The sequence below is a fragment of the Streptomyces catenulae genome (genome assembly GCF_000718015.1).
GTDB lineage: Bacteria > Actinomycetota > Actinomycetes > Streptomycetales > Streptomycetaceae > Streptomyces > Streptomyces catenulae.
The window spans coordinates 110,850-168,076 of record NZ_JODY01000020.1 but is presented as its reverse complement, the minus strand read 5'-3'; the positions used below and the strand labels follow the sequence as shown (position 1 = coordinate 168,076).

Sequence of the window (57,227 nt, the reverse complement as noted above, 5' to 3'; positions counted from 1 at the left end):
CTCGCGGGTCGCGCTGCGGCTGGCGTCCCGGGTCGCCGCGGTGCGGGAGGCGGCGGGCTTCGCCGCGTACGCCGTCGGCAAGTACAGCGAGGCGCTGGCGGAGTTCCGGGCGTCGCGGCGGATGACCGGCAGCGTGGAGCTGTGGCCCGTCATGGCGGACTGCGAGCGCGGTCTGGGGCGCCCGGAGAAGGCGATGGCGATGGCCGGTGAGCCCGAGGTGGCGAAGCTGGACAAGGCCGGTCAGGTCGAGATGCGGCTGGTCGCCGCGGGTGCCCGCCGGGACATGGGTCAGGCGGAGGCCGCGGTGGTGACGCTGCAGAGCCCCGAGCTGGCGTCGAGCGCGGTGCACCCGTGGACGGCGCGGCTGCGCTACGCGTACGCCGACGCGCTGCTGGCCGTCGGCCGGGAGGGCGAGGCGCGCGACTGGTTCGCCAAGGCGCTGGAGGCCGATCAGGGCGGGACGACCGACGCGTCGGACCGGCTGGCCGAGCTGGACGGCGTGGAGTTCACCGACGCGCTGGACGAGTCGGCGGACGACGAGGAGCCCGCGGCCGACAAGCCCGCGGCGGACCGGGATGTGGCCGAGGCCGGTGCCGGGGTCGTCGACGCGGCGGTCGATGTGGCCGACGAGGACGCCGTCGAGGACGGTGCGGACCGTGCGGACGACGTCCGCCGGGACGGTGCCGAGGGCGGGGCGCCCGAGAAGGGCTGAGCCGGTGGCGCGTCGCGGATGACGTGAAGGACGGAGGGCGGGATCCCGTGGGGATCCCGCCCTCCGTGCGTTTCCGGACCGGTGCCTCCGGTCAGTCCATCGGCGCGTCCAGTGTGCGCAGGACCAGGCCGGTGGCCGGTTTGGGGCCGAAGGAGGTGGACTTGCGGGGCATCGTCACGCCCTGGCGGGCCAGGGCGCGGACGGTCTCCTCGGTGGCGGCGCGCATCAGGACGGCGGTGCCGCCGTGGCGGGCGGCCTGGGCGAGGGCGGCCTCGGTGTGGTGCAGATAGCTGATGTGTGTGGGGTGGTCGGGGATCTGCCAGACCGTGTCGAGGAGGACGGAGTGCAGGACCGTGGCGTCGAGGGTGCGCCACAGCTCCGGGCGGTCGGCGCGTACCGCCTCCGCCAGCAGCTGCGGGTCGGGGCGGTCCAGGAGGTGGTAGGTGCCGGTGCCGTCGGTGAGGACGAAGGCGCTGCCCGGGGTCTTCTCCAGGGTGGCGAGGGCGGCGGCCGCGTCGCCGGGCAGCCGGCGGGCCCGGAAGGCGCCGCCGAGCCGGTCGAGCGCCTCGGCGGGCGGCAGATGCGGCAGCACCCGGTGGATGGCGCGGACCTGGAGCGGATGGCGGGCGGAGTCGACGAGCAGCACCAGACCGGAGGCCCAGGGGGAGTCGGCACCGGCGTCGGGCGTCTGCTCCAGGAGGCGCTGGTAGGTGGCCCAGCGGTGGTGGCCGTCGGCGATCAGCGCCTGATGGCCGGAGAGGTCCGCGTCGATGGTGGCGAGTTCGCCGGGGTCGGTGACGGCCCAGAGGCGGTGGGTGAAGCCGTCCTCGGTGGTGGTGGCGAGCAGCGGGGCGCGCCGGACGGCGGTTTCGATGACGGCGGCGGCGCCGGTGACCGAGCCGTCGCCGCGGTAGGCGAGGAGCAGTGGCTCGAAGTTGGCGGCGGCGGCGCGCATCAGGGCGGCGCGGTCCTCGACGACCTCGGGGATGACGTCCTCGTGTGGCAGTACCGGGCCGTCCAGCCGGAGTGCGCCGATCAGCCCGCGCTGGAGGATGTCGCCGCTGCGCTGCTCGTAGACGTAGAGCGCGGGGCGCGGGTCGGTCACCAGGACGCCTTCGGCGCGCCAGCGGGTCAGGGTGGTGGCGGCCTGCCGGTGCCGGGTGGCCGGGTCGGCGGCCTGGGGCAGGATCAGCCGCACGATGTTGTACGGGTCGGCGGTCTCCAGGAGTCGGACGCCGTCGGGCCGGACCACGACGTCGTACGGGGGAGAGGTGACCGCGGTGAGACTGCTGATCCGGTCCGGGGCGTAGCGCAGCCCACGGAACGGGAGGAGGCGGAGGCCGTCGGTATCGGTCATTGGGGAATGCTACGGCGCCGATCGGGTGCGGGATGATCGGGGGAGAGCCAGGACATGGCTGGATGTATCGGTGGCCCGTGGCCGCACCGGGCGTGGTGCGGCGGGGCCGGTGAAGGAGCGGAACGGCATGACGGAGCGGATGCGCGGACGGCCCGGCGGGTGTGACCGTGCGCTGTGTGCGGAGTACGACACGGCGCTGCTGGATCTGGACGGGGTCGTCTACGCCGGGGGCGTGGCCCTGCCGCACGCCGTGGACGCGCTCACCGCGGCGCGGGAGGGCGGGATGCATCTGGCGTATGTGACCAACAACGCCGCCCGGACGCCGCAGACGGTCGCCGCCCAACTGACCGGATTCGGCCTGCCGACCGGCGCCGAGGACGTGATCACCTCGGCGCAGGCGGTGGCCCGGCTGATCGCCGAGCAGGTCCCGGCGGGCTCCCGGGTGCTGACCGTCGGCGGTGAGGGGCTCCGGGTGGCGTTGCGTGAACGCGGGCTGGAGCCGGTGGAGTCGGCCGACGACGGCCCGGCGGCGGTGGTGCAGGGGTACGACGCGGGGATCGACTGGGGGCGGCTGGCGGAGGCGGCGTACGCGGTGCAGCGCGGGGTGCCGTGGTTCGCGTCCAACACGGATCTGACGATTCCGCGGGAGCGGGGGATCGCGCCGGGCAACGGTGCGTTGGTCGAGGTGGTGCGGATCGCGGCGGGCGGGGAGCCGCAGGTGGCGGGGAAGCCGCAGCCGCCGATGCACCGCGAGACGGTGCTGCGGACCGGTGCGCGCCGTCCGCTGGTCATCGGGGACCGCCTCGACACGGACATCGAGGGTGCCTTCAACGGCGGGGTCGAGTCGCTGCTGGTGCTCACGGGGGTGACCACGCCCGCCGATCTGCTGATCGCGCCGCCGCCGCACCGGCCCACCTATGTCGATGCCGACCTGCGGGGACTGCTGGTGCCGCAGCCCGCGGTGGTGCCGGACGGGGACGGGTTCCGGTGCGGCGCTCTGCGGGCGGTGGACCGCGGCGACCGGCTGGACGTCGAGGGCGACGGTGCGCCGCTGGACGGGCTGCGGGCGCTCTGCGCGGCGGCGTGGACGGCGGCGGGCGACGGTGCGTACGCGGGGGACACCGGGAAGGCGCTGCGGGCGCTGGGGCTGTGAGCGCGGGCGGCGGGCCGCCGGGGTGACGGGCCTTCGGGCCGGGCGGGCCTTCGGGTCCGGGCGGGCCCGCCGCGCGCCCGGACCGGCTTCCGGCCACGGTCCGGCGGGCCGCCCGGACCCGAAGGCCTGTCACCTCTGTCAGCGAAGGGGTGGCACCTCCGCTCAGCGCACCTTCTTCGCGCCCTGGATGGCCCGGGTGAGCTGTTCGATGAGCGGGGTGGCGCCCGCGTAGGAGAAGCGGGGCTCGCTGGACCAGGGGGTGATCTGGTCGGCCTTGACGGCGGGGAGCTGGGCCCAGGACGGCTTGCTCGCCAGGTCCTTGGGCTGGAGGGTGGCCGTGCGGCTGTCGAGCAGCAGCACATCGGCGCGGTACTTGTCGGCGTTCTCCCAGCTCAGGCTCTCGAAGTAGCCGCCCTTGTCGAGGTGGTCGGGGACGATCAGGTCGACGCCGAGGGACTTGTAGTACATGAGGTCGGCGTTGATGCCGGGGTTGGACGCGTAGAAGAGGTCGGCGCTGCCGGAGCAGGCGAGGACCTTGACGGGGTTGGCCTTGGCGGCGGCGCGCAGCTCCGCGCTCGCCTTCTCGAAGCGGGCCTTGGCGTCGGTGACGCGCTTGGCCTTGAGGTCGGCGCCGAGCGCCCCGGCCAGCTCGGCGTACCGCTCGATGATCTTCACCAGCGGGGTGCGGGAGGCGGTCAGCGCGACGGTCGGGGCGAGCTGGGTGATCTTGCTCTTGCGGTCGTCCGGTACGAACCAGAGGGCGCCGGGCTCGTACATGTTGGTGATGAGCAGGTCGGGGCCCAGGCTCGCGTACTTCTCTACGTTGAACTGGTTGTAGGCATTGCCGATGACGGTGACCTTGTCGACGTCGAGGCCGCCGGCCTGCGGGTCGGGCTTGCCGTTCGGCAGCGTGGTCGGGCCGAAGACGCCGACGATGTGGGTGTCCGCGCCGAAGTCGTGCAGGGCGGCGGCGGTGCCGGTGAAGGCGACGACGCGCTGCGGGGGGTGGGCGAGCGACACCTTCTTCTTGCGGTCGTCGGTGAACGCCCAGGCGCCGCCGCCCGCCGACCCGGAGCCCTTGCCGCCGCTGCCGCCGCCGCACGCGGCGAGGAGCGCGCCGATGCCGACGGCGCCGCCGGTGGCGAGGAGGCCGCGTCTGGAGGGGGTGAAGGTGCGGGAGGTGCGCATGGGGAGGTGCTTCTTCCTGGGAGGGGCGGGGGAGTCAAGAAGTATGAGGGTAGGCTAACCTAACTCTTCGTGTTGGTAGACAGTCCCCCCGAAACCCCCACGGTCCCGGCGCCGGTGACACCGTCGCGGCGTCACCTCGTGCGCCCCGCGGGGCTGGTCGCCGCCGTCTGCGCGCTCGCCGTCCTCACCGCGCTGGGCCTCGCCGTCGGCGCCAAGCAGATCCCGCTCGACCAGGTCTGGCACGGCCTCGTCCACTACTCCGGGACCGACACCGACGTCATCGTCCACGACGTCCGGGTGCCGCGCACCCTCCTCGGGCTCGCCGTCGGCGCCGCCCTCGGCCTCGGTGGCGCCGTGATGCAGGCGCTGACCCGCAACCCGCTCGCCGATCCGGGACTGCTCGGCATCAACGCCGGTGCCGCGGCCGCCGTCGTCACCGCGATCAGCGTCTTCGGGATCACCTCGCTCACCGGCTACGTCTGGTTCGCCTTCCTGGGCGCCGCGGTGGTCTCCGCCGCGGTGTACGTCCTCGGCGGGACCCGCGGCGCCACGCCCGTACGGCTCGCCCTCGCCGGTACCGCGCTGACCGCGGTCCTCACCGGCTACACCAACGCCGTCAACCTCCTGGACTCCGCGGCGCTGGACAAGATGCGCTTCTGGACGGTCGGTTCGCTGGCCACCGCCACCATGCCGACGTTCCGGCACATCGCGCCGTTCCTCGCGGTGGGGGCGGTCGTCGCGCTGCTGCTGGCCCGGCCGCTCAACGCCGTCGCGCTCGGTGACGACCAGGCGCGGGCGCTCGGCGCCCGGCTGACCCGGACCCGGATCCTGGCGATGTGCGCGGTGACCCTGCTGTGCGGCGGCGCCACCGCCGCCTGCGGCCCGATCGTCTACGTCGGACTGATGGTGCCGCACGCGGTCCGCGCGCTGACCGGCCCCGATCTGCGGTGGATCCTGCCGTACTCCGCGGTCCTCTCGCCGGTGCTGCTGCTCGGCGCGGACATCCTCGGGCGGATCGCCGCCCGGCCCGGCGAACTCCAGGTCGGCATCGTCACCGCCGTCCTCGGCGGCCCGGTCTTCATCCACCTCGTACGGCGCCGGAGGATGGCCCAGCTGTGAACACCCCCGTGACCACCGCGCCGGACGCCCGGCGCACCCGGCGTACCACCACCCTCCGCACGCCCGGCGGCCTGTCGCTGCGGCTCGATGCCCGGGCGGTCGCCGCCGGGGCGGCGCTGCTCGTCCTCGCCCTCGCCGCCGCCGTCGCGCTCATCGGCTCCGGCGACTTCCCGCTGACACCCGGTGAGGTGCTGCGGGCGCTGACCGGCGGCGGCGAGCCGGGGCAGCGGTTCATCGTCCGGGAGCTGCGGCTGCCGCGTGTCCTGGTGGGGCTGCTGGTCGGCGCCGCCTTCGGCATCGCCGGGGCCGTCTTCCAGACCGTCTCGCGCAACCCGCTCGGCAGCCCGGACGTCCTCGGCTTCGGCCAGGGCGCCTCCGTCGGCGCGCTCTTCGTCATCGTCTACCTGCACGGCGGCACCTTCGCGGTCGCCGCCGGGGCGGTCACCGGCGGTGTCGTCACCGGCCTGCTGATCTTCCTGCTGGCCTGGCAGCGCGGCATCCACGGCTACCGCTTCGTCCTCGTCGGCATCGGCGCCGCCGCGATGCTCTACGCCCTCGTCCTCTACCTCCTGACCAAGGCGAACATCGTCGAGGCGACCGGCGCCACCACCTGGATGACCGGTTCCCTCAGCGGCCGCGACTGGGGCCAGGTGTGGCCGCTCGCCGCCGTCTGCGCCGTCCTGATCCCGCTGACCCTCGCGTACGGGCGGCCGCTGCGGATGCTGGAGATGGGCGACGACGCGGCCAGTGCGCTCGGCGTCCGCACCGGGCGGGTGCGCGCCGTGACCCTGCTCGCCGCCGTCGTGCTGGTCGCCGCCGCCACCGCGGCAGCCGGGCCGATCGCCTTCGTCGCGCTCACCGCGCCGCAGCTCGCCCGGCGGCTGACCCGGGCGCCCGGCCCCAATCTGCTGCCGTCCGCCGCGATGGGCGCCGCGCTGCTGGTCGGCGCGGACTGGGCCGGACAGCGGCTCTTCGGCGCGGACCAGCTGCCGGTCGGCGTCCTCACCGGCGCCCTCGGCGGCGGCTACCTCGTCTGGCTGCTGGTCACCGAGCGCCGCGCCGGACGGATATGAGCGCCCCGCGCCCGGCCCCCGACCCGACGACAACCCCCAGGAGCCCCCAAGTGAGCCGTCTCGCGGCCGAGCACCTCACCCTCGCCTACGACCGCCGGGTCATCGCCGACGACCTCTCGGTCCGCATCCCCGACCACTCCTTCACCGTCATCGTCGGCCCCAACGGCTGCGGCAAGTCGACCCTGCTGCGCGCCCTGTCGCGGATGCTCAAGCCGACCGGCGGCCAGATCCTGCTGGACGGCGCGGCGCTCTCCTCGTACCCGGCGAAGAAGGTCGCCCGGACCCTCGGGCTGCTGCCGCAGTCGTCCGTCGCACCCGACGGCATCACCGTCGCCGACCTCGTCGCCCGGGGCCGCTACCCGCACCAGGGCGTGCTGCGGCAGTGGTCGCGCGAGGACGAGCGGATCGTGCGGGAGTCGATGGCGGACACCGGCATCGGTGACCTCGCCGAGCGGTACGTCGACGAACTCTCCGGCGGGCAGCGGCAGCGGGTGTGGATCGCGATGGCGCTCGCCCAGCAGACGCCGCTGCTCCTCCTCGACGAGCCCACCACCTACCTCGACATCCAGCACCAGATCGAGGTCCTCGACCTCTGCGCCGGACTCCACGAGGAACAGGGCCGCACCCTCGTCGCCGTCCTCCACGACCTCAACCACGCCGCCCGCTACGCCACCCACCTGATCGCGCTGAAGGACGGCCGGGTCGTCGCCGAGGGCGCGCCGTGCGACATCGTCACCGCCGAACTGGTCGAGTCGGTCTTCGGGCTGCGCTGCCAGATCATCGACGACCCGCAGACCGGCACCCCGCTGATCGTCCCGGCGGCCCGCGCGGCCCGCCGCCCCGCGGTGGCTACAGCAGCTTCCTGAGCCGCAGCAGATCGAGCACCCCGGCCTCCAGCCGCACCCGGCCCCGGCCCCAGGCCCGCGCGAAGTCCAGCTCCCCGTCGACCAGCGCGACCAGATCGTCCCCGGACATCGTCAGCCGGATCTCGGCCTTGTACGGCGGCGGTCCCGGCACGCTCGACACGTCCTCGACGGTGCCGTGGGCCAGCCGCCCCAGGAACGTGACGTCGAGATCGGTGAGGCGGCAGCTGAGCGAGCGGTCGAGCGCGGCGGCGGCGCGTGCCTCGCCCTCGGCGCCGGACATGTTGCGGGCCAGCCGGTCGAGCGCCGCGCGGCACTGGTCGAGAGTTGCCATCGCCGCCGACGATAGCCCGCCGCCCCGCCACCGCCCGGCCCGCCCGGCGGCGTGGCGGGCCCGCCCACCGGCCTTACGGTCCCGCCCGGCGGTACGCGGTAGCGTCGGGGACATGCACCAGCCGACGCCGGACCCGCCGCCGCACCGCCCGCACCAGCCCCCGACCGCGGGGACCGGCCGGAGCACGGAGCCGGAGCCCGGGCCCGCCGCCCCGGATCCCGCCGTCGCGGCGGACCCCGCACCGGAGCCCGGCGGCCCCGAGGCGCGGGACGCGGCCGACGGCGGCGCCGCGCCCGCCGCCCCGCAGCCGCTCGGCGTCGCCCTCACCCCCACCGGCGAGCCCGCCGTCGACACCCCGCTGCGCCGCCTCGCCGACGCCGACCACCTCGCCGTCGGCGCGCACCTCGCGGTGTACGAGGATGTTCACCGTGGGCTGCGTGACGCGCTGGCCGCCCTCGACGGGCAGCCCGGGCCGCCCGCCCCCACGCCGGCCGGACACGGCCCGGCGACGAACGATCTCAGGAGCTGAACCACAGGTGGCAGGAGTGGCACGACGCCGACTCGACGCGGAGCTGGTGCGCCGCAAGCTGGCCCGCTCGCGGGAGCACGCCGGTCAGCTGATCGCCGCGGGACGGGTGACCGTCGGCGGCACGACCGCGACCAAGTCCGCCACCCAGGTCGCCACCGGCGCCGCCGTGGTCGTCCACGAGGACGCGGACGACCCGGACTACGTCTCGCGCGGCGGACACAAGCTCGCCGGGGCGTTCGCCGCGTTCGTCCCGCTCGGACTGCGCGTCGAGGGGCGCCGCGCGCTCGACGCCGGGGCGTCCACCGGCGGCTTCACCGACGTCCTGCTGCGCGCCGGGGCCGCCCATGTCGTCGCCGTCGACGTCGGCTACGGCCAGCTCGCCTGGTCGCTCCAGAGCGACGAGCGGGTCACCGTCAAGGACCGCACCAACGTCCGTGAGCTGACCCTCGACCAGGTCGACGGCGTCCCCGTCGACCTGGTCGTCGGCGATCTCTCCTTCATCCCGCTGGGCCTGGTGCTGCCCGCCCTGACCGCCTGCACCGCGCCCGGCGCCGACCTCGTCCTGATGGTCAAGCCGCAGTTCGAGGTCGGCAAGGAGCGGCTGGGCAGCGGCGGGGTGGTCCGCAGCCCGGAGCTGCGCGCCGAGGCGGTCCGCGCCGTCGCCGCCCGCGCCGCCGAACTGGGCCTGGGCGTCCTCGGCGTGACCGCGAGCCCGCTGCCCGGCCCCTCCGGCAACGTCGAGTACTTTCTGTGGCTCCGCGCCGGGGCGCCCGCACTCGACCCGGCGGATGTCGACCGTGCAGTGGCGGAGGGGCCGCGTTGACCACCACACAGGCAGTTCCACAGAGCGCACCGCAGCCGGGCGGAGAGCCGGTCCGGACGGTGTTCCTGCTCGCCCACACCGGCCGTCCGGCCGCGATCCGCAGCGCCGAACGCGTCGTCCAGGGCCTGCTGCGCCACCGCATCGGCGTCCGCGTCCTCGCCGAGGAGGCGGCGGATCTGCCGCTGCCCGACGCCGTCGAACGCGTCGCCTCCCGGCAGAGCGCCGCCGAGGGCTGCGAACTCCTCGTCGTCCTCGGCGGCGACGGCACCCTGCTGCGCGGCGCCGACTTCGCCCGCACCTCCGGGGTGCCGATGCTCGGCGTCAACCTCGGCCGGGTCGGCTTCCTCGCCGAGGCCGAACGCGACGACCTCGACAAGGTCGTCGACCGCGTCGTCACCCGCTCCTACGAGGTCGAGGAGCGGATGACCATCGATGTGCTGGTGCGCAACAACGGCAGCATCGTGCACACCGACTGGGCGCTCAACGAGGCGTCCGTCGAGAAGGCGGCCCGGGAGCGGATGCTGGAGGTCGTCACCGAGGTCGACGGCCGCCCGGTCTCCCGCTTCGGCGGCGACGGCGTCGTCTGCGCCACCCCGACCGGCTCCACCGCGTACGCGTTCTCGGCGGGCGGGCCGGTCGTCTGGCCCGAGGTGGAGGCGCTGCTGATGGTGCCGATCAGCGCCCACGCCCTCTTCGCGAAGCCGCTGGTCACCTCGCCGAAGTCGGTGCTCGCGGTCGAGGTGCAGCCCAAGACGCCGCACGGGGTGCTCTGGTGCGACGGGCGCCGCAGCGTCGAGCTGCCCGCCGGGGCGCGGGTCGAGGTCCGCCGGGGCGCGGTCCCGGTCCGGCTGGCCCGGCTGCACCACGCCTCCTTCACCGACCGCCTCGTCGCGAAGTTCGCGCTGCCGGTGGCCGGGTGGCGCGGCGCCCCGCACTGACCGGTCCGGTACCGGGGTGTACCGGGACGATCCCGGGCGCCCCGGGGAGCGGGCGGCCACCCCGGCGGGTGGCGGGGACGGGAGTCCGTCGCGAGGGGGCCGGTGGACCTCGTAAGGTCGTATCCGTGTTGGAGGAGATGCGGATCCGGTCCCTGGGCGTCATTGACGACGCCGTAGTCGAGCTGTCCCCGGGCTTCACGGCGGTGACGGGTGAGACGGGCGCGGGCAAGACCATGGTCGTCACCAGCCTCGGCCTGCTGCTCGGCGGGCGCGCCGATGCCGCGCTGGTGCGGATCGGCGCCAAGGCGGCGGTCGTCGAGGGCCGCCTCACGATGGACGCCGCGGCGCCCGCGGCGGTCCGCGCCCAGGAGGCGGGCGCCGAACTGGACGACGGGGCGCTGCTGATCAGCCGCACCGTCTCCGCCGAGGGCCGCTCCCGCGCCCATGTCGGCGGCCGGTCCGTCCCGGTCGGCCTGCTGACGGAGCTGTCCGACGAACTGGTCGCGGTGCACGGCCAGACCGACCAGCAGGGTCTGCTCCGCCCGGCCCGCCAGCGCGAGGCCCTGGACCGTTACGCCGGGGACGCCGTCGCCGCGCCCCTGGCCCGCTACGCCACCGCCCACCGGCGGCTGCGCGCGGTCGCCACCGAGCTGGAGACCCTGACGACGCGGGCCCGCGAACGCGCCCAGGAAGCCGATCTGCTCCGCTTCGGGCTGGACGAGATCGCCGCCGTCGAACCGCAGCCCGGCGAGGACACCGCGCTCGCCGCGGAGGCCGAACGCCTGGGCCACGCCGAGGCGCTGGCCGCCGCCGCCGGTGCCGCGCACGCCGCGCTGGCCGGTGATCCGGAGGACCCCGAGGGCGTCGACGCCGCCACCCTCGTCGCCGGGGCGCGGCGGGCGCTCGACGCCGTCCGCGGCCACGACGCGCAGCTGGCCGCGCTGGCCGAGCGGGTCGGCGAGATCGCCATCCTGATGGCGGACGCCGCGGGCGATCTCGCCGGGTACGCCGACGGGCTGGACGCCGACCCGCTGCGGCTCGCCGCCGTCGAGGAGCGCCGCGCCGCGCTGACCCATCTGACCCGCAAGTACGGCGAGGACATCGACGCGGTGCTGGCCTGGTCGCAGGAGAGCGCGGCGCGCCTGGCCGAACTGGACGGCGACGACGACCGGATCACCGAGCTGACCGAGGAGCGCGACGCCCTCCGCGGCGAACTGGGCGCCCTGGCCCAGGAGCTGACCGACGCCCGGACCGCCGCCGCCGCCCGCTTCGCCGCCGATGTCACCGCGGAGCTGGCCGAACTCGCCATGCCGCACGCCCGGGTGAGTGTCGACATCCGCCAGACCGAGGCGGTCGAGGAGAGCGACGGCGTCGAGGTCGGCGGCCGGTCCGTGGTCTACGGGCCGAGCGGCGCCGACGAGGTCGAGCTGCTGCTCGCCCCGCACCCGGGCGCCCCGCCCCGCCCGATCTCCAAGGGCGCCTCCGGCGGTGAACTCTCCCGCGTGATGCTCGCCGTGGAGGTCGTCTTCGCCGGTTCCGACCCCGTCCCGACGTACCTCTTCGACGAGGTCGACGCGGGTGTCGGCGGCAAGGCGGCGGTGGAGGTCGGCCGCCGCCTCGCCCGCCTCGCGCAGTCCGCGCAGGTCGTCGTCGTCACCCACCTCCCGCAGGTCGCGGCCTTCGCCGACCGGCAGCTGCTGGTCGCCAAGACCCACGACGGTTCGGTCACCCGCAGCGGTGTCACCGTCCTGGAGGGCGAGGAGCGCATCCGGGAGCTGTCGCGGATGCTGGCCGGTCAGGAGGATTCGCAGACGGCCCGGGCGCACGCCGAGGAGCTGCTGGAGACGGCCCGTACGGGACGGTGACGGCGGGCGCCGCCGGGACACGGAGGGGAGCGGGACGATCGGAGCACGTGGGGTGATGACGGACGGCCGGGCGGCGGTCCTGGCGGGCGCGGCGGTCGCCACCCGCGCCATGTACGCGGCGCTGCGCCGCCGACCGCCCGGGGGCGCCGCCCGCTGGCGGCGGACCAACCACGCCGGACGCCCGGTCACGCTCCACGCCGGGCCCGCCACCGCCCTCGGCGCCGCCTGCGCGGTGGCCGCCGCCCCGGGGACGCCGCGCGCCCGCACCGCCGCGGCGCTCACCGTCCTCGCCGCGGGCGCCTGCGGTGCCTACGACGACCTACGCGGCGCGGGCGACCCGCGCCGCGGCTTCCGGGCCCACCTGACGGCGCTCGCGCACGGCGAGGTGACCTCCGGCGCGGTCAAGCTGTTCGGCATCGGCGGCGCCGGGCTCGCCGCCGGGGCGGTGCTGCGGCGGCGGCCGGTCGACGCACTGCTGGCGGGCGTCGTCGTCGCCGGGTCCGCCCATCTGGTCAACCTGCTCGACCTCCGGCCGGGCCGCGCCGTCGGCGCCGTCCTGGTGCTGGGCGCGCCGGGGCTGGTCGGCGGCGGCCCCGCGGGGTGTGCGGCGGCGGCTCCGGTGGGCGCCGCGGTCGCCGTCCTCGCCGACGACGCCGCCGCCCGCACGATGCTCGGCGACACCGGTGCGCATGCGCTCGGCGCGGCGCTGGGGCTCTCCGTCGTGGCCCGGTACGGCCGGGCGGGGCTCGCCGCGCACGCCGCCGCGCTGGTGGCGGCGGCGGTGATCGGCGACGTCCGGGGCCGGTCGCCGCGACCGGCCCCGACCGGGTGTCGGGGAACGGGTGTTCTGTCCCCCATGGGGGTGGTCCAGCGGTCGGGCGGGTGAGACATCCCACCTGAACGGCGGGCGAACGGTGCGGAATTGACGCCCGCGGCCTGGCATCCTGGTGCGCGGTGCCGCGGCGGACACCGCACACACTCCCCGCGTACGCCCCCGGCGCCCGCAGGCGCTCCGCGCGCCCCTCGGTGGGCAACTCCCCGCGACCCGCCGGTGTGCGACCGCCCGACCGTCCCGCCGCACGGACCCAACCCGCCGACCCAGGAGCCCCCCGCCGTGACCCGCATGCCGCCCCCGCCGCACGGCCAGGCGCCACTGCGCACGGTCCAGGTGCTCGGCCACGGCGCCACGGGCAGCGCCGCCCACGTCCGTTCGCTCACCGCCGGGCTGATCGCCCGCGGCGTGCAGGTCACGGTCTGCGCCCCGGCACCGGCCGAGGAGACACACGGCTTCACCGCGGCCGGGGCCCGGTTCGTCCCGGTGGCGGCCCGCCCGGACCCGGCCGCCCTCGCTGCGCTGCGCGGCGCCTTCCGCGACGCGGACGTGGTCCACGCCCACGGTGTACGGGCCGGGCTGAGCGCCCTGCCGGTGCTCCGCACGGTGCGCGGCCCGCGCGGTGGCCGTCTCCCGCTCGTCGTCACCTGGCACACCGCGGCCCGGACGGCGGGGGCGCTGGTGCGGCTGCGGGAGCGGCAGTTGGCGCGCGCCGCCGCCGTCGTCCTCGGTGTCTGCGCCGGGCTCGTCGACCGCGCCCGGGAGCGCGGCGCCCGCGACGCCCGGCTGGCCCCGCTCGCCCCGCCGGGCCCCCGGGCCGCCGGCGACGGCGACGCCGACCGCACCCGCCACAAGGTCCGGGCCGAACTGGGCGCGGTGGACCGCCCGTTGGTGCTCGCCGCGGGCCCGCTGGAGGAGCGGCAGGAGCACGATCTGCTGCTGGACGCCGCGCACGCCTGGGCCGCGCGTGAGCCGCGCCCGCTGCTGGTCGTCGTCGGCGAGGGCGGTCGCCGGGCCGCGCTCCAGCGCCGGATCGAGACCGAGGAGCTGCCGGTCCTCCTCGCCGGGCACCGCGCCGATCTGCCCGAACTCCTCGCCGCCGCCGATGTGGTGGCCGTCCCGGGGCGCTGGGACGCCCGCCCGCCGCTCGCCCAGCAGGCGCTGGCGGCCGGGGCGCCGCTGGTCGCCGCCGCCACCGGTGAGCTGCGCGAACTCCTCGGCCCCGCCGCCGAACTGACCCGCCCCGGCGACGCGGTCGCCCTCGCCCGCGCGGTCCTGGGCCTGCTCGCCGACCCGGACCGGCGCGCCGCCCTCGCCGCCGCCGGTCCGCTCCGGGCCGCCGACTGGCCGACCGAGGACGCCACGGTCGCCCAGGTGCTGAGCGTCTACGACGAGGTGGCCCGGCCCGTCGGCGCCCACGCCCCGGGCTGAGCCCGCGCCGCCCGGGGCCGCTACGGTGACCCGGACGGAACGGTGCGGACGGCGGGCCCGGAGGCGGACGGTATGACGGCGGCGCTGGCGGGCTTCGCGCTCTTCGCCCTGATGATGACGGTGGTGCCCGGCCCGGACACGCTGCTGGTGCTGCGGAACTGTCTGCGCGGTGGCCGCCGGTCCGGCGCGGCCACCGCCCTCGGCGCCGCCGCGGGCTCACTGGCCTGGGCGGTGGCGGCCGCCTTCGGCCTCGCCGCGGCCCTCCAGCGCTGGGACGCCGCGTTCACCGCCGTACGCCTTCTGGGCGCCGGGTATCTGGCGGTGCTGGGCCTCCAGGCGCTGTGGGCGTGCCGCCGCTCCGCCGCGCCGGGGCCGGAGGCTTCCCCGGAGGCGGCGCCCGAGGCGGCGGCCACCGCGCTGCGCGGCTTCCGGCAGGGGCTGCTGAGCTGTCTGCTCAACCCCAAGGTCGGGATCTTCTTCGTCGCCGTGGTCCCGCAGTTCCTGCCGCCGGGCCGTCCGGTGCTCGGCGCGACGCTGCTGCTCGGCGCCGTCGACGCGGTGATCGCCGCCGGGTGGCTGCTGCTGATCGCGCTCGGCGCCGGGCGCCTCTCCACCTGGCTGCGCCGCCCCCGGGTGCTCCGCGGTCTGGAGGGCACGACCGGCGGCGTCCTCGTCGCGCTCGGGGTGGGGACGGCGCTGGAGACGGCCCGGGGGTGAGCCGACCGGCCGCCCCGGGGCCGCCGGTCACGACGGGCGCCCGCCGAACCGCCGCCGGTACACCTCGACGGCGGCGCAGCGGTCCCGGGTGAGCAGGGCGCGGGCCGCCTCCATGCCGGGCGCCCGCACCGGCGCCGCGGTGCCCAGCCGGGCGGCGCCGTCGTCGGAGAGCAGCGGCCCGTAGACGAGCAGCTCGTCCCGCCCGCGGGGGAGCGCGAGGTCGGCGGGGCGTCCCGCGCCGAGGCCGGGCACCAGGAAGTGGTCGCCGCCCTCCCGACCGCCGAGGAACTCCCACACCGTGCGCCCCGGCGTGCTCCGCCACCGCCGCACCGGCACGTCCCGGTGGACCCCGGCTCGCCGGTTCGGCCCGTCGAAGGCGAACGCGGTCGGCGAACCGGGCCGGTCGTGGTGCTGGCAGAGGAACCCCGTCCCCGCAGGATCCCCGGAAGGCGACGGCCGGGGCGTGCGGATTTCCCGGGCGGTGGCCCGTCCGCCGCCCTACCCCTTCTCCGCGTGGCGCCGCGCCCGCAGTGCCAGCCGCAGCCCCAGCACCGTCTGCGGATCGTCCAGATCGGTGCCGAGGAGATGGGCGATACGGGCCAGCCGGTCGTAGAGGGTCTGGCGGTTGACGTTGAGGGCGCGGGCCGTCTCCGCCTTGCGCCCGGCGCTCGCCAGATACGCCTCCAGCGTCGGCAGCAGCGGCTGGCGCGCCGCCCGGTCGTGGCGGAGCAGCGGGCCGATGGCGCGGGTCACGAAGTCCGCGAGGACCTCCTCCCCGCCCTGCTCCCGCAGCCGCCACAGCAGCAGTTCGATGTCGAGGCGCCGCGCGTCGTACCACGGCTGGTGCGGCAACCCCTGCGCGGCGGCCGCCGCCTGGGCCGCGTGGCGCAGCCCGGACCCGGCGGCGGCCCACTCGCCCGCCGCCCCGACCACCACCACCGGCCGCGCCGCCGCCGGACGGTCGAGCCCGGCCCGCGCCACCCCGGTGTGCAGCGCCTGCGCCACCCGCTCGGCCAGCGCCTCCCGGGCCCGCCCCGCCCGCAGCGCCACCAGCAGCGGCACCCGCCCCTCCACCGGCCGCACGCCCAGCAGCACCGGGACGCCCAGCGCCGTCAACTCCTCGCGCAGCACCTGGGCCAGCACCGCCCAACCGCCGTCCGACACCAGCCCCGACGGCAGCCGCATCACCACCGGCACCACCGGGTCGCCGCCCGGCCGGAACCCCAGCAGCCGCGCCTGGCCAGGCGCCTCGGTGGCCGACACCCGGCCCTCGGCGAGATCGGCCAGGAAGTCGCCCCGGCCACGCGCCGCCAGCACCTCCTCCTGACGGGACTGGAGCATCACCACCGCCAGCAGATCGGCCGCCCGCGCCGCGGCGATCCGGTGCACCGGCGCCGCCGGGGAGTTGACCGGCAGCAGCACCAGCCGCGCCCGTACGGCGTCCGGCCCCGGCCCGCCGCCGGGCACGTCCACGCGGACGCCGGTGTCCCGCAGCCCCTCCCAGGCCAGCAGCGGATCGGCGTCCGCGGGCCCGTCGTCGTCGCCCTGCGGGCCCGCCGCGTACAGCGGACTGCCGTCGGCCGACTCCAGGCAGAGCGGGTTGCCGGTGAAGTCGGCCAGCAGCCGCAGCACCTCGGGGGCGCCGCCGCCGCGCAGCAGCGCGTCCGTGCAGCGCCGGATGAGCGCGTCGGCGCGGCGCAGCAGCGTGTAGTGGCTGTTGACGATCTCGGTGTGGATCTCCTCGGTGACCGTGACGTACGGGACCTCGCGGTGCAGCTGGATCAGGGTCAGTCCGCACTCGCGGGCCGCGTCGACCAGCGCCGCGGGCAGCGTGGTGAAGCGTGCGCCCAGCTCCACCACGAGCGCGGCGATCCGCCGGTCGGCGAGATCGCGGACGAAGGCGCGCAGCTCGGTGGGGCGGGCGCCGAGCCCCAGGCCCGTGGTGAGCAGCAGCTCACCGCCCTTGAGCAGCGAGGCGATGTTCGGCACCTCCCCGGCGTGCACCCAGCGCACCGGGCCGTCCAGCCCGGCGGCACCCGCCACCACCTCCGGCAGACCGCGCCGCAGCGCGGGCAGCTCCAGCGCCCTGCGTACGGTGATCTCCGCTTCGATCGTCGTCTCCGGCCCCATGGCACCGACGGTACCCGCAGCGCGTCGTCCCACGTCACAGCGGTCGCGGCGCCCTCCGCTCAGCCCGACGAGGCGCGGACCACCAGGGTGGCCGGGGTGACGACGGCCGCCGGGCCCGCGTCCCCGGGGTCGGCGATCTCCCGCAGCAGCATCCGCGCCATCAGCCGCCCCAGCTCCGTCACGTCCTGCCGCACCGTGGTCAGCGGCGGATCGGCCCACGCGGCGGGCGCCAGATCGTCGTAGCCGACCACCGCCACGTCCTCCGGCACCCGCCGCCCCCGCTCCCGCAGGGTCCGCAGCGCGCCCGAGGCCATCAGGTCCGAGCAGACGAACACCGCGTCCAGCTCCGGCGCCGCATCCAGCAGCCGGGCCATCGCCGCCTCCCCGCCGTCCGCGGTGAACCGGCCGTCCGCGACCAGCCGGGGATCGTACGCCCCCGGCGCCAGCGCCTCCCGGTAGCCCGCCAGCCGGTCGGCGGCCGACGTCTGGTCGAGCGGCCCGGTGACGCAGGCGACCGTCCGCCGCCTCCGCTCCCGCAGATGCCGTACGGCCTGCCGGGCGCCGTCGCGGTTGTCGGTGTCGACGTACCGCACCGCCGGGTCGTCCGCGGCGCCCGCCCAGCCGGGCCGTCCGCCGTAGACCACCGGCAGCCCGGCGCGCGCCGCGACCGACGGCAGCGGGGCGTCGTGGTGGAGCGAGAAGAGCAGCGCGCCGTCGACGTGTCCGGCGGCCAGGTACCGGCCGATCCGCGGCCAGTCGGCCCGGTTCTCCACCAGGAGCAGCAGCAACTGGGTGTCGGCCGCGGTCAGTTCCCGTCCGATGCCGCGCAGCTGCCGCCCGAAGAACGGGTCGCTGAAGACCCGCTCCTCCGGTTCGCCGATGACCACCGCGACCGCGCCGGTGCGCCGGGTGACCAGGGAGCGGGCCGCGCTGTTGGGGACGTACCCCAGCTCGGCCACGGCCCGCGCCACCCGCTCCCGCACCGCGGGCCGCACCCCGGCGCCGCCGTTGACCACCCGTGAGACCGTCGCCCGTGAGACCCCGGCGCGTGCGGCGACCGCCTCCAGTGTCGGCCGTCGGCCGTTCCGTCCCGTCACCGTCCAACTCCTTTTTCCCAGGGCGGGTTGACGCCGCTCCGCCGAGTCGGCAGGGTGCCCCCAACGCATGAGAGCGCTCTCATGCGCACCCCCGAAGACTCCTCCCGTACCCCCCACCGTGTCGAGGAGAATGACATGATCATGGAATTCAGGGCGCAGGCGGTGGCGATCGCCTGCGCCCTGGCGACGGCGGTCCCCTTGTGGGCCGCCCCGTTCGCGGTCCCCGACGACCGGGCGGCCCCCGCCTTCCAGGAGGTCTGGCGCACCGACTTCGACGGCGCCGCCGGATCCCGCCCCGCCGCCGACGACTGGATCACCGACACCGGCACCGGCTACCCCGGCGGCCCCGCCAACTGGGGCACCGGCGAGGTGCAGAGGTACACCGACGCCCCCGAGAACCTCCAGCTCGACGGCGCCGGACACCTCAAGATCACCGCGCTGAAGAAGGACGGCGGCTGGACCTCCGGCCGTATCGAGAGCAGGCGGACCGACTTCGCCGCACCCGAGGGCGGCGCCCTCCGTATCGAGGCGCAGGTCAAGCTGCCGCAGGTCACCGGCGACAAGGCCCTCGGCTACTGGCCCGCCTTCTGGACGCTCGGCGCCGACTTCCGCGGTACGTACACCAACTGGCCCGGCATCGGCGAGTTCGACATCCTGGAGAACGTCAACGGCGCCGACACCCTCTGGGGCACCCTGCACTGCGGCGTCAACCCCGGCGGGCCCTGCAACGAGACGCAGGGCAAGGGGAGTTCCCGGCCCTGCGTCGGCTGCCGGGACGGCTTCCACACCTACGCCCTCGAACTCGACCGCACCGACCCCGCCCACGAGAAGCTGACGTGGTACCTCGACGGCGCCGCGTTCCACACCGTCGCCGCCTCCGAGATGGACGCCGACACCTGGGCCCGCGCCACCCACCACGGCCACTTCCTGCTGCTGAACCTCGCGATGGGCGGCGGCTTCCCGGACGGTGTCGCCGGTCGCGCCACCCCCACCGACACCACGGAACCCGGCGCCTCCCTGCTCGTCGACAACGTTGCCATCTCCGTCGCCCGGCCCGCCGCCTCCTCCACCCCGTAAGGAGTCACCCGTGATCAGCCGCCGTACCCTCCTCGGCTCCCTCGCCGCCACCACCGCCGGACTCGCCCTCGCCCCCCGGGCGTTCGCCCGGCCCGCGCCCCTGCTCGGGAACACCGCCGCCGGGATGCCGCTGCACGTCGTCAACCACACCGGCGCGTACGACAACGCCGCCGTCCGCGTCTACATCGTCGGCAACGACGGCACCCAGCAGGTCCGGGTCACCCCCGACGGCCAACTGGCGCCCGTCGCCCTCGCCGACAACGGACCGGACGGCTTCACCGACTACGCCATCCCGCTCGCCGCCGACGGCACCACCACGCTGAACCTGCCGCAGATGTCCGGCCGGATCTATGTCGCGCTCGGCGACCCGCTGAAGTTCAAGGCGGTCGAGGACGGCAACGGCAAGGCGGCGCTCGCCTACCCGGCGGGCTGGGTCGAGGGCGACCCCAACTACCCGGTGCTGCACGACTGCGCGGAGTTCACCTACAACTCCGGCGGGATGTACTGCAACACCACCATGGTCGACATGTTCAGCGTGCCGCTGGAGATCAAGCTCAACGGCGCGAAGGAACAGACCACCGGCACCCTCAAGGACGGCGCCCGCGCCAAGGTCTTCGCCGACGTCAAGGCGGCCGACGGCTTCGGCAAGCTGGTCGTCGACGACAAGCGTGTCATCGCCCCCGGACACGGCCTGGACAGCGGACTCTTCGCCGCCGACTACCTCGCGCCCGCCATCGACGAGGCATGGTCCACGTACGAGAAGAAGGACCTCAAGGTGACCACCAACGCCGGGACCTTCACCGGCCGGGTCTCCGGCGGCAAGTTCGCCTTCACCGGCCCCGGCGACGTCTCCTTCGACAAGCCGTCCACCCGCGACGTCCTCTTCTGCGACGGCACCCTCGCCGCCCCCAACGACGGCACCCTCGGCCCGGTCGCCGCGATCCTCGGCGCCGCCCTCAACCGCTCCATCCTCACCACCGCCGACGCCCAGCCCGGCACCGACCCGGCCACCTTCTACCAGCAGCAGCTCACCAACCACTACGCCAAGGCCATGCACGAGGCGACCCGCGACGGCAAGGCGTACGGCTTCGCCTTCGACGACGTCGCCGGGTTCGCCTCGTACATCGAGGACGGCGCCCCGAAGGAGGTCACCCTGACCCTCACCGCCTTCTGACGGCCCGGCGGCGGCCGCCCCCTCCCCGGCACCGGGCGGCCGCCGCACCCGGGACGGCGTTCCGGACGGCCGCCCGGTCCTGGCCGGAATTGGGTGGGGCCGCGCCGCGCCCGGCTCCTACGCTGTGCCGCATGTCAGGTACCGCACACACGTCCGACGGCCCGGCCGACCGCACCTTCGACGGCCCGTTACCGTCCGGCCCGGACCCCACCACCGTCGCCACCGCCCAGCGACGTACCGTCCGGGTCCTGATGTCCGCCCAGGTCGTGGCCGGCATCGGCATCGGCTCGACACTCTCGGCGGGGGCGCTGCTGATCGGGCGGCTCAGCGGCTCGGAGGCGCTCGCCGGACTGTCCACCACCTCCGCCACGCTCGGCGCCGCCCTCCTCGGCATCCCGCTCGCCGCGCTCTCCCGCTCCCGGGGGCGCCGCGTCGGCCTCGGCACCGGCTGGCTGATCGCCGCCGTCGGCGCCGTGATCGTCCTGCTCGGCGCCCGCCTCGGCCGCCCCGAACCGGTCCTCCTCGGCACCCTCCTGCTCGGCGCGGGCACCGCCACCAACCTCCAGTCCCGGTACGCCGCCGCCGACCTCGCCGACGACGGCAACCGCGCCCGCTCGCTCTCCCTCGTCGTCTGGTCGACCACCGTCGGCAGCGTCATCGGCCCCAACCTCACCGGTCCGGGCGAGCCCGTCGCCCGCGCGCTGGGCCTGCCCGAGGAGGCCGGGACGTTCCTCTTCTCCACCGTCGCCTTCCTCGGCGGCTGGGCCCTCAACCACTTCCTGCTCCGCCCCGACCCGCTCCACCTCGCCGCCGCCCTGGCCCGCGCCGGGACCGGCGGGACACCCGGGGCGGCGCCCGCCCCGGACACGCCCGCCGCCCCGCGCTTCACCGCCCGCTTCGCCGAGGCGCTCCGGGTGGTCCGCGCCGTGCCCGCCGCCCGCCTCGGCCTGGTCACCGTCGTCCTGGGGCACGCCGTCATGGTCTCCGTGATGACGATGACCCCGATCCACCTCGCCCACCACGGCGCCGACCTCAGCGTCGTCGGCTTCAGCGTCAGCCTCCACATCGCCGGGATGTACGCGCTGTCGCCGCTGGTCGGACGGCTCGCCGACTGCCTCGGCCGGATCCCGGTGATCCTGCTGGGCCAGGCGCTCTATCTGCTCACCGCCGCGGTCGCCGGGCTCGCCGGGACCAGCCATGTCGCCGCCGTCGGCGCGCTGTTCACCCTCGGGCTGGGCTGGTCCTTCGTCACCATCGGCGGCTCCACCCTGCTCACCGAGTCGCTCCCGGCCGCCCAGCGCTCCGAGATCCAGGGCCTCGCCGACACGTTGATGAACCTCGCGGGCGCGGCGGGTGGCGCCGCCGCCGGTGGCCTCGTCGCCCTCCTCGGCTACGGCGGGCTCAACGGCGTCGCCGCCCTCCTCACCCTGCCGGTCCTCGCCCTCGCCCTGGCCCCCCGCACCCGCGCCTGACCGCACACGCCGAAGGGGCCGCCCCACCGGGAGCGGCCCCTTCGGTACGTCCACGCCGACCGGTTCAGCCGCCGCCGTACGCGCCGCTCGCGGTCAGCCGCAGCGCGGTGTCGATCAGCGGGACATGGCTGAACGCCTGCGGGAAGTTCCCCACCTGCCGCTGGTTCGCGGAGTCCCACTCCTCGGCCAGCAGCCCCAGGTCGTTGCGGAGCGAGAGCAGCCGCTCGAAGAGCGAGCGCGCCTCCGCCACCCGCCCGATCATCGCCAGATCGTCCGCCATCCAGAACGAGCAGGCCAGGAACGCGCCCTCGTCGCCCTCCAGACCGTCCACGCCCGCCTCGTCACCGGAGGTCGGGTAGCGCAGGATGAAACCGTCCTCGGTGGACAGCTCCCGCTGGATCGCCTCGATGGTGCCGATGACGCGTTTGTCGTCCGGCGGCAGGAAACCCATCTGCGGGATCAGCAGCAGCGAGGCGTCCAGCTCCTGGGAGCCGTAGGACTGCGTGAAGGTGTTGCGCTCCTTGTCGTACCCCTTCTCGCAGACGTCCCGGTGGATCCGCTCGCGCAGCTCCTTCCAGCGCTCCAGCGGCCCCTCGACGTCGCCCGCCTCGATCAGCTTGATCGTCCGGTCCACCGCGACCCACGTCATGACCTTGGAGTGGACGAAGTGGCGGCGCGGCCCGCGGACCTCCCAGATGCCCTCGTCCGGCTCGTGCCAGTGGTTCTCCACCCAGTCGATCAGCTTCAGCTGGAGCAGCGAGGCGTAGTCGTTACGCGCCAGCCCCGTCATGTGCGCCAGGTGCAGCGCCTCGATGACCTCGCCGTAGACATCGAGCTGGACCTGGCCCGCGGCGCCGTTGCCGACCCGCACCGGCCGGGAGTTCTCGTACCCCGGCAGCCAGCTCAGCTCGTTCTCGCCCAGCTCCCGCTCACCGGCGATGCCGTACATGATCTGGAGGTTCTCCGGGTCCCCGGCGACCGCCCGCAGCAGCCACTCGCGCCATGCCCGCGCCTCCTCGCGGTAGCCGGTACGGAGCAGCGAGGAGAGGGTGATGGCGGCGTCCCGCAGCCAGGTGAAGCGGTAGTCCCAGTTGCGGGAGCCGCCGAGGTCCTCCGGCAGCGAGGTGGTCGGCGCGGCCACGATCCCGCCGGTCGGCGCGTACGTCAGCGCCTTCAGCGTGATCAGCGACCGGACCACCGCGTCCCGGTAGGGCCCGTGGTACGTGCAGTGCTCGACCCACTCGCGCCAGAAGTCCTCGGTGGCGACGAGCGCGTTCTCCGGCTCGGCCAGCGCCGGGGGCTGGTGGTGCGAGGGCTGCCAGCTGATGGTGAAGGCGATCCGCTCGCCCGGCGCGACGGTGAAGTCGGAGTAGGTGGTCAGCTCCTCGCCGTACGTCTGCGCCGTGGTGTCCAGCCACACCGAGTCAGGACCGGCGACCGCGACCGTCCGCCCGTCGACCTTGTGCACCCACGGCACCACCCAGCCGTACGCGAACCGCATCCGCAGCTCGGAGCGGACCGGGACGGTGCCGCTGACGCCCTCGACGATGCGGATCAGCTGCGGTGCGCCGTCGCGCGGCGGCATGAAGTCGATCACCCGGACGGTGCCCTGCGGGGTGTCCCACTCCGACTCCAGCACCAGCGAGTCGCCGCGGTAGCGCCGCCGGTCGGCGGGGAGCGGGCGGGTGCCCTCGGAGTGGGCGGGGCCCATCCGCCAGAAGCCGTGTTCCTCGGTGCCCAACAGCCCGGCGAAGACCGCCGGGGAGTCGAAACGCGGCAGGCAGAGCCAGTCCACCATGCCGTCCCTGCACACGAGAGCGGCGGTTTGCATATCGCCGATGAGTGCGTAGTCCTCGATGCGCCCGGCCACGTGCATCTCCTGTCGAACTGGAGTCACGCCCCCTCGGGACGTGATAGCTGTCCGTCCTGCCCATTGAAACGTTGTCGAGCAGCGGGACCGGAAATCGGGCGGGGGTGGTGCCTCACCGGACGGCTCGTAACGAGTGTCCGAGCAGGATACGACGGCCCGAGGGACCCCGCGCGACGCCCACGGACGGGGGCGTCACTCGTTCGGGTGACGTGCGGCGGAGAGGCCGCGGCGGGCGCCGACGGGCGCGACCATCCCCGGTCGCTGATAGCCTGGTATCCCGTGGACCGGTGGGCCCCACAAATGTCACGGCAGATGTCACGGCACCCCCGAGCCGCAGCGAAGGCACCCCTCGTACCCCGGGGACGGCGCCGCATCGCACCTCTCCACTCGCGACCACGGGAGCCCCCTCTTGGCCATGCCGCCCTCTGCTTCTCGACAGAACGCAGCCACGACGACCAAGCACATCTTCGTCACCGGGGGCGTCGCCTCCTCGCTCGGCAAGGGCCTCACGGCCTCCAGCCTCGGCGCGCTCCTCAAGGCGCGGGGTCTGCGGGTCACCATGCAGAAGCTCGACCCGTACCTGAACGTCGACCCCGGCACGATGAACCCCTTCCAGCACGGTGAGGTCTTCGTCACCAACGACGGGGCCGAGACCGACCTGGACATCGGTCACTACGAGCGCTTCCTCGACGTCGACCTCGACGGCAGCGCCAACGTCACCACCGGCCAGGTCTACTCCACCGTGATCGCCAAGGAGCGCCGCGGCGAGTACCTGGGCGACACCGTGCAGGTCATCCCGCACATCACCAACGAGATCAAGCACCGCATCCGCCGGATGGCGACCGACGACGTCGACGTCGTCATCACCGAGGTCGGCGGCACGGTCGGCGACATCGAGTCGCTGCCGTTCCTGGAGACCGTCCGCCAGGTCCGCCACGAGGTCGGCCGGGACAACGTCTTCGTCGTGCACATCTCGCTGCTGCCCTACATCGGCCCGTCCGGTGAGCTGAAGACCAAGCCGACCCAGCACTCCGTCGCCGCGCTGCGCAACATCGGCATCCAGCCCGACGCGATCGTGCTCCGCGCCGACCGCGAGGTCCCCACCGCCATCAAGCGCAAGATCTCGCTGATGTGCGACGTGGACGACCAGGCCGTGGTCGCCGCGATCGACGCCCCGTCGATCTACGACATCCCCAAGGTGCTGCACGCCGAGGGCCTGGACGCCTATGTCGTCCGCAAGCTGGACCTGCCGTTCCGCGACGTCGACTGGACCCAGTGGGCCGACCTGCTGGAGCGCGTCCACAACCCCGACCACGAGGTCAAGGTCGCGCTGGTCGGCAAGTACATCGACCTGCCGGACGCCTACCTCTCGGTCACCGAGGCGCTGCGCGCGGGCGGCTTCGCCAACAAGACCCGCGTGAAGATCAAGTGGGTCACCTCCGACGACTGCACGACCCCGGCGGGCGCCGCCGAACAGCTCGGCGACTGCGACGCGGTCTGCATCCCCGGCGGCTTCGGCGACCGTGGCGTGGACGGCAAGGTCGGCGCGATCACCTACGCCCGTGAGCAGAAGCTGCCGCTGCTCGGCCTCTGCCTGGGCCTGCAGTGCGTGGTCATCGAGGCGGCCCGCAACCTCGCCGGTATCGAGGGCGCCAACTCCACCGAGTTCGACCCGGCCGCCGCCCACCCGGTCATCTCCACGATGGCCGAGCAGATGGACATCGTCGCCGGTGAGGGCGACATGGGCGGCACCATGCGGCTCGGTATGTACCCGGCGAAGCTCGCCGAGGGCTCCATCGTCCGCGAGACCTACGACGACCAGCCGTACGTCGAGGAGCGCCACCGCCACCGCTACGAGGTCAACAACGCCTACCGCGGTGAGCTGGAGAAGAAGGCCGGTCTGCTCTTCTCCGGCACCTCCCCGGACAACAAGCTCGTCGAGTACGTCGAGTACCCGCGCGAGGTGCACCCCTACCTCGTCGCCACCCAGGCCCACCCGGAGCTGCGCTCCCGCCCGACCCGCCCGCACCCGCTCTTCGCGGGTCTGGTGAAGGCAGCCGTTGCGCAGCAGACCGCGCAGCAAAAGCCCGCGGCCCCGGAGAAGGGCGCCGGTAAGTAGGCGGTACCCGGCCGTTACGGTGGACCGGGGCAGGGATCTCGTACGGGATCGCTGCCCCGGTTTCTGCGTTGACCAGGACAAACAGGAGGACGTAATGGCGATCGAGGACACCCCCGAGGAGTGGACGGTCACCGCGACCGCGACGCCGTTCACCGGCAACAAGACGAGCGTGCGCACCGACGACGTCGTCATGCCGGACGGCTCCACGGCCCGCCGCGACTACCAGGTCCACCCCGGTTCGGTGGCCGTCCTCGCCCTCGACGACGACGGCCGGGTCCTGGTGCTGCGCCAGTACCGCCACCCCGTGCGCCACAAGCTGTGGGAGATCCCCGCCGGACTGCTGGACGTCCCCGGCGAGAACCCGCTGCACGCCGCCCAGCGGGAGCTGTACGAGGAGGCGCACGTCAAGGCCGACGACTGGCGGGTGCTGACCGACGTCTACACCACGCCGGGCGGCTGCGACGAGGCGGTCCGGATCTTCCTGGCGCGCGGTCTGGCCGAGGCGGAGGGCGAGCGGTTCGCGGTCTCCGAGGAGGAGACCGACATGGAGCTGGCACGCGTCGGGCTCGACGAGCTGGTGCGCGGGGTGCTCGCCGGGGAGCTGCACAACAACTGTCTGGTCGTCGGCGTGCTGTCGCTCGTCGCGGCGCAGCAGGGGCCGGGTCTGGAGTCGCTGCGCCCGGCCGACGCGCCCTGGCCGGCGCGCCCCTTCGGCGCCTGAGCCACCGCCGGTCCGCCGCCGGTCCACCGTGCCGACACGCCGTCCCGGTCGGATGATCCGCTGATCCGGCGGAGTGACCCGAACGCCAAGGTCCGCGCGGGGCGCGGGGCATGACGGGGCGTGAACTACGCTCGGCAACGTTCCCGTCCGCGACCGGCGGCGGGCTCGTATGCGCAGGTGGACGGGAGAGTGGCCCGTGACGGACCAGGCGGTGGGCACAGGGCACCTCCCCCCGGAGGCGGCGGGACGCGCCGCACCGGCGGGGAGCGGACGGGTGCCGGTGGACGGCGCGGACACGGTGGCCGACCGGCCGTCCTCCACCGTGCCCGCGAAGCCCCGGACACCGCCGGTCGCCGGGGCACCGGGGGAGGGGCCCGACCCTTCCGGGGCCGACGGGCCCGAGCTGTCCGAAGCCGAGCTGTCCGAGGCGGAGGGGCGTGAGCTGCCCGGGGCCGACGGGCCCGAGCCGTCCGAGGCGCCGGAAGCCGGGGGAGAGCAGGGGACGGGGGCCTCCGCGCCACCGGTTCCCGGATCCCCGGGCCCCGCGCTCCCGGCCACCGTCTCTCCGGCCGCCGCGCCGCCTGCCTCCGTGTTCACGGACTCTGCGCCGTCCGCCTCCGTGTCCACGGACTCCGCTCCGCCCACCTCCGTGCCCCCGGCCTCCGTACCGTCCGCCTCCGGCGCGCCGCACGAGACGCTTCCGGTCGCCGGGCCCGCGCCTGCCGGGCCGCCGGTCACCGCTCCCGCGGCCGCCGTGCCGGAGCCCTCCGCTCCGCCGCCGTCCCCGTCGCCGGTCTCCGTCCCCGCGCCTCCGGTCGAGGCCCCGTCCCGCTCCGGGCCCTGCGACGCGCCCTCCTCCGAGGCGTCGCCCGCCGCCCGTTCCGTCACCCCGCCGCGCCCCACCGCCCCGCCGTCGGTCGCCCCGCCCCGGCCCGCCGACCACGCGCTGCCGACCCGGGGGCTGCTGGGCCGGTCCCGGGAGCTGAAGGCGCTGCGGGCCGACATCGAGCGGGCCGGGCTGGACACCCTCTCCGGCCGGAAGAGCCCCCGCAGCCGGGTGCTGCTGATCGCCGGGCGGCCGGGCTGCGGCCGTACCGCGCTCGCCGAGGAACTGCTGCGGACGCTCTCCGGCACCTACCCGGACGGGGTGTTCCGGGCCCGGCTGTCCGGGCCGGACGGTACGCCCGTCCCCACCGGCGACGTCGCCCGCGGGCTGCTCACCGCGCTCGGCGCCGCCGTCCCGGCGGGCTCGGACGACGACGAACCGGCCGAGGCGCTCCGCGCGGAGTTGGCCGCCCGCCGCGCGGTCCTCCTCCTCGACGACGCACCCGGCGCCGACCACGTCGAACCGCTGCTGCCCGACGCACCGGACTGCCTGGTCGTCGTGGTCTCCGAGGGCCCGCTCACCGGTATCCCCGATGTCCGGCCGTGCACCCTGGGCGGGCTGGACGGCGCCGCCGCGGTCGCGCTGCTGGCCCGGTTCGCCGGGCCGGTGCGGATCACCGTCGACCCGCGGTCGGCCGACTCCGTCATCGAGGAGTGCGGCGGGCAGCCCGCCGCGCTGGTGCTGGCGGGCGGCTGGCTCGCCGCCCGCCCCAAGGCCTCCGTCTCGGATCTGCGCACGGCGCTGCGCGCGGTGGAGATCCCGGACGAACTCCCGCTCGGGGAACGCCCGTTGTACCGCGCCTTCCACCTCGCCCACGACGGGCTGCCGCCGTCCACGGCCCGGACGCTGCGGCTCCTCTCCCTCGCCCCGCCCGGTCTCGTCGACGCCCACACCACGTCCGCGCTGGCCGGTTGCACGGTGGAGACCGCCAAGGCGACCCTCGCCGATCTGGCCGCGCTGGGACTGCTGCACCGGGAGGCGGACGAGGCGGACGACGGGGCGTCCTCCCCGGGCACCGCCACCGGCCCCCGCCACCGGCTCCCCGGCTGTCTCGCCGTCCGCGCCGCCGAGTTGCTGCGGACGCACGAGCGCCCGGCCGAGGTCCAGTTGGCCCGTGCGCGGATGCTGGAGCGCACCGTCCGGCTGCTCCAGTCCTGCCGGGGGAGCGGCGAGCCGCCCGGGTCACCGGCGTGGGAGCGGGCCGAGGCGCTGCCGTTCGCACTGCGCTTCCCCTCCCGCGCGGCGGCCGCCGCCTGGCTGCACCGCCGCCGCGCCGCCCTGCTGGACGCGGCCCGCCTCGCGGTCTCCGACGGTGAACTCGACACGCTGGACCGGCGGTTGATCGCCACCCTGGTCCGCGCGCTGATGGCGCACGAGGGCCCGACGGCGGCCGCCGGTGACCTCTACGCCCTGCACGAATTGGTCCTGGAGGTCGCCGAACGCCGGGGGCTGGGGCGGGAGAAGGCGGCGGCGCTGCTCAACCTCGCCGATCTGGACGGCGGCGCCGGACGCACCGAGGCGGCGCTGACCCGTTACCGCGGCGCCCTGGAGGCGGCCCGGTCGGCGGGCGACGCGGTGGCGACCGGCCGCGCGCTGGAGTCGCTCGGCGGTACGTACAGCGAGCTGGGGGACTGGCAGCGCGCCGCCGACTGGTACGGCCGGGCGCTGGAGCTGCGGCTGAGCCGGGGCGAGACGGCGGACGCGGCGCGGCTGCACGGCCGGATCGGCGGGGCGCACGGCCGGGCCGGGCGGTGGCCGGAGGCGCTCAAGGAGTGGCGGGCGGCGGCGCGCACCTCCCGCAGGCTCGGTGATCTCGCAGGTCAGGCGCGTGCGACCGCCGAGGTGGCCCGTGTCCAGGAGCGGGCCGGGCGGCCCGAGGAGGCGCTGCGGACCTCCCTGGAGGCCCTGCACACCGCACGGGGCGCGGGGGAGGCGGGGCTGGAGGCGGGGCTCCAGCTACGGATTGCGGACCTCCTCGACGGGCTCGGCGACCCGGCAGCGGCACGGCTGCACCGTGCCGCGGGGGAACAACTCCTCCAAGATCACCCGAAGTGACCTACGAAATCGGTGGTGGTCATCGAAACATTTAATGCTTTGCAAGGCTAGACAAGAGGGGATCCTTCAATAGACTGGGTTCGCCGCGTCGCTCGCGGTCAGTTCCGTCATGTGTCACATGAGGGATAATTCTCCTGTAAGCACTCATTCAAGGACCGTGATCGACGTGAAGGTCGGCATCCCCCGCGAGGTCAAGAACAACGAGTTCCGGGTGGCGATCACGCCCGCCGGTGTCAACGAGCTGGTCCGCAACGGCCACCAGGTCGTCATCGAGAAGGACGCCGGTGTCGGCTCCTCCATCCCCGACCAGGAGTACGTGGCCGCGGGCGCGACCATCCTCGACACCGCCGACGAGGTCTGGGCCACCGCCGACCTGCTCCTGAAGGTCAAGGAGCCGATCGCGGAGGAGTACCACCGCCTCCGCAAGGACCAGACCCTCTTCACGTACCTGCACCTCGCCGCCTCCCGTGAGTGCACCGACGCGCTGCTGGAGTCCGGCACCACCGCCATCGCCTACGAGACCGTCGAGACCGCGACCCGCGCGCTGCCGCTGCTCGCCCCGATGTCCGAGGTCGCGGGCCGGATCGCCCCGCAGGTCGGCGCCTACCACCTGATGCGTCAGGCCGGTGGCCGCGGTGTGCTGCCCGGCGGTGTCCCCGGTGTCCAGGCGGGCAAGGCGGTCGTCATCGGCGGCGGCGTCTCCGGCTGGAACGCCGTGCAGATCGCCGTGGGCCTCGGCTTCCACGTCACCCTGCTCGACAAGGACATCAACAAGCTCCGCGAGGCCGACCGGATCTTCGGCACCAAGGTGCAGACGATCGTCTCCAACGCCTTCGAGCTGGAGAAGGCCGTCGTCGAGGCCGACCTCGTCGTCGGCGCGGTCCTGATCCCCGGCGCCAAGGCCCCCAAGCTCGTCACCAACGAGCTGGTCGCCAAGATGAAGCCCGGAAGTGTCCTTGTCGACATTGCGATCGACCAGGGCGGCTGCTTCGAGGACTCGCACCCCACCACGCACGCCGACCCGACCTTCCAGGTCCACAACTCGGTGTTCTACTGCGTCGCCAACATGCCCGGCGCGGTGCCCAACACCTCCACCTACGCGCTGACCAACGCGACCCTGCCGTACATCGTCTCGCTCGCCAACAACGGCTGGGTCGAGGCGCTGCGCCGCGATGCCGCGCTGGCCAAGGGCCTCAACACCCATGACGGCAAGGTCGTCTACCGCGAGGTCGCCGAGGCCCACGGTCTGGACTCCGTGGAGCTGGCCGACCTGCTGGGCTGAGCGTCAACTCCGCGCGGGTGCGCGGAAGTAACCGGCCGGGTCCCCTCGACGGGACCCGGCCGGTCGCGTGTGGTGGACACGCCCGTACCACGCCTCCACCGCGGCCTGGGCGTGGGGGCGCGCAACTCGCGCCGTACGTAACCCTTGAGGTGATTCGCGTACCCCCGAAGCCTCATGTGCGCGCGCCTTGCACCCTTGACATCGGCGGGTTTCTTCTCCGTCACATCGCGCCGGGTCGGGTGGATTGTGTTGCTGCGGACGCCCGACACGCCATAGAGTCGCCAACCGTCGGCATGGTGTCACGCTGACCTATCGATAAGTTTCCTGGTTCCATCCAAGGAGGTACGACGACTTGTGAATGAGTCGACAATTACTCCCGGAGGTACTCAGCCAGGAGCAGTTGCGCGGGGCCAGGCCCCCTCGGGGCACGAGGCTGTCGGCTCCGTAGCGGTCCACACCTCCGCAGCCCACCCGAGCACGACCTCGACAGCCCACCAGAGCATGGACGGCCATTACGTGAACGCCACGGCCGGCGACCGGGGCAGTGGAGATCCCACCCGTCTCGCCGACTACGAAGACCTGCCCCAGGGGCATTTCTACGATCCGGACGCGGAGTACGAGCCGGACCCCGAGTACGCGGCCACGCTCGCGCCGGACGCTGCCCGCCAGCGCCGCGAGCGCGTCGGCCCGACCGGCCGTCCGCTGCCGTACTTCCCGATCCCGGGACCGCTGTCGGAGCACGGCCCCGCCAAGATCATCGCGATGTGCAACCAGAAGGGCGGGGTCGGCAAGACCACCTCGACCATCAACCTGGGCGCCGCACTCGCCGAATACGGGCGCCGGGTGCTGCTCGTCGACTTCGACCCGCAGGGCGCCCTGTCGGTCGGCCTCGGCGTCAACCCCATGGAGCTGGACCTGACGGTCTACAACCTGCTCATGGAGCGGGGCATGTCGGCCGACGAGGTGCTGCTCAAGACGGCGGTCCCCAACATGGACCTGCTGCCCAGCAACATCGACCTCTCCGCCGCCGAGGTGCAGCTGGTCAGCGAGGTGGCCCGCGAGTCGACGCTCCAGCGCGCACTGAAGCCGCTGATGAACGACTACGACTACATCGTCATCGACTGCCAGCCCTCGCTCGGTCTGCTCACCGTCAACGCGCTGACCGCGGCTCACAAGGTCATCGTGCCGCTGGAGTGCGAGTTCTTCGCGCTGCGCGGTGTCGCGCTGCTCACCGAGACGATCGAGAAGGTCCAGGAGCGGCTCAACCCCGACCTGGAGCTGGACGGCATCCTCGCGACGATGTACGACTCCCGCACCGTGCACAGCCGTGAGGTGCTGGCGCGCGTCGTGGAGGCGTTCGACGAGCACGTCTACCACACCGTCATCGGCCGTACGGTCCGCTTCCCCGAGACGACCGTCGCGGGCGAGCCGATCACCACGTACGCCTCCAACTCCGTGGGGGCCGCCGCCTATCGTCAGCTCGCCAGGGAGGTGCTCGCCCGGTGTCACGCCGAGTGAGTCTGCCGGGCGCCGACGAGTTGTTCCGCACCACCGGGGGCACGGGCCTGCAGTCCTCACCGCCCCGCCGCACGGGCGAATCCGGCGACGAGGCGCCCCGGGTGCCGTCGCCCGGCGGTGAGCTGGAGGTGGCGCCCGCCGGTGCGGCGGACGCCACCGCGGCGCGTACCGCCCCCGCCGAGCACGGCGGGCGCGGCGCGGACCAGGAGGCCGCGGGCGGGCACCGCCGCCCGGAGAACCGCGCGGTGCCGGAGGCGGCGGCCGCGGCCGGGCCGTCGGGCGGCGCCACCCGCCGCCGCGGGGGCCGGGGCGCCAACCGCCGCCCCAGTGGCCGCGAGCGCCACGACGAGAAGATCACCGTCTATGTCTCCGCCGAGGAGCTGATGGATCTGGAACACGCCCGGCTGGTGCTGCGCGGTGAGCACGGGCTCGCCGTCGACCGCGGCCGGATCGTCCGCGAGGCGGTCGCCGTCGTCCTCGCCGACCTGGAGTCCCGCGGCGACGCCAGCATCCTGGTACGGCGGCTGCGCGGCCGGTAGCCGCCCCGGGCCCCGATAGCCTGCCTCCGCGGGCCCGCAGCCCGCGCGCCAGCCCGCCCGCGCGCGGGGCCCGCAGCACCCTGGACCACGATGCCGACGACCCAGCACGACACCGCCTCCCCGCGGCCCCCGCGCCGTACCCTCGGCCGGGGCCCGGAGGACGGCACCGCGGAACCGGCCGGGGCCGCCGCGGATCCGGGCGGAGCCCCGGCGGCCGAGGAGCCGCCCGCGGCCGGAGCGCCCGAGCCCGCCGCGTCCGGGGGCCCGCCGGAGCCCGGCGCACCGGAGCCCGGCGACGACCCCGGGTCCGACGCCCCCGCCGACGGCCGTTTCACCGTCCGGCTGGACAACTTCGAGGGCCCCTTCGATCTGCTCCTCCAGCTGATCTCCAAGCACAAGATGGATGTCACCGAGGTCGCGCTCTCGCAGGTCACCGACGAGTTCATGGCGCACATCCGGGCGATGGGCGCGGACTGGGACCTCGATCAGACCACCGAGTTCCTGGTCGTCGCGGCCACCTTGCTGGACCTCAAGGCCGCCCGGCTGCTGCCGGTCGCCGCCGTCGAGGACGAGGCGGATCTGGCGCTGCTGGAGGCCCGTGACCTGCTCTTCGCCCGGCTGCTGCAGTACCGCGCGTACAAGCGGATCGCGGACATCTTCGGCGACCGGCTGGCGGACGAGGCGCGCCGCCACCCCCGCACCGTCGGCCTGGAGCCCGAGCACGCCGAGCTGCTGCCGGAGGTGGTGCTGGGCATCGGCCCCGAGGGGTTCGCCCGGCTCGCCGTCAAGGCGATGCAGCCCCGGGCCCGGCCGCAGGTCTACGTCGACCACATCCACGCACCGCTGGTCAGCGTCGCCGAACAGGCCGAGGTGGTGGCGGCGCTGCTGCGGGAGGCGGGGGTGCGCACCTTCGCCGAGCTGGTGGCCGACGCCCCCGACACCCTCACCGTCGTGGCGCGCTTCCTGGCGCTGCTGGAGCTGTACCGGGAGCGGGCGGTGGCCCTGGACCAGCCGGAGGCGCTGGGCACCCTCACGGTCCGCTGGACGGGCCCCGAGGACGCGACCCCGCAGGTCACCGACGGATACGAAGGACGGCCCGAGGCCGCGGACGGGCCGGACGGCGCGTCCGCCCCGGGCGACGACGAGAGCGACGACGAAGGAGAGCGCGCGTGAGCGGGGCCGGTGAGGCGTACGACGTCACGGAGCAGGGGAGGCCCGCCGGGGAGCCGGTCGGGGCGCCCGCCACGGCGGAGCTGGCGCTGAAACCCGCGCTGGAGGCCGTCCTCATGGTCGTCGACGCCCCGGCGACCGAGGAGCACCTGGCCCGGGTCGTGGGGCGGCCCCGCCGCGCGGTCGCGTCGGCGCTGCGGGAGCTGGCCGACGAGTACACCCGCCAGGGCCGCGGCTTCGACCTGCGGCTGGTCGCCGGGGGCTGGCGGTTCTACGCCCGCGCCGCCTACGCCGACGCAGTGGAGGGCTTCGTCCTGGACGGGCAGACGGCCCGGCTGACCCAGGCCGCGTTGGAGACTCTGGCCGTGGTCGCGTACCGTCAGCCGGTCAGCCGTTCCCGGGTCTCCGCCGTACGCGGGGTCAACTGCGACGGCGTGATGCGCACCCTCCTGCAGCGCGGGCTGGTGGAGGAGGCGGGGACGGAACCCGAAACAGGTGCGATCCTGTACAGGACGACGACGTACTTTCTGGAGCGGTTGGGCCTGCGTGGCCTGGACGAGCTCCCGGAGCTCGCACCGTTCCTCCCGGAGGCGGAGGCGGTCGAGCGCGACTCCCCGGAAGGTATCCCGTCGTTCGAAGTGGACGACAGCGGCGACTCTCAGACGGATCATTGATGCGAAGCAGCGGCAGGAACAGCACGGGCAGCGGCGGCGGTAGGGGCAACTACCGTGGCGCCGGGAACAAGCGCGACGAGAAGCAGCAGCGCGCGGGTCGGCCCCGTCCCGAGGAGCGCCGCTACGACGTGGGCGAGTCCGGTGACGGCCGCGGGTCCGCCCCGAAGAGCGGCGGCGCCCGGGGTGCCGCGGCCCGGGGCGGCGCCAAGGGCGGCCCCCGTACCGGCGCGAAGCAGGGCGGGCCCAAGGGCGGCCCGCAGCGCGGCCGGGGCCAGGCGCCGTCGCGCCCCCGCGAGCTGGACGCCAAGATCGAGGAGCGCAACCGCGCCCGCCACAACAAGCCGCAGGTCAAGACCCCGAAGACGTTCGGCGAGCAGGAGGGCGAGCGGCTCCAGAAGGTGCTGGCCCGGGCCGGTATGGGCTCGCGGCGCGCCTGTGAGGAGCTGATCGAGCAGGCACGCGTCGAGGTCAACGGCGAGATCGTCCTGGAGCAGGGCGTCCGCGTCGATCCGGAGAAGGACGAGATCAAGGTGGACGGCCTGACCGTCGCCACCCAGTCGTACCTCTTCTTCGCGCTGAACAAGCCCGCCGGGGTCGTCTCCACGATGGAGGACCCGGACGGCCGTCAGTGCCTCGGCGACTACGTCACCAACCGGGAGACGCGCCTCTTCCACGTCGGGCGGCTGGACACCGAGACCGAGGGCATCATCCTGCTCACCAACCACGGTGAGCTGGCCCACCGGCTGACGCACCCGCGCTACGGCGTCCAGAAGACCTACCTCGCCGCGATCCAGGGCCCGCTGCCGCGCGAGATCGGCCGGATGCTCAAGGACGGCATCCAGCTGGAGGACGGCTACGCCCGCGCGGACCACTTCCGCGTCGTGCAGCAGACCGGCAAGAACTACCTCGTCGAGGTCACCCTGCACGAGGGCCGTAAGCACATCGTGCGGCGGATGCTGGCCGAGGCGGGCTTCCCCGTCGACAAGCTGGTGCGCACCGCGTTCGGTCCGATCGCGCTGGGCGACCAGAAGTCCGGCTGGCTGCGCCGTCTGACCAACACCGAGGTCGGCATGTTGATGCGCGAGGTCGACCTGTAACGGGGACCGCTTGCCGTAGTGATCACCACCCCTTATTGTCACTGTGACGATTAAGGGGTGGTTTTCATGGGGTCCGCAGCGACCGGCGCACTGATGGGGCTCGCACTGGGGGACGCGCTCGGCTATCCGACCGAGTTCCTGGGCGTACCGGAGATCCGGGCGAGGTACGGCGACTGGCGCGATCTCCCGCTGCCGGAGCCCGCGCTCATCACCGACGACACCCAGATGACGCTGGCCCTGGGCCGGGCGCTGGAGAGCGCGCGCCCCGCCGGGCCGCTCACCGTCCGGACCCTGGAGCCCCCGGCCCGCGCCGAGTACATCGCCTGGTGGCGCTCCCCGGAGAACAACCGCGCCCCCGGCACCACCTGCCTCACCGCCTGCGCCCGGCTCGCCGAACCGGGCACCCACTGGACCGAGGCCGCACCGATGCGCTCCAAGGGGTGCGGCGCCAACATGCGGGTCGCGCCCATCGGCCTCATGCCGGGCCTCACACCGGAGCAGCGCTCCGGCGCCGCGCAGTTCCAGGCCGCCCTCACCCACGGCCACCCCACCGCGCTCGCCGCCTCCGACCTCACCGCGTACGCCGTACGGGTCCTCGCCGACGGCGCGCAGCCGCGCGAGCTGACCGCCCTGCTGCGCGGGTACGCCCGGGCCTCCCGCACCGTCTACCGGGAGGAGTGGCTCGGCGACCTGTGGCGCCGCTCCGGGGACGACGGACCGCAGAAGTACGCCGCCCGCGGCTGGGACGACTGCCTGGGCGTCCTGGACCGGCTGGACGCCGCGCTGCGCGCCCCGGACCGCGAGGCCGACCCCTGCGACGCCACCGGCGCCGGCTGGATCGCCGAGGAGGCGCTGGCCACCGCCCTGTACTGCTTCCTGCTCTTCCCCGACGAGCCGGTCACCGCGCTGCGCCGGGCCGCCGTCAGCTCCGGCGACTCCGACTCCCTCGCCTGCCTCGCCGGGGCGTTCGCCGGGGCCCGCCTCGGCGCCGGGGCCTGGCCCCGGGAGTGGACCGACCGCATCGAGCACCGCGCCGTCCTGCTCGCCCTGGGCGTCGCCTGGGACGCCTGACCCGGCGGCCGCCGTCCGGTGGGCGGTCGCCGCGGACGGCTGTCGGTGGTGCTGGCTACGCTTGATCGTGTGCGTGCGGGGTGTGCGTACGAGGCAGGGAGCAGGACGCGAGCGCAGGGGCGTCCGGCGGCGCCGGGACCACCGGCTCCGCCGGGTCCGGTGGCGCGCCTGTGCATCCCGGCGCCACCGCGGCGCCGCGAAAGGACATCGCCCAGTGAGATCCGCACTCGTCATCGGCACGGGCCTGATCGGCACCTCCGTCGCGCTCGCCCTCCAGGCCCGCGGCGTGCAGGTGTACCTGGAGGACCACGACCCGACGCAGGCGCGCACCGCCGAGGCGCTCGGTGCGGGCACCGCCGAGGAGCCGCCGGGCCCGGTCGACCTCGCCGTCGTCGCGGTCCCGCCCGCGTACGTCGCGCAGACCCTCGCCGGGCTGCTCCGCCGCGGCGCCGCCCGCGCCTGCATAGACGTCGCCAGCGTCAAGGGCGGCCCGCGCCGCCAGCTCCAGGAACTGGGCTGCGACCTCTCCGCCTACCTCGGTACGCACCCGATGGCCGGTCGGGAACGCTCCGGTCCGCTCGCCGCCACCGCCGACCTCTTCGAGGGGCGGCCCTGGGTGCTGACCCCGTCCCCGGACGGCGACACCGAGGTCCTCAACCTCGCGCTGGAGCTGGTCGCGCTCTGCCGCGCCGTCCCGGTGGTCATGGACGCCGATGCGCACGACCGCGCCGTCGCCCTCGTCTCGCACACCCCGCAGCTGGTCTCCAGTCTCGTCGCCGCCCGCCTCAAGGACGCCGACGAGACCGCGGTGCGCCTGTGCGGCCAGGGCATCCGGGACGTCACCCGTATCGCCGCCTCCGACCCGGCGATGTGGCTCGACATCCTCTCCGCCAACCCCGGCCCGGTCGCCGACATCCTCGCCGAGGTCGCCGCCGACCTGGACGGCACGGTCCGGGCGCTGCGCGTCCTGGAGTCCGCGGACGAGCGGCGGCGGGCCGACGGCGCGGAGGACATCGGGGACGTGCTGCGCCGCGGCAACGCCGGGCGCGAGCGGGTCCCGGGCAAGCACGGCTCCGCCCCCGCCGCGTACGAGGTCGTCGCCGTCCACATCGGTGACCAGCCCGGCGAGCTGGCCCGGATCTTCGCCGACGCGGACCGCGCCGGGGTCAACATCGAGGACGTCCGCATCGAGCACGCCACCGGTCAGCAGGCCGGTTTCATCCAGCTCACGGTGGAGCCGGGCGCGGTGGCGCAGCTCACCGCGGAGCTGAAGGAACGGGGCTGGTCGATCCGGCGCTGACACCGTGGACCACGGGCCGCAGGGGAGCCAGTAACCTTGACGGAGGCCATTCGGCCCGTGGACCCCCGCCCCGTGTAACCAGAAAGGTGTTCACCACCGTGGAAACCGCCGCCCGGACCGCCCCGGCTGCAGTGATTGTCGCCATCGACGGCCCCGCTGGCACGGGCAAGTCCAGCACGTCCAAGGCCGTCGCCGCCAAGCTCGGCCTCGGCTACCTCGACACCGGCGCCCAGTACCGCGCGATCACCTGGTGGATGCTGAACAACGGCATCGACGTGAACGACGCCACCGCCGTCGCCGAGGCCAGCGGCAAGCCCGCCATCGTCTCCGGCATCGACCCGGCCGCCCCGACCATCTCCGTCGACGGCCTCGACGCGGCCGGTCCGATCCGCACCCAGGAGGTCACCTCCGCGGTCAGCGCGGTCAGCGCCGTGCCCGAGGTGCGTACCCGGATCACCGAGCTGCAGCGCTCCATCGCCGCCGGGGCGCCGCACGGCATCGTCGTCGAGGGCCGGGACATCGGCATCACGGTGCTGCCCGACGCCGACCTCAAGGTCTTCCTCACCGCCTCCGCCGAGGCGCGCGCCGCCCGCCGCAGCGGTGAGCTGAAGGGCAAGGAGGCCGGTGACCTGGCCGCCACCCGCGAGGCCCTGATCAAGCGCGACGCCGCCGACTCCTCCCGTAAGACCTCCCCGCTGGCCAAGGCCGACGACGCGGTCGAGGTGGACACCACCGAGCTGACGCTGGAGCAGGTCATCGAGTGCGTCGTCACCCTCATCGAGGGCGCGGGCGCCGCGAAGGCGGGGCGGGACGCCCGGTGACCACCAGCGACGTGGCCCCGAGCGAGTCGGGCGCCGCGGTCGGTCGGCGGATCGGCATCGGCCTGATGTACGGCCTGTGGCGGCCGCGGGTGCTCGGCGCCTGGCGGGTGCCGTCGGCCGGTCCGGTGATCCTCGCGGTCAACCACGCGGACGGCCTCGACGGCCCGATGCTGATGGGTACGGCGCCCCGGCCGGTGCACTTCCTGATCAAGAAGGAAGCGTTCGTCGGCCCGCTGGACCCGTTCCTGCGGGGCATCGGCCAGCTGAAGGTGGACCGCGCCGCCACCGACCGCAAGGCGATCACCGACGCCCTCGCGGTGCTGGAGCACGGCGGTGTGCTGGGCATCTTCCCGGAGGGCACCCGGGGCGAGGGCGACTTCGCCTCGCTGCGGGCCGGGCTCGCGTACTTCGCGGTGCGCTCCGGCGCGCCGGTCGTCCCGGTGGCGGTGCTCGGCTCCGCGGAGCGCAAGAGCCGCCTCACCCCGGCGGTGCCGCCGCTGCGCTCCCGCGTCGACGTCGTCTTCGGTGACGCCTTCGAGGCGGGGGACGGCTCGGGGCGGCGCACCCGCAAGGCGCTGGACGAGGCGACCGTGCGGATCCAGGGGCGGCTCTCCGCCCACCTGGAAAACGCCAGGCGCCTGACCGGGCGCTGACCGACACTTGAGCGGCGGACCGATGCGGTCCGCCGATGACGAAGCCACGCGGCCGACGCCGCACAGTGAGCAGGACGAGGAACGGACTTCATGAACGACCAGATCGACACCGGCGACGAGCACGGTGCGCTTGGCGATGCCGAGTACGCGGAGTTCATGGAGCTCGCCGCGCAGGAGGGCTTCGACCCCGAGGAGGTCGGCGGGGACATCGCGGCGGCCGGGCACGGCCCGCTCCCCGTCCTCGCCGTCGTCGGCCGCCCCAACGTCGGCAAGTCGACGCTGGTGAACCGCATCATCGGCCGCCGTGAGGCGGTCGTCGAGGACCGCCCCGGCGTCACCCGCGACCGCGTCACCTACGAGGCCGACTGGAACGGCCGCCGCTTCAAGGTCGTCGACACCGGCGGCTGGGAGCAGGACGTCCTCGGCATCGACGCCTCCGTCGCGATGCAGGCCGAGTTCGCCATCGAGGCGGCCGACGCGGTCATCTTCGTCGTCGACTCCAAGGTCGGCGCGACCGACACCGACGAGGCCGTCGTCAAGCTGCTGCGCCGCGCCGGCAAGCCCGTCGTGCTCGTCGCCAACAAGGTCGACGGCCCCTCCGGCGAGGCGGACGCCGCGATGCTCTGGTCGCTGGGCCTGGGCGAGCCGCACCCCGTCTCCGCGCTGCACGGCCGTGGCACCGGCGACATGCTGGACGCCGCCCTCGACGCGCTGCCCGAGGCGCCCGCGCAGACCTTCGGCACCGCCCTCGGCGGCCCCCGCCGCATCGCCCTGATCGGCCGCCCCAACGTCGGCAAGTCCTCGCTGCTCAACAAGGTCGCGGGCGAGGAGCGCGTGGTCGTCAACGAGCTGGCCGGTACCACCCGTGACCCGGTCGACGAGCTGATCGAGCTGGGCGGCACCACCTGGAAGTTCGTCGACACCGCCGGTATCCGCCGCCGGGTCCACCTCCAGGAGGGCGCCGACTACTACGCCTCGCTGCGTACCGCCGCCGCCGTCGAGAAGGCCGAGGTCGCCGTCGTCCTGATCGACGCCAGCGAGTCGATCAGCGTGCAGGACCAGCGGATCGTCACCATGGCCGTGGAGGCCGGGCGCGCCCTGGTCATCGCGTACAACAAGTGGGACACCCTTGACGAGGAGCGCCGCTTCTACCTGGAGCGGGAGATCGAGCGGGACCTCGTGCAGGTGCCGTGGGCGATGCGGGTCAACGTCTCCGCGCGCACCGGCCGCCACATGGAGAAGCTGGTCCCGGCGATCGAGACGGCGCTCGACGGCTGGGAGACCCGTATCCCCACCGGGCGGCTGAACGCCTTCCTCGGTGAGATCGTGGCCGCCCACCCGCACCCGATCCGCGGCGGCAAGCAGCCCCGCATCCTCTTCGGTACGCAGGCGGGCACGAAGCCCCCGCGGTTCGTGCTCTTCGCCTCCGGCTTCCTGGAGGCGGGCTACCGCCGCTTCGTCGAGCGGCGGCTGCGCGAGGAGTTCGGCTTCGAGGGCACCCCGATCCACATCTCCGTCCGGGTGCGCGAGAAGCGCAACCAGAAGAAGAAGTGACGGCCAGGGCCGGTCCGCACCGCGGTCCGGCCCCGGTCCGGGCCCGCGCCCGGTCGTACCGATCAGTGATCGTGCGGCCGGGCGCCGCGCGTTCCCGGCGGCAGCGCGGGCAGCGCGCCACGCGGCCGGTACGGCTGGCGGGCCACGCGCTCCCACTGGCCGGGCGAGGCCGCGGCCCGGCTCCAGCTGCTGGAGCCGTGGCCCGGGCCCGGCCCCTCCTCCTCACCGGTCCGGTCGCCGGGCAACGCCCGGAACGCCCGCCGGTACTCGGCGTAGAGCGCGTCGTAGATCGGGGTGGCCGAACGGCCGGTCGGGGCGGCCCCGGGGTCCTGCGAGGGACGCATTCCGGGGATCTGCTGCGGCGGGCGGGAGCGCGAGAAGGGGTCATATGGGTGCACGTCTGCACCAACGAACCCGAATCGCCGGGGATGCGGCTTGGGTCCGGAAATGACGGATCGCGGGGGCGTTCCCGTACGGTTCGGCGGGAACGCCCCCGCGATCTGCGGGCTCCGGAGGCTCAGGTGCCGGCCAGCGGCATCTCCCCGGCGACCAGCACACCCTGGGCCGCGGCCTTCTCCATCGCCTGACGCATCAGGTCCTCCCGCGGCTGGTGGCCGATGGAGCCGGACGGCGCGGCGTACATCAGCACCGACTGGGCCTTGGTGGCGGCGGCCCGCCAGCCGTCGGACACGGCGAGCGGCTGGTGCGCCTGCCACCAGGCGGCCTGACTGCCGGTGCTGCCGGGCTGCAGCACGGCGTGCAGCTTGCCCATGGCCAGCAGCGCCGACCAGCCCGGGTTGGGCGCGGGCAGCACGTCCACATCGGTGACCGGGTGGAAGCCCTGCTCCAACAGGAGCGGCAGGAAGTCGTCGTCCAGGCTGACCGAACCGGGGCGGGCGATCGGGCCGTCGGGCTCGACGACCAGCGCCGCCCGCAGCTCGCCCGCGACCAGCACCAGCCCGCAGGTGATCCCGAGCGTCGCCTGACGCTCGGCCACCGGGACCGGGCGGGTGGGCGCCGTCCCGGACTGCTGGGCGGCGGTGATGGACTGGACGGCGCCCTTGAGCTGCTCCTCCGAGACCGATACGACCTGCGAGGGGATGCAGGTGGCGTGGGCGAAGGCGAGCACCGCGGTCTCCTCGCCGACGAACAGGACGGTGCTGGTGCGCTCCTGCTCGCTGTCGCCCGGAGTGCGGCAGGAGGTGCAGTCGTAACTGCCGGGGGCGTCTCCACCGGCCAGCAGGCGGTCGGCTTCTTCGTCGCCGATCTCGGCGCGAACGTCGTCGCTGACGTCGAGCATGCGCGGCACGGGTGGCTCCTCGATCTGTGCGTGGGTGCCGGGGGACCCCGGCTGGTACGGGGCCGGGTGTCGTCCCCGGCTCGCCGACATGGACAACGGGTGAGCGGCGGCCGGAGTCACGCGCGGACCGGCACGGAATCGAACCGATCACCGCACACGGGAATGGAGTACCGAAAACGGTCGCCGGACGCCACCCCTCCGCCCGCCATCCGGGACGACCGGGGCGGGATTCGGCCGCGGGGAGCACGGCGGGGCGGGCCTGGCGCGCCCCTCGGGGCCCGCCCCGGGCGGCCCGCGCGCGCCCCTTCGTACGGGCCGGGTCGCTGGTCGGCGGCTGGGTGCCCGCCGCCGACCGGGTGGGCCCCGTCCCGTCACGGGCGCGGCGCTGGGTGGTCCCCGGGGCGACCGCCTACGGTGCGGCGATGCCCGCCACGCCCCGCCGTCGCCCGGTGCGCCCCGGCCCGCTCGCCGCCGTCGCCGCGCTGCTGCTCGCCCTCGCCGCCCCGTCGTCCGCCGCGGCGGATCCGGTGCCCGTCCCCGGGGCCGGGCCGGTGCCCGCCTGTGCCGCCGACGGCTGGCCCTGGGACTGCGTCGCCGCGTGCGAGAGCGGCGGGAACTGGCGGCTCAACACCGGCAACGGCTACTTCGGCGGGCTCCAGTTCCGGCAGTCCACCTGGGAGGCGCACGGCGGCCTCGCGCACGCCCCGCGCGCCGACCTCGCGCCCCGGGCGGCACAGATCGCGGTCGCCGAGAAGGTCCTCGCCGCCCAGGGCTGGGACGCCTGGCCGGTCTGCTCCCGCCGGTACGGGCTCAGCGGCCACGGCTACGGCGGACCGCCGACCGCGCCCCCCGACACCGGGGAGGGCGGGCCGCTGCCGGACCTCCGTACCCCCTGGCCGCTCCCGGGCGTCCCCGCCGTCGCCCCGGCGGGACGGCCGCGCGGCTGATGCGGAATACGCACCGCAGGTTCCGTCATATCGCTACCGATGGCCTAACTTTCTCGGAACAACTTGGCATAAGGCCTCAACCCGGAACCGTTTCGCTCGGTCCAACCGTTCAGGAGTCGGATGAACGACGACCTCCTGAAGCATGTGCGGGCCCGTCGCCCGGGCGGAGCGCGCTGCCGACCGCCCGGCGCGGCGGCACCGCACACCGCCTCGACGACACGAGCAGGCGCAAGGGCGACCGGGAAGCCAGGGGATACGGGACGGATGCAGATCTCATTCCTGATTCACAACGCGTACGGCATCGGCGGCACGATCCGCACGACGTTCAACCTCGCCCACGCCCTCTCCGCACGCCATGACGTCGAGATCGTCTCCGTGCTCCGCCACCGCGACACCCCCGTCCTCGACCTCGGTCCCGGCGTCCGGCTGCGCCATCTCGTCGACCTCCGCGAGGACAGCCCCGCCTACGACGGCGACGACCCGGCCTTCGCCCGGGCGGCCAAGGTCTTCCCCGCCGCCGAGGGCCGCTCCGGGCAGTACAGCGAGCTGACCGACCGGCGTATCGCCCGCCATCTGCGCCGCGTCGAGGCGGACCTCGTCGTCGGCACCCGCCCCGGTCTCAACGTCCACATCGCCCGGCAGACCCGCCGCGGCGTGGTCCGCGTCGGTCAGGAACACCTCACCCTCGACTCCCACAGCCGGGCGCTGCGGCTGGCGCTGCGCGGCGTCTACCCGCGCCTGGACGCGCTCACCACCGTCACCGAGGCGGACGCCACCGCCTACCGCCGCCTGCGGCTGCCCGGCGTCCGCGTCGAGGCGGTGCCCAACAGCGTGCCCGCACCCGGCCTCGCCCCGGCCGACGCCACCGGCAAGTGGGTCGTGGCGGCCGGGCGGCTGGCCCGGGTCAAGCGGTACGACGTGCTGATCCGCGCGTTCGCCCAGGTCGCTGCCGCCCGCCCGGACTGGCGGCTGCGGATCTACGGCGGCGGCTCCGAGAAGGCCGCCCTGCGCGCCCTCATCGACGAACTCGGCCTCTACAACCACGTCTTCCTGATGGGCCCGGCCAACCCCCTGGAGACGGAGTGGGCCAAGGGCTCGATCGCCGCGGTCTCCTCCAGCCTGGAGTCCTTCGGCATGACGATCGTCGAGGCGATGCGGTGCGGTCTGCCCGTCGTCGCCACCGACTGCCCGCACGGTCCCGGCGAGATCATCGACGACGGCGTGGACGGCAGACTCGTCCCGGTGGGCGACCCCGGCGCGCTGGCCGGGGCGCTGCTCTCCCTGATCGACGACGACGCGGAGCGCCGCCGGATGGGCCGCGCGGCGCTCACCGCCGCCGCCCGGTTCGACCCCGCCCGGATCGCCGCGCGGTACGAAACCCTCTTCGGGCAGCTGCTGGACGAGAAGCGGAGCAACCGCCTGCGCGGCGCGCTGCACCGGACCCGCGGCGCCCTGCTGAGCGGTGCCTACACCACCAAGGACGCGGCGAGCGCCGCGCTGAGAGGGGTGCGGACGGTATGAACACCTCGACACGACCGCCCGCCGCGGGCTCCGGCCCTCCGCCGCCGACGACCGGTACCGACGGCGCCCCGCCCGGGCTGACCGCCGACACCATCGCGGACTCCGCGGGCGGCCTCACCTTCGACCTCGCCGCCCCGCCCGGCGTCCGGACCACCTGGAGCGCGGCGCTGGTGCTGCGGCTGCGCGGCGCGGACGCCGAGGAGGTCCGGCTGCCGCTCGGGCCGAACGGCGCGGGCGGGCTGCGCGCCGTCCTGCCCAGCACCGTCGCGCTCGCCGAGGGCCGCTGGCAGGTCTACGCCGACCTCGGCGACGGCCACGCCCCGCACCGGCTGCTGCCCGGCCTCAACGACCTGCGCTCCCTGGTGGACCGCCGCCCGCTCGCCGGTATCGGCCGCCTCGGCGTCCGTATCCCGTACACCACCAAGCTCGGCAATCTGGCGCTCCGCAGCTGGCTGCGCGGCCCGCACGCCGAGGCCGGGGACATCCTGGTGGAGCCCGCGGGCATGACCGTCGAGGGACGGCTCTACGGTGCGCTGCCCGGGGAGGGCGCCCATGTCGAGGCCCGGGCCCGCCGGACCGCGGGCGGCGGCGCCACCGTCACCGTCCCGCTCACCGCCGACGGCGCCCGCTTCTCCTTCACGCTGCCCTACGCCGGTCCGGTCGGGCACTGGCGTGGCGGCGGCGAGCCGTGGGACCTGTGGCTGGTGCCCGCCGAGGGCGCGCCGCCGGTGCGGATCGGCCGGCTGCTGGACGACGTCGCGGACAAGAAGCAGATCTTCGCCTACCCCGCGATGCCGGTCCCGGCGGCCGGGGCGGAGGTCCGGGTCGGTCCGTACTACACGCTCGACAACGATCTGGCGCTGCGGGTCGCGGGCCCGGAGACCACCGACTGACGGGGCGTCAGGCCCCGGTGCCCTCCGGCCGGGGCGCGGTCGGCCGGGCGGCACCGGCGGCCACCTCCGGGTGGTGCAGGTCGAAGGCGGGCGACTCGGAGCGGATGCGCGGCAGCGTGGTGAAGTTGTGCCGCGGCGGCGGGCAGGACGTCGCCCACTCCAGCGAGCGCCCGAAGCCCCACGGGTCGTCCAGCGCGGTGCGGGCGCCGTGGTGGGCGGTGCGCCAGACGTTGTAGAGGAACGGCAGCGTGGAGGCGCCGAGCAGGAACGCGCCGATGCTGGAGAGGGTGTTGAGGGCGGTGAAGCCGTCGGCCGCGAGGTAGTCGGCGTAGCGGCGCGGCATCCCCTCGACGCCCAGCCAGTGCTGCACGAGGAAGGTCAGGTGGAAGCCGGTGAAGAGCGTCCAGAAGTGGATCTTCCCGAGCCGTTCGTCCAGCAGCCTGCCGGTGAACTTCGGCCACCAGAAGTAGAACCCGGCGAACGTCGCGAACGTCACCGTTCCGAAGACCACGTAGTGGAAGTGGGCGACGACGAAGTAGGTGTCGGTGACGTGGAAGTCCAGCGGCGGCGAGGCGAGGATGACGCCGGTCAGCCCGCCGAAGAGGAAGCTCACCAGGAAGCCGACCGACCAGAGCATCGGCGTCTCGAACGACAGCGAGCCGTGCCACATGGTGCCGATCCAGTTGAAGAACTTCACCCCGGTCGGCGCCGCGATCAGGAACGACATCAGCGAGAAGAACGGCAGCAGCACCGCCCCGGTGGCGAACATGTGGTGCGCCCAGACCATCACCGACAGCGCGGTGATCGCCATGGTGGCGCCGATCAGCATCACGTAACCGAAGACCGGCTTGCGGGAGAAGACCGGGATGATCTCGGTGATGATGCCGAAGAACGGCAGCGCGATGATGTAGACCTCCGGGTGGCCGAAGAACCAGAAGAGGTGCTGCCACAGCAGCGCCCCGCCCCACTGCGGCTCGAAGACGACGGCCCCGAAGCGCCGGTCCGCCTCCAGCACCAGCAGCGCCGCCGCCAGCACCGGGAACGCCATCAGCACCAGCACCGAGGTGAAGAGGGTGTTCCAGGTGAAGACCGGCATCCGGAACATCGTCATGCCCGGCGCCCGCAGGGTGATGATCGTGGTGATGAAGTTGACCGCCCCCAGGATCGTCCCGAACCCGGCCAGCGCCAGGCCCATCACCCACAGGTCCGGACCGACGCCGGGGGAGTGGAACGCGGAGTTCAGCGGCGCGTACGCGGTCCAGCCGAAGGACGGGCCGCCGTCCGGTGTGAGGAAGGCGCCCAGGACCATCAGCCCGCCGAAGAGGTAGAACCAGTACGACAGCGCGTTCAGCCGGGGGAAGGCGACGTCCGGTGCCCCGATCTGGAGCGGCATGATCTCGTTGGCGAAGCCCGCGAACGCCGGGGTGGCGAAGAGCAGCAGCATGATCGTGCCGTGCATGGTGAACGCCTGGTTGTACTGCTCGGCGCTGATCAGCTGGAGCCCCGGGCGGGCCAGCTCGGCGCGCATCACCAGCGCCAGCACCCCGCCGACCAGGAAGAACCCGAACGACGTGATCAGGTAGAGATGCCCGATCTTCTTGTGGTCCGTCGTCGACAGCCAGTCGGCCAGCACCCGCCCGCGGCGCCGCACCCGGACCGGCGGGCGGGCTGCGGCGGTGTCGGTTCCCATGCGCGGCACCTCGTTCGTCGGGGCGGTCCGGTGCCGGGGGTGGCCGGACCGGGAGACCCGCCACATGATGCGCGCGGCGTCCGGGCGGAGCGAGGGGGCGCTCCGGTCCGTTCCGGGCGATTCACCCGCTTCCCCGCGCCGGTGCCGCCGGGGCGCCGCGGGGAAGCGGCGGACGCCCGTCGGCCGCCGGGAGGACCGATGTGCGAAAACTGTGTGTGGAATGTGTCTCATTTCGCGGCCGGACGCCGCCGGTGAATTCCCCCGGCGGCCGGGAATCCACGGGGTGGACCAGGGGTAATTCCGGCCGCGCTCACCCGTCCGGGTAAAGCGTACGCACGGGGTGTCCGGAATTCGCGCCCGGCGCAATGGTGGCCGCTTTGTTTTCCACCCGGATGCGCCGGTGTACGGCGCGTAAGAGTGACGGAAGTTACCGCAAACGCCGAGACCTTGGCCGTGACACAAGTGTGACCAATGAAAGACCGTGAAGAGACCGGAGCGCGGAACCGAACGCCCTTCCGCGTGTCGCCGCGGGCGCCTACCGTGGCACCCATGGCACCCGAACCACAGCTTCCGAACGAACCCGACGACGACCCCGAGACCTATGTCGGCCTCGCCCGGCAGGAGGCCGAGGAGCGCGCCGGTGGCCGCGGCTGGAGCACCGTCCGCGCGCTGCCGCCGGGCGCGCTGATCACCATGGAGTACCGCGCCGGACGGCTCAATTTCGAGGTCGAGGACGGCCGGGTACGCCGCAGCTGGCGGGGGTGAGGAGCCTCCCGCGCACGACGAAGGCCCCGGCCGCTCTCAGGAGCGGCCGGGGCCTTGCGGTGCGGGGCTGCGGGCTGTGCGTACCTGCCCCGCCGGTGGGCGGCGGTCTCAGCCGCCCGGGCCGCGCCCGGTGACCGGGCTCAGCGGTGGGGTGCGCGGCAGCCGGTCGGCGTGCGGCGGTCGGCGGCTGCCCGCCGGGGTGACCGGCGCGCGCTCCGCACGGGAGATGTGCGGCCGCGCCGGGTGGTGCGGGCGTCCGTCCGGTGCGCGGGTGGCGCCGGAGCGGGCCGTCGGGCCGGTGGGGACGGTGTCGTGCCGTACCACCTCGCCCTCGGGGGTGACGCGCTGCGGCGAGAGCCCGGCGGGGGCGGCGGCCGGGAGCGGGCCGCGCAGCGAATCGGGGCGCAGCCGCAGCCACAGCCGCAGGATGATCCCCATCAGGCGGTCCTCCACCCAGATGATCCCCGGCTCGATCCACGGCAGCGCCAGCAGCACCAGCAGTCCGGCGGCCCAGCCCAGCAGCACGTCGCTGACCCAGTGCGTCCCGAGGTAGACGGTCGTCATACCGACGCCCAGCGCGCCCAGCGCGGCGATCACCGAGAGGGTCCGGCGGCGCAGCGACGTGGTCGCCAGATACGCCAGCACACCCCAGGTGACCACGGCGTTCGCGGTGTGGCCGGACGGAAATATATCGCCGCCGAGCCACATCTCGTTGGAGCCGACGGCCGTCGCGTAGTGCGGGCCCAGGCGGCCCATGCCGAGCTTGGCGGCGCCCACCGTCATGTTCAGCAGCAGCAGCGAGGCGCCGAGGACCAGCAGCGGGTGGAGGTTGCGCTGACGCCAGCAGCGCCAGCCCAGCCACGCCGCCACGGCCACCGCCGTGGGGCCGCGCTGGCCCAGCACGACGAAGTAGTCGAGGAAGGCATGGATCGACGGCCACTGCTTGTAGGGCCGGAAGAACATGACCTGCCAGTCGAAGGTGACCAGCCATGTGGAGGCCAGCACCCCGGCCACGATCACGAGATACACCGCCAGCGTGCCCCAGAACAGCCATAGGCGGGTCGGGGTCATGCGTGGTCGGGCGCGATCGGGCGGGTGCCCCTCCCTCTGGTCCAGCTTGTCATCGGTACGCACTCAATCGACGTTACCGCGTGTGATGTAGGCACCTGGTCAGACCGTGCGCTTTGTAATGACGATGTGATGTGGAATGTGCGCGGTAAGTCGCCGGGCGGCGGCGAATCGGAACCGAATTAACGGAGAATCGGATTCCCGTCCGATCCACTTCGCCGCACTCCGTCCAGATCTTTATCTGCTTTTCGCCACGGCTGCTTATCCTCGCGCGGCACGGGCGTCGCCCGCCGTTTCCCGGCGCCGGTCCGGTCACGGAGCGGGTCCGTCCGGTCACGGAGGGCCGGTGTGGACGGCCAGGGATCCCGCGGGCCGGATCTACGGAGGGCCGGTGCCGTTGAGCCAGAACGCCCCGTACAGCGCCGAGCCGACGGCCACCGCGCCGATCAGCAGTCCGGCCCGCAGCGGACGCCACCGGGCCAGCCCCGCGGCGAGCGGCAGCAGCAGCGGGTACGCCGGGAGCATCAGCCGCGGCTTGGAGCCGAAGAAGCCCTTCGCGGTCAGCGCCAGGAAGACCACGACCCCGCAGTAGGTGAGCAGCGGCAGCGGCTGCCCCCGGCGTACGCCCGCCGCGTAGAGGACGAGGACCAGCGCCACCCCGGCGGTCAGCCCCAGGCCACCGGCCCAGCCCGGGCCGGACAGCAGGCCCCACAGGAAGCGGCCGAAGGCGAGACCGCCGTCGAAGCCGTTGCCCCAGGCGCCCTGGACGTCGAGGTAGCCGGTGAGGCTGTGCCGCTGGGCGCCGACCCAGAGGAAGTAGCCGCACCAGCCGAGCGGCGCCAGCAGTACGCCGGTCACCAGTCCGCGGCGCCGCGCCAGGCTCGACCGGAGCGTGGCGCCGCCCGCCCGGTCGGCGAGGAGCGCCGCCCCGGCGGTCAGCCACACGGCTGCGACCACGGCGACGCCGACCGGCCGGGTCAGCCCGGCCAGCGACGCCAGCGCCCCGGCCCACACCCACCGTCCGGTCCACGCCGCGTACACGCCCCACGCCGCGAGGGCGGTGAACAGCGACTCGGAGTACGCCATCGACTGCACGATGCCGATCGGCAGCGCACCCCACAGCGCGGCCAGCGCGACCCCGGCCCGCGGTCCGTACAGCCGCTCGCCGGTGGCGTACAGCGCCCAGGCGGCGGCGAGGGAGGAGAGCCAGGAGACGGTCATCCCGGCGTCGGCGGGGGAGAGCGGGGTGAGGGCGGAGCCCAGCCGCTCCAGCCACGGCAGCAGCGGGAAGAAGGCGAGGTTGGGGTGGGAGCCGCCGTCGGGGAGCGCCACGGTGTAGCCGTAGCCCGCCTCCGCGATGCGGGTGTACCAGAGCGAGTCCCAGCGGGCGCTGAGCAGTGTGTGCCAGCTCGCGCCCCGCGCGGTGGACCAGACGGCGAGGACCGCCCAGCCCAGCAACCGGATCGCCGCGAAGGCCGCGAGCCCCGGCAGCGCGCGGCGCAGCGCGGCCCGGACGGCGGGGCGGCACAGCGTCCGACCGGGGGCGGCGGCCGAGGCGAGATCGTTCATCCGGACGATTATCCAGGTGCCCGGAGGGCGTCGTACCGGCCCCGGGGAGGCAACTGCGGGCCCTGCGATACGCGTCTCATCAGGAGGTGAGCCTCACGGCCCCGTTCCTCACTCGCGTAGTCTGACGTCTCAACTCGCCTGTGCCGCCGGTTCGACCCGGGGCTTTTTCGTGCCCCGGTCCGCGGTCGCGAGTGCCTGACAGGGAGGTACGTGCATGACCGGGACGAGCCCGTCCGGCACGGGACGGACGGCCGGCGTTCCCCGGCTCCCCGGTGGGGGCGCGAACCGCTGGACCGTGCTGATCGTGCTCTGCGTCAGCCTGCTGTTCGTCGCGCTGGACACCACGATCCTGTACGTGGCCGTGCCCTCCGTCACCGAGGATCTGCGTCCCGGGCCGGTGGAGCTGCTGTGGATCGTCGACGTCTATCCGCTGATCGCGGCGTCGCTGCTGATCCTCTTCGGCACGCTCGGCGACCGGGTGGGCAGACGCCGGATTCTGCTGCTGGGCTACGGCCTGTTCGGTGCGGCCTCGGCGCTCGCGGCGCTGGCGCCCAATCCGCAGGTGCTGATGACGGCCCGGGCGCTGCTCGGCATCGGCGGCGCGATGATCATGCCGGCCACGCTGTCGATCCTGCGGCAGGTCTTTCCCGACCGGCGGGAGCGGGCCGTCGCCATCGGGGTGTGGAGCGCGGTCGCCGCGGTGGGCGCGGCGGTCGGACCGGTCCTCGGCGGTTTCCTCGTCGAGAACTTCTGGTGGGGCTCGGTCTTCCTGATCAACGTCCCGATGATGCTGGTCATGCTGTTGATCGGCCGCTGGCTGCTGCCCGAGTCGCGGGGTGAGCGCAACGGCCCGTGGGACGTGGTCGGCGCGGTGATCGCGGCGCTCGGCGTCCTTGGTGTGGTGCTCGGCGTCAAGCGGATGGGCGGCGGCACCGCCGTCCTGGGGCTGACCACCCTCGGCCCGATCGTGGTCGGTCTGGTGCTGCTGGTGCTCTTCGTCCGGCGGCAGCACCGCCGGGAGCATCCGCTGATCGACATGCGGCTCTTCGCCCGGTCGGCGTTCGGCACCTCCGTGGGCTGCATCGTGCTGGCGATGCTGGCGCTGGTCGGCCTCCAGCTGATAGCGGTGCAGTACCTCCAGCTGGTCCTCGGCCTCTCGCCGCTGCAGACCGGGCTGCGGATGCTCCCGCTGGTCTTCGCGGCGATGGCGGCGGGCCTGACCGGCTCCCGGATCCTCCAGGTCCTCGGCCCGCGCACCATGGTCTCCTGCGGTTTCGTGCTGACCGCCGGTGCGGTGCTCTGCCTGACCGCGATGAACTCCCAGGACCGTTTCTGGCTGCTCTCCGCCTGCTTCGTCCTCCTCGGCTTCGGCTTCCAGGCGACGCTGTTCGGCGCGTACGAGTCGATGCTCAGCGAGGCGCCCCCGGAGCAGGCGGGCGGCGCGGCGGCCATCGGGGAGACGTCCTACCAGCTCGGCGCGGGTATCGGTGTCGCGCTCCTGGGCAGCGTCATGAACGCCGCGTACGCGCCCGGCATCGGGCACATCGCCGGGGTGCCCGCCCGCGAGGCGGCCTCCGCGTCGCACTCGCTCGGTGAGGCGTACAAGGTGGCGGCGGCGCTCGACGGTCCGGCCGGGGCGGCGCTGCGGGTGGTGGCCCGTGACGCCTTCGTCCGCGGATTGCACATCACGCTCGTCGCCAGCGCGGTGCTGCTGCTGGCCGGTGCGGCCATCGCGCTGCGGCTGCCGCGCCGTGCCGCGGACTCCGCCGAGCGCGCCGAGGGCGACAACGCCACCGGCCTGGACAGCGAGCCCGCCGCGGCCCGCTCCCACGGCTGACGGCCGCGCCCCTTCCCCTACCTCTCTCTCCCGGACTGTCCGACACCCCGCCGCCCGGTGGCTCTTGCCCGCGCGGCGGGGTGCGCCGTACCGTCGGAGCGCGCTGTAACTACCACTGCTAGTTTTTCGCCGATCTGCCGGAGGCCCCGCCATGTCCGCCACGCCTTCCTCGCCGCTCCCGCCGTTCGACGCGGCCGACCCGCTGGGCCTCGACGACCTCCTCACCGACGAGGACCGCGCGGTACGCGACACCGTCCGCCGCTGGGCGGCCGACCGCGTCCTGCCGCACATCGCCGGGTGGTACGAGCGCGGTGAGCTGCCCGGCATCCGCGACCTCGCCCGCGAACTGGGCTCCCTCGGCGCCCTCGGCATGTCCCTGACCGGCTACGGCTGCGCCGGTGCCTCCGCCGTCCAGTACGGCCTGGCCTGCCTGGAACTGGAGGCCGCCGACTCCGGCATCCGCTCCCTCGTCTCCGTCCAGGGCTCGCTCGCCATGTACGCGATCCACCGCTTCGGCTCCGAGGAGCAGAAGCAGCACTGGCTGCCGCGGATGGCGACCGGCGAGGTCATCGGCTGTTTCGGTCTCACCGAACCGGACCACGGCTCCGACCCCGCCGGGATGCGCACCCACGCCCGCCGCGACGGCTCCGACTGGGTCCTGAGCGGCCGCAAGATGTGGATCACCAACGGTTCGGTCGCCGGGGTCGCGGTCGTCTGGGCCGCCACCGACGACGGCGTCCGCGGCTTCGTCGTCCCCACCGACACCCCCGGCTTCGCCGCCCCCGAGATCCACCACAAGTGGTCGCTGCGCGCCTCGGTCACCAGCGAACTCGTCCTGGACGACGTCCGCCTCCCGGCCGACGCGGCGCTGCCCGAGGTCCGCGGACTGCGCGGCCCGCTGAGCTGTCTGAGCCACGCCCGCTACGGCATCGTCTGGGGCTCCATGGGCGCCGCCCGCGCCAGCTTCGAGGCGGCGCTGGAGTACGCCCGCACCCGCGAGCAGTTCGGCAAGCCCATCGGCGGCTTCCAGCTCACCCAGGCCAAGCTCGCCGACATGGCCGTCGAGCTGCACAAGGGCATCCTCCTCGCCCACCACCTCGGGCTCCGGATGGACGCCGGACGGCTCCGCCCGGAGCAGGTCAGCTTCGGCAAGCTCAACAACGTCCGCGAGGCCATCGAGATCTGCCGCACCTCCCGCACGATCCTGGGCGCCAACGGCATCTCCCTGGAGTACCCGGTCATGCGGCACGCCACCAACCTGGAGTCGGTGCTCACCTACGAGGGCACCGTCGAGATGCACCAGCTGGTGCTGGGCAAGGCGCTCACCGGGCTGGACGCCTTCCGCTGAGCGGGTCGGCCGCCGGGCGGCCGGGAGCCGGACAGCAAGAAGCGGAGGGTGAGGCGGTCCTGCCGCCTTCCCCTCCGCCGGACGGAACCGGGCCCACGCCCGGTCAGCTCTGGTTGAAGAACCCGCCGTTGCGGTCCCGGCTCTCCCCGCTGACGACGCGGTAGTCGGCCGGGGTGAGCAGGAAGACCCGGGTGGCGACCCGCTCGATCGAGCCACGCAGCCCGAAGGCGAGACCGGCGGCGAAGTCCACCACGCGCTTGGCGTCGGACGACTCCATCGCCGTGAGGTTGACGATCACCGGGACGCCGCCGCGGAACAGCTCACCGATGCCGCGGGCGTCGCCGAAGCCGTCGGGGGTGACCGTGGCGATGCGGGTGCTGTGGTCCTCGGCCGGGCTCTCGGCCACCCGCAGACCCGGGTCGGTCACCCAGGAGCCGGTCCCCTGGGCCCCGTGCTCCGGTCCCTCGGCATAGTCGTCGTCGTAGTAACGCTCGTCATCGTTGTCGTCGACGAGGCCAAGCCAGGCACTCGCCTTGCGCACCGATCCCATGGACGCCTCCTCTCACCCGCGGTGTCTGTATGTCCGCCCCCCTATGGTCCTTCATGAGGCGGAGGGTGTGCCAAGTGGATAGCCGCCGCACGGGGGGTTCGTGACAGATCTGGTGCAGAGCGGGTGGCAGCTGGTCAGCTTCCGCGGGCGGCACGGGAACTGACGTCGTGACGGAAGTCACGATAGGCCCGGGCGCCGGACGGTGTCGACACACGGTCCCCGGGAAGCCTCTTCGACCGCCGGGTAGGTTCCGGCGGGGGACCAGGGCATATGTCCCCGGCCCGGGAAAACGCCGCGGAGCCGGGCAGATGATCGGGTGACCGACACAACGGAAGGTCGTTGACACGGCAGCAGATTCCGTCTGCTGTCCGAACCACACACCTTCGAAAGTCACCCAGTGGAAACACAGACCACGGAAGCCCGGTCCGCGCGCTTCCGGCGGGCGTTCACGGCAGGCGTCGTGGCGCCGCGCACCATCCGCGCCAAGCTCATCCGCATCCTCTGCGTCGCACTCGCGATACTCCTGGCCCTGCTCGGCTTCTCCGCCGCCCACCAGATCGGCGACTACGAGAACGCCGCCGCCACCGCGTCGGACGCCCATCTCGCCGACGCCCTCCAGGGATTCCTCCACGAACACCAGAAGGAACGCGGCCTGACCACCGGCTACGTCGGCGGGATCACCGAGTTCCGCACCGGCATGCTGGCGCAGCGCAAGCTCACCGACGCCGCGCGCGCCGAGGTCGACGACGAGTTGGCCGACCGCGACGACCCGGCCGCCGACTCCGTCCGCACCGCACTCCACCGCGCCGACGCCCTCAAGGACATCCGCGCCGCCGCCGACAACGGCACCGGCGTCGTCGCCCGTACCTACGACTACTTCACCGGCACCGACGAGGCCCTCGGCCGCCTCGACCTCGGTCTCGTCCACGTCCGCGACGCCCGGCTGCGCGCCGACTACCAGGCGCTCCAGGTGTTGGGCTCGATGAAGGAGCTGCTGGGCCAGGAGCGCGCCGTCGTGCTCGGCTCGCTGCACCGCGGGGCGTTCCGCGGCGACGACTACACCCGCTTCCTGACCGCCCGCGCCGGACGCCTGTCGGCCGCCGCCGCCTTCCCCGAGTGGGCCACCGGGCCGCAGCGGCAACAGCTGAAGGAGGCGCTGGAGACCCCCGCCGCACAGCAGCTGCTCGGCTACGTCCAGCAGATCGTCGCCGGTCACGGCCGGCTGCCCGCCCGGATCCCGGCCACCGCCTGGTACGAGTCGGCGACCTCCACCATCAACGGGCTGCGCACCGTCCAGATCTCGCTGGGCCGGGACATCACCGCCCGCGCCGGTGAGCTGGAGTCCGACGCCACCCGCACGCTGGTCTTCTTCGGGGTGCTGGCGCTCGGCTCGATCGCCGCGCTCGCCGCCCTCGCGATCGGCGCCGCCCGCTCGGTCTCCGGGCCGCTCGGCGCGCTGACCCGGCAGGCCCGCGACGTCTCCGGGAACCGGCTGCCCGCCGCCGTCGCCCGCGTCCAGAAGGAGTCCGGCGCCCCCGAACCGCTCGGCCCGCTCTCCGTACCGACCGGCTCGGGCACCGAGATCCGGCAGCTGGCCGACGCCTTCGACCAGATGCAGAAGGTCGCCTACGACCTCGCCACCGAGCAGGCCGTGCTGCGCCGCAACGCCACCGAGTCGCTGGTCAACCTCGGCCGCCGGAACCAGAACCTGGTCCGCCGTCAGATCAGCTTCATCAACAAGCTGGAGCACGAGGACGCCGACCCCGCGACCCTCGCCAACCTCTTCGAGCTGGACCACCTCGCGACCCGGATGCGCCGTAACGCCGAGAGCCTGCTGGTGCTCGCCGGGGAGGCCAGCCCGCGGACCTGGGCCACCCCGCTGTCGGTGACCGACGTGATCCGCGCGGCCCTGTCCGAGGTGGAGGAGTACCGCCGGGTCAATCTGCGCCGGGTGGACGCCGCGTTCGTCAGCGGCACCGTCGTCTCCGAGATCGCGCATCTGCTGGCCGAACTGGTCGAGAACGCGCTCAGCTTCTCCCCGCCGGACACCGACGTCGAGGTCGAGGGCCGCCGCACCAGCGCCGGATACCTCGTCGCCATCGTCGACCACGGCACCGGGATGCCCGCCCCGGCGATGGCCGAGGCGAACGTCCGGCTCTCCGGGGCCGCCAGCTTCATGGCCGAACCCACCCGGTTCCTGGGCCACTTCGTCGTCGGCGCCCTGGCCCGCAAGTGCGGGATCGAGGTCCGCCTCGGCGAGGCACCGGCCGCCGGAACCGTCGCCCGGGTGCTCATCCCGGCGACCTTGCTGACCGACTCCGCGACCGCGCCGACCGTCCCCGACGTCCCGGCCGTGCGCGGGGAGAAGGAGCGGACGGTGCCCGACGAGCAGACCACCCCGGCGGAGGCGGCGGAGCGGCGCCCGGCCCGCCCGGAGGCCGCGACCACGGCGACCCCGGATGCCCCGGACCGCGACGCGGCGCCCGCGCCCCGTCCGGCCGGTGGCGCCGATGCGGCGCTGCCCC

49 protein-coding genes (2 of these 49 cut by a window edge) are annotated in these 57,227 nt (G+C 74.4%); 36 read left to right on the top strand and 13 right to left on the bottom strand.

Features of this window, described 5'->3' with window-relative positions; translation table 11 throughout:
* On the top strand, positions 1–712 hold the 3' portion of the coding sequence (locus tag IF23_RS33585; protein WP_030285203.1) for a tetratricopeptide repeat protein. 110 nt of this gene lie to the left of the window's left edge; the window shows 712 of its 822 coding nt (coding positions 111–822); the start codon falls outside the window, past its left edge; its stop codon occupies positions 710–712.
* Positions 713–803: 91 nt separating this feature from the next.
* Here the strand turns inward: IF23_RS33585 and IF23_RS0118995 are convergent, their stop codons facing one another.
* On the bottom strand, positions 804–2,069 hold the full coding sequence (locus tag IF23_RS0118995; protein ID WP_030285201.1) for a DUF1015 family protein: 1,266 nt from the start codon (positions 2,067–2,069) through the stop codon (positions 804–806).
* Between the two features lie 127 nt (positions 2,070–2,196).
* Between IF23_RS0118995 and IF23_RS0118990 the strand changes: the two genes are divergently transcribed.
* Entirely contained in the window at positions 2,197–3,222 is a 1,026-nt protein-coding gene (locus tag IF23_RS0118990) for an HAD-IIA family hydrolase (RefSeq protein WP_030285199.1), read from the top strand.
* Positions 3,223–3,384: 162 nt separating this feature from the next.
* Here IF23_RS0118990 and IF23_RS0118985 read toward each other — a convergent pair whose 3' ends face one another.
* Positions 3,385–4,410 (bottom strand): ABC transporter substrate-binding protein, encoded by a 1,026-nt coding sequence (locus IF23_RS0118985; protein ID WP_030285198.1) that lies wholly within the window; start codon positions 4,408–4,410, stop codon positions 3,385–3,387.
* Between the two features lie 72 nt (positions 4,411–4,482).
* Here IF23_RS0118985 and IF23_RS0118980 point away from each other — a divergent pair, with 72 nt between their 5' ends.
* From IF23_RS0118980 to IF23_RS0118970, 3 genes are read left to right on the top strand one after another with little or no spacing between them, the layout of a single operon-like run.
* A complete protein-coding gene (locus tag IF23_RS0118980; protein WP_037678705.1) occupies positions 4,483–5,529 on the top strand; it encodes a FecCD family ABC transporter permease in 1,047 nt (348 codons plus the stop codon).
* Positions 5,526–6,602 carry a FecCD family ABC transporter permease gene (locus tag IF23_RS0118975; protein ID WP_078654078.1) on the top strand — a complete coding sequence of 359 codons (1,077 nt, stop codon included), beginning with the start codon at positions 5,526–5,528 and terminating at the stop codon, positions 6,600–6,602. Before IF23_RS0118980 ends, IF23_RS0118975 begins: the two co-directional genes overlap by 4 nt.
* Positions 6,599–7,468 carry an ABC transporter ATP-binding protein gene (locus IF23_RS0118970; protein ID WP_078654077.1) on the top strand — a complete coding sequence of 290 codons (870 nt, stop codon included), beginning with the start codon at positions 6,599–6,601 and terminating at the stop codon, positions 7,466–7,468. The genes IF23_RS0118975 and IF23_RS0118970 overlap by 4 nt, the downstream gene beginning before the upstream one ends.
* On the opposite strand, the gene IF23_RS0118965 is transcribed toward IF23_RS0118970, so the two are convergent.
* Positions 7,452–7,799 (bottom strand): sterol-binding protein, encoded by a 348-nt coding sequence (locus IF23_RS0118965; protein WP_030285191.1) that lies wholly within the window; start codon positions 7,797–7,799, stop codon positions 7,452–7,454. The two genes, IF23_RS0118970 and IF23_RS0118965, sit on opposite strands and share 17 nt — an antisense overlap.
* Positions 7,800–7,911: 112 nt before the next feature.
* Here IF23_RS0118965 and IF23_RS31425 point away from each other — a divergent pair, with 112 nt between their 5' ends.
* From IF23_RS31425 to IF23_RS0118930, 7 genes are all read left to right on the top strand, one after another.
* A complete protein-coding gene (locus IF23_RS31425; RefSeq protein ID WP_078654076.1) occupies positions 7,912–8,328 on the top strand; it encodes a hypothetical protein in 417 nt (138 codons plus the stop codon).
* 7 nt (positions 8,329–8,335) lie between these two features.
* Entirely contained in the window at positions 8,336–9,151 is an 816-nt protein-coding gene (locus IF23_RS0118955) for a TlyA family RNA methyltransferase (RefSeq protein WP_030285187.1), read from the top strand.
* Between the two features lie 59 nt (positions 9,152–9,210).
* A complete protein-coding gene (locus tag IF23_RS0118950; RefSeq protein ID WP_030285185.1) occupies positions 9,211–10,089 on the top strand; it encodes an NAD kinase in 879 nt (292 codons plus the stop codon).
* 137 nt (positions 10,090–10,226) lie between these two features.
* Positions 10,227–11,954 carry a DNA repair protein RecN gene (gene recN / locus IF23_RS0118945; RefSeq protein ID WP_030285183.1) on the top strand — a complete coding sequence of 576 codons (1,728 nt, stop codon included), beginning with the start codon at positions 10,227–10,229 and terminating at the stop codon, positions 11,952–11,954.
* Between the two features lie 55 nt (positions 11,955–12,009).
* Positions 12,010–12,840, top strand: coding sequence for a hypothetical protein (locus IF23_RS0118940; RefSeq protein WP_245655025.1), 831 nt, complete (start codon positions 12,010–12,012; stop codon positions 12,838–12,840).
* Between the two features lie 237 nt (positions 12,841–13,077).
* Positions 13,078–14,217, top strand: coding sequence for a glycosyltransferase family 4 protein (locus IF23_RS0118935; RefSeq protein WP_037678695.1), 1,140 nt, complete (start codon positions 13,078–13,080; stop codon positions 14,215–14,217).
* 72 nt (positions 14,218–14,289) lie between these two features.
* A complete protein-coding gene (locus tag IF23_RS0118930) occupies positions 14,290–14,934 on the top strand; it encodes a LysE family translocator (protein WP_030285177.1) in 645 nt (214 codons plus the stop codon).
* Between the two features lie 27 nt (positions 14,935–14,961).
* Here IF23_RS0118930 and IF23_RS32155 read toward each other — a convergent pair whose 3' ends face one another.
* From IF23_RS32155 to IF23_RS0118915, 3 genes are all read right to left on the bottom strand, one after another.
* Positions 14,962–15,231: a YciI family protein gene (locus IF23_RS32155; RefSeq protein ID WP_051739697.1), complete on the bottom strand. Its 270-nt coding sequence runs from the start codon at positions 15,229–15,231 to the stop codon at positions 14,962–14,964.
* 201 nt (positions 15,232–15,432) lie between these two features.
* Positions 15,433–17,064: a PucR family transcriptional regulator gene (locus IF23_RS0118920; protein ID WP_030285174.1), complete on the bottom strand. Its 1,632-nt coding sequence runs from the start codon at positions 17,062–17,064 to the stop codon at positions 15,433–15,435.
* Positions 17,065–17,123: 59 nt separating this feature from the next.
* Entirely contained in the window at positions 17,124–18,161 is a 1,038-nt protein-coding gene (locus IF23_RS0118915; protein ID WP_030285172.1) for a LacI family DNA-binding transcriptional regulator, read from the bottom strand.
* A gap of 135 nt (positions 18,162–18,296) precedes the next feature.
* Between IF23_RS0118915 and IF23_RS0118910 the strand changes: the two genes are divergently transcribed.
* The 3 genes from IF23_RS0118910 to IF23_RS0118900 all read left to right on the top strand — a co-directional run bounded on the left by IF23_RS0118910 (position 18,297) and on the right by IF23_RS0118900 (position 21,884).
* On the top strand, positions 18,297–19,238 hold the full coding sequence (locus IF23_RS0118910; protein ID WP_037678688.1) for a glycoside hydrolase family 16 protein: 942 nt from the start codon (positions 18,297–18,299) through the stop codon (positions 19,236–19,238).
* A gap of 10 nt (positions 19,239–19,248) precedes the next feature.
* Positions 19,249–20,412 (top strand): beta-1,3-glucanase family protein, encoded by a 1,164-nt coding sequence (locus IF23_RS0118905; protein WP_030285168.1) that lies wholly within the window; start codon positions 19,249–19,251, stop codon positions 20,410–20,412.
* A 131-nt stretch (positions 20,413–20,543) separates the two neighbouring features.
* The gene (locus IF23_RS0118900; protein WP_051739696.1) at positions 20,544–21,884 is read left to right on the top strand and encodes an MFS transporter; all 1,341 of its coding nucleotides are present in this window, start codon (positions 20,544–20,546) and stop codon (positions 21,882–21,884) included.
* 64 nt (positions 21,885–21,948) lie between these two features.
* Here the strand turns inward: IF23_RS0118900 and IF23_RS0118895 are convergent, their stop codons facing one another.
* Positions 21,949–23,760: a glycoside hydrolase family 15 protein gene (locus tag IF23_RS0118895; RefSeq protein WP_030285165.1), complete on the bottom strand. Its 1,812-nt coding sequence runs from the start codon at positions 23,758–23,760 to the stop codon at positions 21,949–21,951.
* Positions 23,761–24,169: 409 nt separating this feature from the next.
* Here IF23_RS0118895 and IF23_RS0118890 point away from each other — a divergent pair, with 409 nt between their 5' ends.
* From IF23_RS0118890 to der, 14 genes are all read left to right on the top strand, one after another.
* Positions 24,170–25,873 (top strand): CTP synthase, encoded by a 1,704-nt coding sequence (locus IF23_RS0118890; protein ID WP_030285163.1) that lies wholly within the window; start codon positions 24,170–24,172, stop codon positions 25,871–25,873.
* Positions 25,874–25,967: 94 nt separating this feature from the next.
* Positions 25,968–26,594, top strand: coding sequence for an NUDIX domain-containing protein (locus IF23_RS0118885; protein WP_030285161.1), 627 nt, complete (start codon positions 25,968–25,970; stop codon positions 26,592–26,594).
* 754 nt (positions 26,595–27,348) lie between these two features.
* Positions 27,349–29,535, top strand: coding sequence for a tetratricopeptide repeat protein (locus tag IF23_RS0118880; RefSeq protein ID WP_107126964.1), 2,187 nt, complete (start codon positions 27,349–27,351; stop codon positions 29,533–29,535).
* Positions 29,536–29,701: 166 nt separating this feature from the next.
* A complete protein-coding gene (gene ald / locus IF23_RS0118875; RefSeq protein WP_037678682.1) occupies positions 29,702–30,817 on the top strand; it encodes an alanine dehydrogenase in 1,116 nt (371 codons plus the stop codon).
* Positions 30,818–31,318: 501 nt separating this feature from the next.
* Positions 31,319–32,335, top strand: a complete 1,017-nt coding sequence (locus tag IF23_RS0118870) for a ParA family protein (RefSeq protein ID WP_030285155.1) — start codon at positions 31,319–31,321, stop codon at positions 32,333–32,335.
* Positions 32,320–32,874: a hypothetical protein gene (locus IF23_RS0118865; protein ID WP_245655024.1), complete on the top strand. Its 555-nt coding sequence runs from the start codon at positions 32,320–32,322 to the stop codon at positions 32,872–32,874. Before IF23_RS0118870 ends, IF23_RS0118865 begins: the two co-directional genes overlap by 16 nt.
* 90 nt (positions 32,875–32,964) lie before the next feature.
* Positions 32,965–34,047, top strand: coding sequence for a segregation and condensation protein A (locus tag IF23_RS0118860; protein WP_030285152.1), 1,083 nt, complete (start codon positions 32,965–32,967; stop codon positions 34,045–34,047).
* The gene (gene scpB / locus IF23_RS0118855) at positions 34,044–34,718 is read left to right on the top strand and encodes an SMC-Scp complex subunit ScpB (protein ID WP_030285150.1); all 675 of its coding nucleotides are present in this window, start codon (positions 34,044–34,046) and stop codon (positions 34,716–34,718) included. Before IF23_RS0118860 ends, scpB begins: the two co-directional genes overlap by 4 nt.
* Positions 34,718–35,815, top strand: coding sequence for a pseudouridine synthase (locus IF23_RS0118850; protein WP_030285149.1), 1,098 nt, complete (start codon positions 34,718–34,720; stop codon positions 35,813–35,815). Before scpB ends, IF23_RS0118850 begins: the two co-directional genes overlap by 1 nt.
* Before the next feature lie 66 nt (positions 35,816–35,881).
* Positions 35,882–36,886, top strand: a complete 1,005-nt coding sequence (locus IF23_RS0118845; protein ID WP_030285146.1) for an ADP-ribosylglycohydrolase family protein — start codon at positions 35,882–35,884, stop codon at positions 36,884–36,886.
* Between the two features lie 214 nt (positions 36,887–37,100).
* Positions 37,101–38,186 carry a prephenate dehydrogenase gene (locus tag IF23_RS0118840; RefSeq protein ID WP_030285144.1) on the top strand — a complete coding sequence of 362 codons (1,086 nt, stop codon included), beginning with the start codon at positions 37,101–37,103 and terminating at the stop codon, positions 38,184–38,186.
* A 98-nt stretch (positions 38,187–38,284) separates the two neighbouring features.
* Entirely contained in the window at positions 38,285–39,007 is a 723-nt protein-coding gene (gene cmk / locus IF23_RS0118835) for a (d)CMP kinase (protein ID WP_245655023.1), read from the top strand.
* Positions 39,004–39,660 carry a lysophospholipid acyltransferase family protein gene (locus tag IF23_RS0118830; protein WP_030285141.1) on the top strand — a complete coding sequence of 219 codons (657 nt, stop codon included), beginning with the start codon at positions 39,004–39,006 and terminating at the stop codon, positions 39,658–39,660. Before cmk ends, IF23_RS0118830 begins: the two co-directional genes overlap by 4 nt.
* Before the next feature lie 90 nt (positions 39,661–39,750).
* Positions 39,751–41,214 carry a ribosome biogenesis GTPase Der gene (der, locus tag IF23_RS0118825; RefSeq protein WP_030285139.1) on the top strand — a complete coding sequence of 488 codons (1,464 nt, stop codon included), beginning with the start codon at positions 39,751–39,753 and terminating at the stop codon, positions 41,212–41,214.
* Positions 41,215–41,276: 62 nt separating this feature from the next.
* On the opposite strand, the gene IF23_RS0118820 is transcribed toward der, so the two are convergent.
* Together IF23_RS0118820 and IF23_RS0118815 are read right to left on the bottom strand one after the other, a co-directional pair.
* Positions 41,277–41,558 carry a hypothetical protein gene (locus IF23_RS0118820; protein WP_051739695.1) on the bottom strand — a complete coding sequence of 94 codons (282 nt, stop codon included), beginning with the start codon at positions 41,556–41,558 and terminating at the stop codon, positions 41,277–41,279.
* Positions 41,559–41,731: 173 nt separating this feature from the next.
* A complete protein-coding gene (locus IF23_RS0118815) occupies positions 41,732–42,523 on the bottom strand; it encodes a hypothetical protein (protein WP_030285136.1) in 792 nt (263 codons plus the stop codon).
* 413 nt (positions 42,524–42,936) lie between these two features.
* Between IF23_RS0118815 and IF23_RS32790 the strand changes: the two genes are divergently transcribed.
* The 3 genes from IF23_RS32790 (at position 42,937) to IF23_RS0118800 (ending at position 45,875) form a co-directional block, all read left to right on the top strand.
* On the top strand, positions 42,937–43,461 hold the full coding sequence (locus tag IF23_RS32790; protein ID WP_078654084.1) for a transglycosylase family protein: 525 nt from the start codon (positions 42,937–42,939) through the stop codon (positions 43,459–43,461).
* Between the two features lie 264 nt (positions 43,462–43,725).
* Complete coding sequence (locus IF23_RS0118805; RefSeq protein ID WP_030285131.1) at positions 43,726–44,982, top strand: glycosyltransferase family 4 protein; 1,257 nt, start codon at positions 43,726–43,728, stop codon at positions 44,980–44,982.
* Entirely contained in the window at positions 44,979–45,875 is an 897-nt protein-coding gene (locus IF23_RS0118800; protein WP_245655022.1) for a hypothetical protein, read from the top strand. Before IF23_RS0118805 ends, IF23_RS0118800 begins: the two co-directional genes overlap by 4 nt.
* A 7-nt stretch (positions 45,876–45,882) precedes the next feature.
* Here IF23_RS0118800 and ctaD read toward each other — a convergent pair whose 3' ends face one another.
* Positions 45,883–47,565 (bottom strand): aa3-type cytochrome oxidase subunit I, encoded by a 1,683-nt coding sequence (gene ctaD, locus IF23_RS0118795; protein WP_037678677.1) that lies wholly within the window; start codon positions 47,563–47,565, stop codon positions 45,883–45,885.
* A 549-nt stretch (positions 47,566–48,114) separates the two neighbouring features.
* Between ctaD and IF23_RS0118790 the strand changes: the two genes are divergently transcribed.
* Positions 48,115–48,330 carry an I78 family peptidase inhibitor gene (locus IF23_RS0118790; protein WP_030285126.1) on the top strand — a complete coding sequence of 72 codons (216 nt, stop codon included), beginning with the start codon at positions 48,115–48,117 and terminating at the stop codon, positions 48,328–48,330.
* Between the two features lie 108 nt (positions 48,331–48,438).
* Here IF23_RS0118790 and IF23_RS0118785 read toward each other — a convergent pair whose 3' ends face one another.
* Both IF23_RS0118785 and IF23_RS0118780 read right to left on the bottom strand, forming a co-directional pair.
* Positions 48,439–49,464 carry a phosphatase PAP2 family protein gene (locus tag IF23_RS0118785; RefSeq protein WP_030285125.1) on the bottom strand — a complete coding sequence of 342 codons (1,026 nt, stop codon included), beginning with the start codon at positions 49,462–49,464 and terminating at the stop codon, positions 48,439–48,441.
* A gap of 312 nt (positions 49,465–49,776) precedes the next feature.
* Positions 49,777–50,967: a membrane protein gene (locus IF23_RS0118780; protein ID WP_030285123.1), complete on the bottom strand. Its 1,191-nt coding sequence runs from the start codon at positions 50,965–50,967 to the stop codon at positions 49,777–49,779.
* A 214-nt stretch (positions 50,968–51,181) separates the two neighbouring features.
* On the opposite strand from IF23_RS0118780, the gene IF23_RS0118775 reads away from it, so the two are divergent.
* Together IF23_RS0118775 and IF23_RS0118770 are read left to right on the top strand one after the other, a co-directional pair.
* Positions 51,182–52,804, top strand: a complete 1,623-nt coding sequence (locus tag IF23_RS0118775; RefSeq protein ID WP_030285122.1) for an MFS transporter — start codon at positions 51,182–51,184, stop codon at positions 52,802–52,804.
* Positions 52,805–52,955: 151 nt separating this feature from the next.
* A complete protein-coding gene (locus IF23_RS0118770) occupies positions 52,956–54,152 on the top strand; it encodes an acyl-CoA dehydrogenase family protein (protein ID WP_030285120.1) in 1,197 nt (398 codons plus the stop codon).
* 103 nt (positions 54,153–54,255) lie between these two features.
* Here the strand turns inward: IF23_RS0118770 and IF23_RS0118765 are convergent, their stop codons facing one another.
* Positions 54,256–54,702, bottom strand: a complete 447-nt coding sequence (locus IF23_RS0118765; protein ID WP_030285119.1) for a cell division protein SepF — start codon at positions 54,700–54,702, stop codon at positions 54,256–54,258.
* 397 nt (positions 54,703–55,099) lie between these two features.
* Between IF23_RS0118765 and IF23_RS31415 the strand changes: the two genes are divergently transcribed.
* A protein-coding gene (locus IF23_RS31415) for a sensor histidine kinase (RefSeq protein ID WP_078654073.1) crosses the window boundary here: on the top strand, positions 55,100–57,227 show its 5' portion. It continues 443 nt past the right edge of the window; 2,128 of the gene's 2,571 nt are visible here — the first part of the coding sequence; it begins with the start codon at positions 55,100–55,102; its stop codon lies beyond the right edge, outside the window.

What these genes read in the sequence shown, in the direction of transcription:
- IF23_RS0118995 (WP_030285201.1), bottom strand. Translation starts at nt 2,069, where the DNA reads ATGACCGATACCGACGGCCTCCGCCTCCTCCCGTTCCGTGGGCTGCGC.
- IF23_RS0118990 (WP_030285199.1), top strand. Translation starts at nt 2,197, where the DNA reads ATGACGGAGCGGATGCGCGGACGGCCCGGCGGGTGTGACCGTGCGCTG.
- IF23_RS0118985 (WP_030285198.1), bottom strand. Translation starts at nt 4,410, where the DNA reads ATGCGCACCTCCCGCACCTTCACCCCCTCCAGACGCGGCCTCCTCGCC.
- IF23_RS0118970 (WP_078654077.1), top strand. Translation starts at nt 6,599, where the DNA reads ATGAGCGCCCCGCGCCCGGCCCCCGACCCGACGACAACCCCCAGGAGC.
- IF23_RS0118965 (WP_030285191.1), bottom strand. Translation starts at nt 7,799, where the DNA reads ATGGCAACTCTCGACCAGTGCCGCGCGGCGCTCGACCGGCTGGCCCGC.
- IF23_RS31425 (WP_078654076.1), top strand. Translation starts at nt 7,912, where the DNA reads ATGCACCAGCCGACGCCGGACCCGCCGCCGCACCGCCCGCACCAGCCC.
- recN (WP_030285183.1), top strand. Translation starts at nt 10,227, where the DNA reads ATGCGGATCCGGTCCCTGGGCGTCATTGACGACGCCGTAGTCGAGCTG.
- IF23_RS0118940 (WP_245655025.1), top strand. Translation starts at nt 12,010, where the DNA reads ATGACGGACGGCCGGGCGGCGGTCCTGGCGGGCGCGGCGGTCGCCACC.
- IF23_RS0118935 (WP_037678695.1), top strand. Translation starts at nt 13,078, where the DNA reads ATGCCGCCCCCGCCGCACGGCCAGGCGCCACTGCGCACGGTCCAGGTG.
- IF23_RS0118930 (WP_030285177.1), top strand. Translation starts at nt 14,290, where the DNA reads ATGACGGCGGCGCTGGCGGGCTTCGCGCTCTTCGCCCTGATGATGACG.
- IF23_RS0118920 (WP_030285174.1), bottom strand. Translation starts at nt 17,064, where the DNA reads ATGGGGCCGGAGACGACGATCGAAGCGGAGATCACCGTACGCAGGGCG.
- IF23_RS0118910 (WP_037678688.1), top strand. Translation starts at nt 18,297, where the DNA reads ATGATCATGGAATTCAGGGCGCAGGCGGTGGCGATCGCCTGCGCCCTG.
- IF23_RS0118900 (WP_051739696.1), top strand. Translation starts at nt 20,544, where the DNA reads ATGTCAGGTACCGCACACACGTCCGACGGCCCGGCCGACCGCACCTTC.
- IF23_RS0118895 (WP_030285165.1), bottom strand. Translation starts at nt 23,760, where the DNA reads ATGCACGTGGCCGGGCGCATCGAGGACTACGCACTCATCGGCGATATG.
- IF23_RS0118890 (WP_030285163.1), top strand. Translation starts at nt 24,170, where the DNA reads ATGCCGCCCTCTGCTTCTCGACAGAACGCAGCCACGACGACCAAGCAC.
- IF23_RS0118885 (WP_030285161.1), top strand. Translation starts at nt 25,968, where the DNA reads ATGGCGATCGAGGACACCCCCGAGGAGTGGACGGTCACCGCGACCGCG.
- IF23_RS0118870 (WP_030285155.1), top strand. Translation starts at nt 31,319, where the DNA reads ATGGACGGCCATTACGTGAACGCCACGGCCGGCGACCGGGGCAGTGGA.
- IF23_RS0118860 (WP_030285152.1), top strand. Translation starts at nt 32,965, where the DNA reads ATGCCGACGACCCAGCACGACACCGCCTCCCCGCGGCCCCCGCGCCGT.
- IF23_RS0118850 (WP_030285149.1), top strand. Translation starts at nt 34,718, where the DNA reads ATGCGAAGCAGCGGCAGGAACAGCACGGGCAGCGGCGGCGGTAGGGGC.
- IF23_RS0118845 (WP_030285146.1), top strand. Translation starts at nt 35,882, where the DNA reads ATGGGGTCCGCAGCGACCGGCGCACTGATGGGGCTCGCACTGGGGGAC.
- der (WP_030285139.1), top strand. Translation starts at nt 39,751, where the DNA reads ATGAACGACCAGATCGACACCGGCGACGAGCACGGTGCGCTTGGCGAT.
- IF23_RS0118820 (WP_051739695.1), bottom strand. Translation starts at nt 41,558, where the DNA reads ATGCGTCCCTCGCAGGACCCCGGGGCCGCCCCGACCGGCCGTTCGGCC.
- IF23_RS32790 (WP_078654084.1), top strand. Translation starts at nt 42,937, where the DNA reads ATGCCCGCCACGCCCCGCCGTCGCCCGGTGCGCCCCGGCCCGCTCGCC.
- IF23_RS0118805 (WP_030285131.1), top strand. Translation starts at nt 43,726, where the DNA reads ATGCAGATCTCATTCCTGATTCACAACGCGTACGGCATCGGCGGCACG.
- IF23_RS0118800 (WP_245655022.1), top strand. Translation starts at nt 44,979, where the DNA reads ATGAACACCTCGACACGACCGCCCGCCGCGGGCTCCGGCCCTCCGCCG.
- ctaD (WP_037678677.1), bottom strand. Translation starts at nt 47,565, where the DNA reads ATGGGAACCGACACCGCCGCAGCCCGCCCGCCGGTCCGGGTGCGGCGC.
- IF23_RS0118790 (WP_030285126.1), top strand. Translation starts at nt 48,115, where the DNA reads ATGGCACCCGAACCACAGCTTCCGAACGAACCCGACGACGACCCCGAG.
- IF23_RS0118780 (WP_030285123.1), bottom strand. Translation starts at nt 50,967, where the DNA reads ATGAACGATCTCGCCTCGGCCGCCGCCCCCGGTCGGACGCTGTGCCGC.
- IF23_RS0118775 (WP_030285122.1), top strand. Translation starts at nt 51,182, where the DNA reads ATGACCGGGACGAGCCCGTCCGGCACGGGACGGACGGCCGGCGTTCCC.
- IF23_RS0118770 (WP_030285120.1), top strand. Translation starts at nt 52,956, where the DNA reads ATGTCCGCCACGCCTTCCTCGCCGCTCCCGCCGTTCGACGCGGCCGAC.
- IF23_RS0118765 (WP_030285119.1), bottom strand. Translation starts at nt 54,702, where the DNA reads ATGGGATCGGTGCGCAAGGCGAGTGCCTGGCTTGGCCTCGTCGACGAC.